A 57,671-nucleotide genomic window follows, 5' to 3' on the forward strand; every position below is an offset into this window, starting at 1 on the left:
GGATGTTTCTAAGCTACCTTCACGGTAGTAAGCCGTGCTCGAAGCTGGGGAAGAGTTTCAGACTCTTTCTAAGCTACCTTCACGGTAGTAAGCTGTTCTGCATCCACAAAACCATTCGTATTTTCCTCGGTTTGAGGCAGAATTTCTTTTTTACCCAATTTATTTCGGATTTCCACAGGCCCGCTTAATACAAGGCCTGCGGATCCATTATGAAAATTGGGTTAAAATTCTGGGACTGAGGATTTGGCACTGAGGCCATAGGTTCCAAATCCATTGTTGGATTCTTCTTCAACAGTCTTTTTCCGGATAAACAAGGGAAAGAACTGTCCATTGGATAAACTTTTAATCTGGATGAAGGGTAGTTGATATTTTTCTGTCCTCTGTTTCATAAATTCCAGAGCTTCTTCATAGGAAGATTCCGGATGTCTTTTGGCATACCTTCTCGCTTTTTGCTCAACAGATGCATCAGGCTGATACCGACTGTATATCGCATACCCGGTAAGCCGTCTTACAGGGATTTTCCGCACAGAAACAATGTGTACGTAATCCCGCATTCGATTCAGCACTCTGTCCAGCTGCAGTGCTTCCAGCATTTCTTTTTTCTCTGCAAAGATCCGCATTTTTTCTCCCACTCCGTTTTCACTGTATTGAGGAAAAGAAATTCCGAACTCTGCATTGTTTTCTTTCTGCTGGTTTACAAAAGCAAGATGCAGCATTCCAAACAGCTTTGTCCATAAAAACGTCACCGGAACTTCACAGTCTGGAAGCAACGTGATTTCCTGGTAATATTCCATATCCATTACTCCTTGCTGTCACCAAATACACCGCCGCGGATCATTACAGCCATAACATAATCCTTCTCTTCGTCGGAAATATTTTTTTTATTGGACCAGTCATCAAAGAGCGTATAAAAGTCCTTTTTATTGTTGCTCCGAAATGCCCTTCCCATGGTGGAAACAGTCCCATAGGTTTCTACCGAAATAGGTCTATTCCAATCCTCTCCATACGCCGGATACCAGGTATCAATGGTGCGGATTGCATTTCCCAGTTTCTGAGAATGCATGGCAGCAGTGCCATAAGATTGATACAGGATTTTGCTCTTTCGGTTTTTCTTATCTGCAGATTCCTTATCTTTATCCGGAATCAGTTCCTGACTGGGGTAAACTTCCTGGCCCAATCCCATTAACGCATAGCCTTCCACATTGAGGACAATGTAATCCCGTTTCCCGGCAAGTGCCTCTGCAATGATTTGTCCCAGATCGTCAACAGAAGAATCCGTATTATCGAAATTTTCCAGAGAATATTGGTAAGGATCAAAAATCCATTGCCGGGATGCTCCCTGATTCTTATCATCGACAAGCGTAACCTTCACCTGGAGTTTTTCAGCGCCCACACGATTTTTCCAGAGAAAACGTCCATTGGCCAGATTTAAAGCATAGCGCTTTCCAAGTTCACTACATCCGGTTTCCTGGATATAAGATTTGGCCATCGTTACAAAATCATCGTAGCGTTTTTCATTATTACAGGCAACCGGATACTGGACCCCGGAAAGAACTTTCAGCGTAAAAGTCACCTTCAGGGTATCCTGATCTGGCTTCAGAGAAGCGGTATCCACCGTCTGCAAATTGGGTTTATTGACTTCAGCGTGCATTTTAGCCGGGTCGTTAACTGTCGTATCAGGGAGACGATTCGAAATTGTCCCCCGTACCGCTTTTTCTACCACTGGAATTTTTTCAGCCTTAGAATCCTTTGCATCCCACGTTGTTCCATAAAAATACCCGTCGGAGAGCACCAGTTTCTTCTCATAAGCTAGTACTGAAACCCTTTCATTTGTTTTGGCCATTTTCCTTTTCCTCCTCATGAATTCTATTTTCACAAAGGTAATATTGGGAACCTTTGTCGTAATGATAGTTCCACATAATTTCATCAATATCGTCAAACCGGATAGGCAGACGGAATTCCCCCAGTGTGACCACACTCTCTGTAAAACAATGGGGCACGGAAGGATCTCTCTGATTCTTAACAGCTTTCCCAGAAGGACTGATTCCATGAAATCCCACAGCAACAGGGACCAGCCAGACACTAACTGCCTTTGTGTATTTCCAGTTCAGAATCTCCCCACCTTCGTTTTTTACAGGCTCTTCTTTGATTTCCAGATAGTGCAGCAATCCATCTAGGCCGTCTGCCCCATTTTCCATTTCTTGTTGGAGCAAATCCCTTCGTTCGATTAAAACATAACCCGGCATGAGCTGCTTCAGAATTCTCTTCGCAGATTCCGCAGAATGCTCTTCCGCGTAAACGACTTGTACTTTGAGGACCTGCTCTATATCTCCTCCTGCAAACTTTAATTTTTGCAAACAGTGCCGTATATCCTCGCTCAATTGTTCTGTCTGGTTTACATCTGTTTTGCTCATTTCTATCAGCAAGGAGACGTCCAGATGAATTCTTGGTTCCTCTATAAAAGAAGCTTTTACAAATCCTGCTCCTTTTTTAACAAGTGGATTTCCTGTACCTGAAATATAATGATTGCTTTCAAAAGGTTTGTGATAAACCTGAAGTTCGGTATGGTGAAAAGAAACTGCCAGTTTATGGAAAGTCACCCTTGCATATTCGGGAATATGACGGATTGTCCTTTCCAAAGCATGCACCCCTCCTAACCATGCAGTCATGGCAGGCACCCCAACTGTGAAAGTGCTGCTCATAGCATTTGCGTTGTGTATCTTCAGATGGGACAATAAAAGATACTGACGGCTGCTCATGCATTTCTCATCTCCTCTCTTAAAATAGATTTCATACGGTATTTGAAGAATTTCAACTCCGCATCCTCTAACTTAACGCTTTCCTTCCTGGCTGCCCGTTTATAACTGATATCCAGCCATCTGGCGAATTCTTCACTGATTGAATCAATCCAGTCAACATTCTTTCTTTTATCCGTATAGAAATCATCCAGCCATATTTTCTGAGCCAGTGGCAATGCCCGATATTTTTCTTCTTGCGACCATCCAACGGGAAACTGTCTTATCTGGTCTGAACGAAAGATACATTCATCGATAATTTGATCAATGGTCTGTTTGATTCCATTACGGATGTGGACGTTATTCCATTGGATTTTAAACAGTTTATGTAAATGGTTTAACAGCACTTCAACAGAGCGGAAGGAGATTGTTTCTTGGAAGAAATTCCGTTTGGGCAGCCGTACGGCCTGGTTTGAAAATTCAGGCGGTAATGCTTCCAGCAGGTAAGCTTTTCCTCCATTGCTGTTATTCAATGTACTGATATTCTGGGGTTTTGTGCCTCCGAAATAGATGACTGCCCGATTGGGGATTCTCGAACAGGGCTGTCCGTACCTGTCACTTTTTTTATTATAAGAAGCCCAATTTTCCCGAATCCGTTGATCGATCCTTACCTTTAATGTTTCCATAAGAGAGGATGCCGGCATAACCGTCAGAAGATGGTAAGATCCTTCTTTCACCGGAAAATAAACCTGCTTCAGGATTTTTTCCGTAGCTTTTACGGTAATAGATGGCAGAGAATGGATTGCCTTAAAAATATCATTCTTTTGAATTCCAAACTGCCCAAGATTATTAAGGACCTTCTGATCTGATTCCAGTAGATGTTCCAACAGCATTCTGCCATCTTCCAGTTCCAGCTGAAGGAATTTAGCTACAGGCATATAAGCAGAAGAACTGCAGACTATATCCTTTATGCAATTCACATTGGACGTAACCACAAAGCCATTATTTGTCCAAGAACCTGCGTCATTGATGATAATCCTGCTGTCTGGATGCGTAAATTTCCCCACATGGGTACAAACCGTACAGTATTGAAAAAAGCCCAATAGTTTCAGCAAATAATCCTTTTCTGTCTGACTCTGAGCTGCTGCGATCCGGTCGTTAAATACTTTTATTTCAGCATCGGATAGTGTCGCTTCTGCTTCTTTGTCTTTCCGTTCTTTTTTTATTTTGTCAATATCCTTTTTAATCTGTTTCTGAAGACATTCTTCCACATATTCTGTCAGTTTACCCATGCTGCACCTCCTGACTGTCTTTTCGATACAAGCCAAACTGATCTGAATAAAGCCAGTGTTCATTGCTGTCATCAGATACTGGCATGCTCAATGTTCCATATCTTTCTGATGTTTCTCTCAGCTTCTTTTCATATTCTTCATCACCCAGGCCGATATTTCCTCCTGTCGTTGTTCTCAAAGCATCCAGATATTCCCTGCGGATCCAGAATCGTTTTTTCATATCCTCCGAAAAATCCGGTGCATCCTGAATCCCATATTTCATTGTACATTCATTATATTTTATACCATCTGATTCACAGAACGCCACCTTTCCAGCATCATAATAAGCGGTAATTTCTACCTCTTTCATCGTATTCCGCCTGAAAGGATTGATTTGCTGGGGAAGTCCTGTCATCCACCAGCATTCTTCATTCCAGCCATTGATACATTGTGGTCCTTCATCACTTTTACTGTTCAAATCTTCCATAACAGCCTGTTCTAAATCAATCAATCGTTTCATCGGTTCCAGGGGAGAGTTCTTTTGGATTCTTGGAATAGCATCAATGCGGTTCTTCAGTTTCTTTTCATCCAGGATTTTACACAGGTCATGGCTTTCCAGAATATATTTTCCATCTTCGTACCCTGGCCGGATAAAAGCTCTTTTCTTGTTCCGGATACCCCGGATATTGTATTCCATAATAGCCATATTTTCCGGTATGTTTTCCCTATTAGGCCGATGGCGGCGTACCCGCCCTGCTAGCTGGATAATGGAGCGATAAGAAGATGGCTCGACTACAGCCCAGTCAAAATCGTGATCACGGCCTACTTCTTCTACGGGAGTAGCCACTACCACAAACAGGATATTTTTTTCTTCAGCCTGGTCAATGTGATTTCGCAGGACCGGGTCATTCAATTGCACCCTGTCGCTTTTTTCCTCTTTCCTGTTTAAGATTTTATCCAGATATTTCTCCTGCAAATGCCGAAGAAGAAGAATTTGCCTGCTGTGGTACGTCATAAACCGAATTGTAGTATCGTCGGGAAAATCGCAATTCAATAAATATTGGCTCAATACAACACAGGGAGTGATATTGGCCATACGGACTACTCCATAAGAAATCTTTTTCCCTGTTTTTTCATCAATCACATGATTGGATTCATGCAATCGAAGCATCTGCCTCCGTATAGAGTCTAAATATTTTTCTTCGGCTGTTTCGCCGTCAATCGATACATCTGCTGCAGGAGCAATATATCCTCTCCGTTTCACTGGCTGCCGAATAAGACTCTCAACTCTTTTTTCGATAAACCGGGCATGTAAATGCTGATAGGCATCCCGTGCTTTCATGGGTTCCGTCATGGTACGGAACTCATCACAAATAACAGAAATGCATTGTCTGTTTTCCGAATGGAAACTGTTCCAGCACTTCAGTCCGTCCTGATAGGATTTGTACATCGCCTCTGCCAGATCAGAAGGAATCGTAGCCGATGAAATCAGCACATTTCTTCCATACATTCCTGCCAGATGCACTAAGCGGGCAATAGCAATCAGGTCTCCCGGACCAAAATCATCAATTTCGTCAATCACCAGATCGGAAGACAAAAGCCGCAGACACGGAAGAATGTACCTTCCCCCTCTGATGGTTTCTGTAGCTGACATCATGTGATCAATGGTCGTAACCAGGATTGGTTTATACAGGAATTCTTTATTCTTTAATGAGAAAGCAGCTTTTCTTTCATCAAAGAACAGGTTTAAAAAAGCCAGCTGTTCTTCATTGTTTGTATCGAACCAATTCAGTTTTTCTGGTAAAAGTGGTTCGTTTTCCCCGCAGTTTTCCTGATTCTGATCTTTCTTGTGCAATTCCATGACAGCCCGTGAACCAATTAAAACAGCCAGATCCTGCTGGCTCAGCTGCATCCGATTTTTATATTCATCACCGGTCTGAAGCGTCAACGTCCGTAATCCCAACGTAAGGACAAAACGAAGAGATTCCTGATCAGGAGAAATGGCTTTCATAATCTTGGCATTGGCAAATGTTTTTCCACATCCGGTACTGGCCATATTCACCACAAAGAAAGTATTTGGAGTATCACTCTGTTTACGAGCTTCTATAATTTTATCAACGGCTTTATCCTGCCAATGAAAAGGCTCCGGGCTTCGGTTTTTCAAGGCATGGATATCATAGGCTCTTTCCATATGATTGGTAAATCCGGGTAAATTCCAAGCTATTTTAAGAGCCTGTCTCATAACTCCCACCAGATGTTCTTCCAGCAACTGTTTTTTCTGACCATTCGGGGTTGTGTTTGCCCAAATATCGTTCTGATAAAATCGTTTTTGATTTTCTGCGTCTTTATCACAGGAAGAACAATAATGATCAGCCAGCATCATACACAGGCGAGCCTGGTGTACAATGAGCCGTAATGGAGAAGTCTCTTTATCCGCATAGTCCTCTTTCCAGATTTGTTTCAGACGCGAATAATCCTCCAGGAGTCTTTTACTCCATTTTTGTACATTCTTATACCAGATAGTACATTTTTTCCCTATCAACCCTTTGGTGAACTGAAAGCACTGCTCCAAATCCTTGGAAGAAGCCTGCGTTCCTGTTTCATATCCCCAATCCATCTGGATACTCTGAAACATACTTTCAAAGGTAGTTATTGCTGTACCTTCCGCTCCAATTCTTTTTTCTTTTATTAAATTGGGCATTCGATGATGCGTAAGGATAAGCCATTGTAGAATTTCAATAACAGGCCCATTCTGTTTCTTCTGCTTCCATTTATTATCCTCAGAAAGCGAACGAATTCTGGAAAGGAAATCCTGCTCATCCCATTTTCCGTCAGTAAGATCTTTTAACCACTGTTCTTCATCAGCACCTGACATTATTTCCAAGAGTTTACAGGAAATCCATTCATGTCTGACAGGATCTGCTATTGGTTTCCGGGAATTCAGCTTTTTCTGGAAAAAGTCATTCGTCTTTCCCAAATCATGGAATAAAGCAGCTAATGCTGTAAAATCCTTCACTAAATTGAAATACTGCCAGTCATTTTGCCACTCATTATGTGCCAAATTTTTTTCTGTGGTCCCGATCGGTACAATCCCATCTTCATTAAAACACTCTCGCCGCCCGACAATCCACAGGATTTCGCTCTGCCTGCGGGAACGGATCCAGTGACAGGCTACAGCCATATTTTTCGTGGCATTTTTTCGAAGTACAGCACGGACAGCATCCAATCCTTCCTGGGTAATCACAGTACGCCATACATCGTTGCCAATACGGTCCGCATAATTATCCAATATCCGTCTGACAGTTTCTTGCGCTTTTTTTCACTGCGGGAAACAAAAAGTACAAACATTTCATCACCTACGAATAAATTTGACAGCATTTCTCGACTTCTTCAAACAATACATCCATGGTCCTGTGTTCTGTGAATTTTTTCAGACATTGCTGTCTGAACTCTTTAGCACTTTTATTTTCACTGGCATAGATAAAACTCCAGGGAAGGACGATAGCATCCTTGATCAAATCCGCCACGTCAAAGACAAGAGCCCCTTTTCTCGTTTTCCCATGCATAACGGCAAATCCGTGAGGAATTCCCAGGACCCATAAGGTACAGGCTGCCTGTCCATAAGCCAGATAATTTCCATTATCCAGGAAATCATTTGCATCAGAAGCCTTGGAATCCACCTGTGCTTCGTGATTTCCATGCAATCGTACGAACGAAGAAATCCCTGTGGACTTTGCCGAATAGGAGTACAGTTTCCTCGTAAGCTCTGCTTCTGCCGTCAACAGCCGTGTCACTGAATCTGCCGTTTCTATTTTTTTACGATAACTATCTATCGCATTTTCTATCTCCAGATCATCCGCATAAAACTCTGCTTCCTGCAGGTCTTCATCTTCTGACCATACCTCTGTAATAAAATCACATCTTCTTTTCTGGAATTCTTTGGCAACACAAAGTCTTTTCTTTTCATCAAACCAGAAAGCCAGCCATTTCTGTACATATTGCGTAGGACGATATTCATTTTGCGGGCCTAGCCATTCTATATCCGTTCCTGCATATAAAGGCGTCCCGCCACCTCCAGAAAAGCCAACCATAACACCTGCGCTGCAAAGAAGCCGTACCGCCGCCTGAGTGATAGAAGTTCCATTTCCCAACAGAATAACCGTTGTATTGGCAATGGGAATGTTCCAGTACAGATTTCCCTTTTCAGTTTCTGTCAGATAAACAACCCTTCCGTTTTTTTGTAAGATACGGCATTTTTCCAGATAGTAGATATTAGCCCTTTTGGAATGAAGTATTTCTTTATAATCACTTTTTTCAAGAAGTTCACTCACAAATCTTCATCCTCTCACACAGTATTCTGTAAAATATGAGTCAAAAAAAGACTAAAGTACGCTTGGGGCCTTCCAGCCTGTTTCCAACTGTTGCTTTTTATCTATATACAACCTTAACTATACCATCTATATAAGACTTAATACAAATATTTGAAAAGATTAGGCGATGTCTACGGAATCATTACCAACGAATAATTTTTTCATCAACCAAGACTAAAATAATTTTTCAATTTTCACCATAAAAAACATCATTTGCAAATATCTTCCCACCTATAGAATACCATAGTTATTGTACAAAAATGTGGACAACTGATTGATTTCTCTTAAAATCATTTATTTTCTCTATTCTGCCGTATTAAAGGAAAGAAAGGACATGGTACCTGATGTTGGTGAAAGATGAAACTGGAAAACAGGAAACGATGGATGTCTATCATTCTATTTGGGGAAAGGCAAAATCCATCAAAGAAATGACCCTAACGCCTAAAAAGGAAAACCGTCTCCATGTTGGCTGAAAAATCCATAAAAAATAAAAAGGATTTCAAAGAAGGGAATTGTCCCGACTTAAAATCGCCCTCAACAAGCCGAAATTTTTATTTTCAACGGTGATGAATGCTGATGAAAGTAAAAATTGCCTATCCAAAGAAAATCCCCCGTCAAATCGCTTCACAAAGCGACTTTTGACAGGGGATTCAACGCAGATGCAGCTTTTTCCGTACCTGCTTTTGCATAATCTAGTAGAATTTCAATTGCACAGGAGGTGCAGCCATTTGCGCCCATGGGGTTTTCGGGAGCCAGGAATCACGCTAGGCTGTGGTTTTCCCGTCTTCCCGACCATATTTTAATAGGAGCAGCGCAGGGACGCCGTAGCAACCGGTTCACGACTTTTGCCATAGGCAAAATTTCGCCAGAACCGCCCGTTTTCACATTCATAAGCATTTGCCTGCAGCAAATGGTCTTCTTTTGCGTGAAGTGGGTTCTTAGGCTGGCTCTGGCATTTGGTGCTGTGATACAATATTAATAATTAGACTTCTTTAAACCAGGAGGTGCCTCATTGAATCTCCAACAAACCTTGCAACAGACCGACCTGCCCCGCCTGGCAGCCTGTGCAGCGCATCGCCACGTGGCTTCACAGGCTGGGTGGAATACGGTGGACACGTTTCTCTGTTACCTTTGTGAGCTGGAGCCTGTCCTGCCGGATGAAACAGAAATCCTGATTCCTGGAAGCTGGTATGATGCAGGAGAAAAGCACCTGACCGCCGACCTGTATCGGACCGCTGACCTGGAAAGGGCCCGGAAGGATTGGAAGCTGGAACGCTTCTACAGCCAGAAAGAACTGGCTTCCATGGAACCGGATGCACGGAAAGCGCTGTTCAACAGCCTGTCCCAGAACAGCCCTCAGGCTTTGGATTACACAGCTGCTCCGTGGGCGGAAACCCTAGCAGCGGAAGTTCGGATGCCGGACAGCTTCACACTGGAAGAACGGCTGGATTTTCTGGCAGCTGCCATGTTGGAAATGGCGTATTACGGATTTACGCCCGATGTCCATGACCGAAATGTGGAACGGCTGGAAGCTGCCGTCCGGGAATTGGACAAGGATAATACCACTGCTCCCTGGGAAACGGAAGGTTCTACCAACAAAACCTCCATGGAAACAGACCCGGATGAATGGATATACAGCATCCTCCAGCTCCAGGATACTGCCAGGATGCTCCAGGTGCTCTTCTGACGAGAGATAAGCCAAAATACAAAGCCCAGTGTACCATGAAAAGCAAAGCCCGTCAGAACGCTTCTAAAATGAGATTCTGACGGGCTTTTTACACCCATGAAAGGAAAGTATCATGATTTATCTCACAGGAGACACCCACGGCCCTCTGGATTTTGACCGGATCCGGCCGAAGAATCTGCTTTCCCGGGGCGTGGACTGCCAGCCGGAGGACATACTGCTTGTTTGTGGGGATTTCGGGATACCCTGGACGAACCCGGCCCAGGGCCCGGACCGGGAAATGCTGGAGGAAATCGCCCGGTGGCCCTATACGGTGGCCTTTGTGGACGGGAACCATGAGAACTTTGCCTTGCTCAATCAGTACCCGGTGGTAGCATGGAAAGGCGGACATGCCCACCAGCTGCTGCCCAACCTGTTCCATCTGATGCGTGGGGAGCTGTTCACCCTGGAAGGCCATACCTTCTTCACCATGGGCGGAGCCATGAGCACGGACCGTTGGATGCGGAGAGAAGGGATTTCCTGGTGGCCGGAAGAAATACCTTCCGAAGCGGAATGGCAGCACGCCTGGGACACCCTGGACCGGGCTGGATGGAAGGTAGACTACGTGGTGACCCACACAGTCCCCACCCGCTGGAAAATCCAGGGCGGTATGCGGATGGTAGCCCACCTGGGAGACAAATGCCCGGTGGCTCGGAAGCTGGAAGAGCTGGAAAGCCACCTCACCTATCGCCGCTGGTTCTTCGGCCATCTCCATGACGACCGGATTACCCAGGACGGGAAAGCCGTTTGGCTGTATGAGAAAGTGGTGGACCTGGAAGGGAACAGCAAATTCAAAGGGAATCTTTGGAAAAAGTTCCTGGAAGGCTCTTATACCTATCCCATGATCTGCCGACCTGGGCCAGAAAGAAAAGGTATGGCTCAACCGTTGCTGGCCCGATTTCCAGACTTTCCGGAAGGAAAAGAAACAGCAGTGGACCGGTTTGCGCCCGGTGTTGCAGGAAGCAAGACTTTGATACATCTGATTTTAAAGACAATGGGATATGGAAAGCCCCTTCCCTGTCCGGCATCTATCGAATCCCTGAAACAGCAAATGACATCAAACGAAGAACTCTGGATGGTAACGGTGCAGCATGGCGTGTTTTGGCGGGAGAAAAAAATCTGATAGTAGCCTGATTACTTCAGCCTTGCAAACGTAGGGAACTATGATACAATGAAAAAAGAGCTGTCCATTTGGTCAGCCCCGTTGTTAGAAGGTTTTAGAAAACCCGCCTATCGATTGAGGCCGATGGCGGGTTTTCTTATGCCCCCTTCTATACCTCTCTTGCAATCCCTTGTAACTGTGTTATAATGAAAATACAAATGGTGCTGTCTGGTGACGGTCAGCCCCATAGTTAGATCAGAATTAACCGCCTAGCCTGGAAGCATGGGGCGGTTAATTTCTTTTTTTGCAAAAGAAGTACCAGGACGATTAACAAAAATAAAGTTAGATTTGTTTCGTTCATGGCCCTCACCCCATCTCTGGGGCAAGATTTGACCGCCTACCGTATAGACAACACCGTGTACAGTATAACATATCGACATGGGATCCGGCAACGAAAGCCCATCCGCAAAAATCCCCTGTCAAAGCGCCTTACAGGACAGCTTTTGACAGGGGATCCGGAGCAGATGCAGCGTCTGGCACCTGCTTTTTCACAATCTATGGGAATTTCATTGCACAGGGGGTGCAGCCATTTGCGCCCATGGTGCGCCCATGGGATTTTCAGAAGCCGGAAATCACGACAAACCGTGGTTTTCCCGTCTTCCCGACCATATTTTAAAGAGGACAGCCGTCACCTTCGGGTGGCGGCTTTTTTTGCGAATGTATCGTTCATCGTGAGTCGTTCATCGTTTTGGAGGCCAGATGCCAGCATCTGGCTTTGAACGTATTGGCCCTCAGGGCGGCCGGGAGGGGTTTGCCTGCGGCGAACCCCTCGTATAATAGAGTTGTACCAGATATTCTCTTTTATAGTGAATTACGGTACGATTAGAATGGAGCTGTGGATTGGTTGCGAACCCCTACCGCTTGACGGTTTTCGTAGAGTCCGACCACAGACTTCATTCAATTTGTTAATGAGTTGGATACCGCTCGACGGTTCATATCTAGCGAGGATACATTATGATGAAGTCTCTGTGGCTTTGATGCACAGCTGCCAATTCAAAAAAAGGAGGTTGATTTTTATGCTTTGTATCGGAATTGACGTTGCAAAGCGGAAACATGACTGCTGTATCATTGACTCGGATGCATTGAAAACAGTTGAATCTTTTACATTTCCCAATTCACGGGAAGGCTTTGACATGCTCCTTTCCAAGATTTCTGAACTGGGCATTCCAAAAGATAAAATAAGAGTAGGATTGGAAGCAACCGGTCACTATTCCTCGAATCTCGCCCATTTCATCTCAGAACATGACCTTCCACTGCTCACTTTCAATCCGCTTCTCACGAATAGATACAAGCAAGGATTCAGCCTGCGTAAAACCAAGACTGATAAAGTCGATGCCTGCGCTATTGCACAGATGATTGTGTCAGGGAAAGGATCCCAAACCTACTCTTCTTCATTGTACCATAACGAGGAAATGAAATCACTCTCTCGTTACAGATCTCAAACCATGCAGAAGTGTTCCAAGCTAAAGATATCAGTTTCCCGTCTGGTTACGATTTTATTCCCAGAGCTGGAAGGGCTGACATCTTCCATCCATCTTGCTTCAATCTATGCGCTTCTAAAAGCCTATCCTGGCCATGAACAGATTGCTCATTGCAGCATGAAGCGGCTGACGCACCTGTTAAGTGATGCCTCCCAGGGGAGATTTGACAAAAGCAAGGCTTTGGAAATCCACCAGGCAGCATGCCGTTCTATCGGTAAAGTCTCGCTTTCGGCTTCTATGGAACTCGTCCATACCATTACGGATATTGAAGTGTTGAAGCAGCATATCGTTGAAATCGATGAGAAGCTTAAGGAAATGGTGGACCAGGAAGAATCTTCGATTATTGACATACCAGGGATCGGTTATACCCTTTGTGCCAGCATTCTGGGCGAAGTTGGTGATTTCAAGCGTTTTCCGGATGTCGACAAGCTCCTGGCTTACGCAGGGATGTCACCTTCCAAACATGACTCTGGAGACTACCATTCGAAGCATAACAAGATGGAAAAAAGAGGATCCCCCTATCTGCGAAAGACACTGTACCTTGCCGCCCGCCTGGTTGCACAGAACGTACCGAAATTCAAAGAATACCTTGAAAAGAAACTGTCAGAACACAAGCCTTACAAAATCGCTTTGTCCCATGTAGCCAAGAAACTGATCCGATTGATTTACCGGCTTGGTATTAGTGGCTGCCCTTATTTAGCCTGATTTTTTTAAGCCCACAAAAGGGGGCTTGGGTAAGTGCGCCCTTTTGCCAAGATCCATAGCAACTGAAATTTATTTTAAAATTGGCTTGACTTTATATAGTTGGTCTACACCGTCGTTGTCCATGGACCGATAACAACGTAATACTCCGGAGAGTCCTGGTCTTTGCAGGGTGCGTCCAATCGATGAAATACGTTGTTATCGGTTTGTCAGACCCTGACGCTGTAGGGGCGGGCCCCAGGCACGCCCTTCCCGGCCTGCGGTTTTCGTATATTCCCAGGAACCTGCTCTGCGGGTTCCTTCCATCGGCTGGAGACTAGTGACCAGAGACTGTAAGCTCATGTCCATTTGCCCCCGGCAAATGGTTTCCTTGTCCGGCATCTATCGAATCCATGAAACAGCAAATGGATTCAAACGAAGAACTCTGGATGGTTACGGTGCAGCATAGCGTGTTCTGGCGGGAGAAAAAATCTGATGGTAGCCTGATTACTTCAGCCTTGCAAACGCAGAAAGCTATGATACAATGGAACCAGGGACCTGTCCAGTAGGTCAGCCCCATAGCTTAGTTGAGAATTAACCGCCTAGCTTTGGGAGCCTAGGGCGGTTAATTTCTTTTTTGCAAAAGAAGTACCAGGACGATTAACAAAAATAAAGTTAGATTTGTTTCGTTCATGGCGGTACCCCATCTCTGGGGTAAGATTTGACCGTCTACCGTATAGACAGAGCCTTGTACAGTATGATATATCGTAGTGTAAGAAGCTAGACACGGCCCTGACGGGCCTGTCAGATGTCAGACGTCAGCTTGGCCGCGATAAGCAGACCGGTCTTGCCTCTAAATCGTACAAAGTTGACCTCTGATATCTCAAGGCCCGTCAGGGCCGTATCTGACTTCTTTTATGATTCAGAAGATGAGCCTATATGAGTCAGGAACCGCTATACGGCTCTACAGCGAGGGGGTGTTGCACCGTTCTGTGCAGCACCCCCTTTTTCTCTTACAGCACTTTTACCAATTCCTCATTGCTTCTCCGTTCCGTGTGGAGATGGGCAGGTTTGGTCCCTTCTGCGGCATAGCCGATGGGCAGCAGCAGCAGAGGCACTTCGTTCAGTTCCAGGCCGAAGGCGTCAGCGGTCTGGGTCACCGGGAAGTAGTTCACCCAGCAGGACCCGATGCCCTGTTCCCAGGCTTCCAGCATCATATGTGTGGCCACGATGCTGGCATCCTGTTCCCCGGCCCGGATGCTGTGTTCAAAGGGGTTCACCCATTCCTCGTCCTTCCGGACGGTGACCATGAGCACCACCGGTGCATTGAAGGCGCACCGGGTCAGTCCCCGGATCTTTTCCAGGGCTTCTGGGCTCTGGAGCACGTACACCCGGTAGGGCTGATAGTTGTGGCCGGTGGGAGCGATCCGCCCGGCTTCCAAAATAGCGTCCAGTTTCTCTTTTTCAACAGGTTTATCACTGAATTTCCGTACAGAATATCTGGCTTTGGCCAGGTCCATGAAGGTCATTTTCTTTCATCCTTTCGTTTTTTGATTGCTTACCAGCTCAGCACTTCCGGTTCCCCTTCCGTGATCAGGAGGGTATGTTCCCACTGGGCGCTGTCTTTGCCGTCGGCAGTATGGACGGTCCAGCCGTTGATTTCGTCGATCCACAGTTCCGGACTGCCGGCATTGATCATGGGTTCGATAGTGATCACCATGCCCGGGACCAACAGCATGCCGGTTTTCCGTTTCCCCACATGGGACACAAAGGGGTCTTCATGCATCTCCAGGCCCACGCCGTGGCCGCCGAATTCCCGGACCACGCTGCAGCCATGTTTCTGGGCAAAATTCTGGATGGCGGCTCCGATGTCCCCCAGGGTATTCTTCCAGCCCACGGCATTTTCCATGCCCCGCTTCAGGCATTCCCGGGTGATCCCCACCAGGTTCTTCCGTTCGGCGGGCACCCGGCCCAGCATGAACATCCGGGAAGCATCTCCCACATACCCATCATAGATGGTAGTAGCATCCACATTGACGATGTCCCCACTTTTCAGCACCTGGCTGGGGTCCGGGATCCCATGGCAAATCACATCGTTCACAGAGGTGCACACGGATTTGGGGAATCCTTCATAATTCAAGCAGGCCGGGATGGCATGGAGCTTCAGGGTAGTATCGTAGACAATGGTATTGATATCGTCAGTGGTCATCCCCACTTTGATATTCTTTTCCACGGCATCCAGCACTTCTGCATTGACTTTGCCGGCCTTCCGGATCCCTTCGATCTGTTCCGGCGTCTTGATCATGTCCATCCGGGGCACTTCAAAGCCTTTGGCAGCAAATTCCATGAGTTTCAGTTTCAGTTCGCTTCTATCCAAACTTTTCCCTCCTTCGCATCGGAAAAGAGATTTTCCTCCGCTATTCTATTTTCTCCTGAAATACGATATAATTAAGACTCACTGTCGGGTCTGGCAAAACAGCCAGCCCGATGAATCATTATAACACAAATTTTGTCTATTTTTTTCCTGTTTGTTTTGGAATTGTTTAAACCCGGTTTTTATAATATAGGAAAGAAACGGAGGGGCATGGCCCCAAGAAAGGATGACGATTATGGATTTGTTCCTGAATATGGTCCGGGGGTTCTGCATGGCCCTGGCCGACAGCGTCCCCGGGGTTTCCGGCGGTACCATCGCTTTTGTGCTGGGTTTCTATGATGAATTCATCAGTTCCCTGTACGTGCTCACCCACGGCAGCCGGGAGCTGAAGCTGGAGGGCATCCGGTTCCTGGCCAAGCTGGGCATGGGCTGGGTCATCGGCATGGGATCCTCGGTGCTGGTCATTGCCAGTCTGTTCACCAGCCGGATCTATGAACTCAGTTCCTTGTTCCTGGGCTTCTCCATTTTTTCCCTGCCGCTCATCATCAAGGAAGAAAAGGAATGCCTGCGCCGGACCAGCCGGATTATCTATATGGTGCTGGGAATCGTACTGGTGCTGGTGATTGCGGCGGTGAATCCCACGGGCGGCCAGGGCACCAATGTGGAAATCGCCCATCTGACGCCGCTATTGGGCGGCTATATCTTCGTCTGTGCCATGATTGCCATCTGCGCCATGGTGCTGCCGGGGATTTCCGGTTCCACCATGCTGCTGATTTTCGGGCTCTATGTACCCATCATCAACGCCATCAAGGAATTCCTCCACATGAACCTGTCCTATTTCCCGGTGCTGTGCATCTTCGGTTTCGGAGTCCTGGCGGGCATCGTGGGCATCATCAAACTGGTGAAGAACGCCCTGGACAATCACCGGTCCGCCATGGTGTACTTCATCCTGGGACTGATGATCGGTTCCCTGTACGCCATCGCCCAGGGGCCCACTACCCTGAAGGTCCCTCAGCCAGCCATGACCTGGGAAACCTTCCATCTCTTCTGGTTCCTGATGGGCGGCGTCTTCCTGGCAGCCTTGAACGGACTGAAGGCGTTTACGGAAAAGAAGATGAAGCCGGAGAAATAAAAGGGGTGTGAAAGATTGCACACCCCGGTCGCGGGCTGTGAGGAAATTGATTTTTATTTCCTCACAGCCCCCTTTTTTGCCATTTTTGTTGACTCTATCGTTAGTGTGTGCTAACATATCCTGTATGAAGTTAATGCTTCATGAATAAATTGTGAAAAGAGGTAGCAACATGCCCTTGACATTTGCCGATGAAGGCAAAGATCTGACTGTCCTGCGGGTGGGCGGTTCTGCCAAGATCCGGACCCATCTGGAAAATCTGGGCATCACCCAGGGTGCGGTGATCTCCATCGTCCAACACACCCCCAGCGGACTGATTCTGAACATCCGGGAATCCCGGGTCGCCATCAGTATGGAAATGGCCGCCAAAATCACTGTACAGTAAAACGAAACCAAGGAGGGGAAATCTGCAATGACTACATTACGAGACGCCCAGACGGGCAAAGATTATGAAGTGGTGAAACTCCACGGCACCGGAGCCATCAAGCGCCGGATCATGGATATGGGCATCACCAAGGGAACACCAGTCCACATCCGGAAAGTGGCCCCTCTGGGAGACCCCGTGGAAATGACCGTACGGGGCTATGAACTCTCCCTGCGGAAAGCCGATGCAGAAATGGTGGAAGTCAAGGAGCTGTAACATTTTTACCATTGCATTAGGTTTTTCTAACTTATTTTGATAAGAGTAATAGACGGGAAAGAAGGTATTTTCATGGAATTCAAAATCGCCCTTGCCGGGAACCCCAATACCGGCAAGACTACTCTGTTCAACGCCCTGACCGGTTCCAATCAGTTCGTAGGGAACTGGCCCGGTGTAACGGTAGAAAAAAAGGAAGGGAAGCTCATGGGCCATCCGGATGTGATCATCCAGGACCTGCCCGGCATCTATTCCCTCTCCCCCTACACCTTGGAAGAAGTGGTATCCCGGACCTATCTGGTAAAAGAACGGCCGGACGCCATCTTGAACATCGTGGATGGGACCAACCTGGAACGGAATCTGTACCTGAGCACCCAGCTGGCAGAGCTGGGCATCCCCATGGTCATGGCCGTGAACATGATGGATATGGTCCGGAAAAACGGCGACATCATCAACATCGACAAGCTGTCCCAAAGAATGGGCTGTCAAGTGATCGAAATCTCTGCCCGTACGGGAGAAGGGATCAATGAAGCGGCCGACCTGGCTGCCAAGGTGGCCAAGCACCAGCAGGTGATGGTGGCCAAGCATTCCTTCGACGGACCGGTAGAACATGCCCTGGCCCATATTGAAGAAGCCACCCAAGGAATGCTCCCCGCCCACCAGGAACGGTGGTATGTGATCAAGCTGTTCGAACGGGATGAAAAAGTCCGGGATGCCCTGAAGCTGCCTCAATCCGTCATCGACCACATCGACGGGGATATCGAAGCGGTGGAACAGGAAATGGATGACGATGCAGAAAGCATCATCACCAACGAACGGTACAAATATATCAGCTCCATCATCGACGAATGCAACATCAAAAAGAGCAAGGGCAAACTGACCACGTCCGATAAGATTGACAAGATCGTCACCAACCGGTGGCTGGCACTTCCCATTTTTGCTGCTATTATGTTCCTGGTCTATTATGTTTCTGTGACCACCATCGGGACCGATGCTACGGACTGGGTCAATGACACCCTCTTTGGAGAGATGCTCATCCCTGCTGCTGATGATCTGATGGACAGCATGGAAGTGGCAGATTGGCTCCACGGCCTGATTGTGGATGGCATCATTTCCGGGGTGGGCGCCGTGCTGGGCTTTGTACCCCAGATGGTGGTCCTGTTCATCTTCCTGGCCTTCCTGGAAGCCTGCGGCTACATGGCCCGTATCGCTTTCATCCTGGACCGGGCTTTCCGGAAGTTCGGTCTTTCTGGGAAATCCTTCATCCCCATGCTGATCGGCTCCGGCTGCGGCGTGCCCGGAATCATGGCTTCCCGGACCATTGAAAACGAATCTGACCGGCGGATGACCATCATGACCACCACCATGATCCCCTGCTCCGCCAAGATGCCCATCATCGCCCTGATCGCCGGTGCCTACTTCGGCGGAGAATGGTGGGTGGCTCCTTCTGCTTATTTCGTAGGGATCTTCTCCATCATCATTTCCGGGATCATCCTGAAAAAGACCAAACTGTTTGCCGGGGATCCAGCTCCCTTCGTCATGGAACTGCCCCCCTACCACATGCCCACCCTGGGGAACATCGCCCGGAGCGTATGGGAACGGAGCTCCTCCTTCATCAAGAAGGCCGGCACAGTGATCCTGCTGTCCACCATCCTGGTCTGGTTCCTGTCCAGCTTCGGCTGGGACGACGGTGCCTTCACCATGCTGGACGAGGATGCCCTGAATGAAAGCATCCTGGCCTTCATCGGTTCCAAAGTGGCCTGGATCTTCGCCCCTCTGGGCTGGGGTGACTGGAAAGCCGCTGTGGCTGCCTTCACCGGCCTGATTGCCAAAGAAAACCTGGTAGGGACCTTCGGGATCCTGTACGGGCTGGCAGATGCCGCTGAAGACGGAGAAGAATTCTGGGGCACCTTTGCCCAGGACTTCTCGGTGCTCAGCGCCTACTCCTTCCTGATGTTCAACCTGTTGTGCGCTCCCTGTGTGGCTGCCATGGGCGCCATCAAACGGGAAATGAACAACGGCCGCTGGACCCTGATCGCCATCGGTTACCAGTGCGGATTCGCCTACTGCATGGCCCTGATGTTCTATCAGTTCAGCAGCTTCATTTCCACCGGTACCTTTACCCTGGGAACGGCAGCAGCCTGTGTGGTCCTGGCCATCATGATCTACCTGCTGTTCCGTCCGGCTCCCAAGTATAACGGGGAAATCCAGATTAAAGATGCAGCGGATGTAACGGAATAAGGTATAATGGGGGTGTGGGGATCCACACCCCCATTTTGTCAACAGTCAGCTGTCAACGGTCAGCGGCCGAAGGAAGGCAGATGCAGAGCATCTGCCAATGCATAAAAGGAGAAATGACCTATGGGTACATTTATTGTGGGCCTAGTGCTCTTTCTCATCGTTGCGGCGGTGATCCGCAAGATGTACAAAGACCACAAGGCCGGAAAAAGTTCCTGCGGAGGAAACTGCGGAAACTGTGGACTTTGCAGGGGGAAGAAATAAAAAACGGGGCTGTTGCATAAGCAACAGCCCCGTTTTTTATTTCACTCCCAAACTCTTCACCCAATCCTTCACCTGGCTGTCCTGGATGGTGCCGGTGAAGCAGCGGCCCTGGAGCCAGGTGCCTTTGCTGCCGGCCATTTCCTTCAGCTGGTCGGCGCTGCTGCCCAGGCCGGAGCTGTAAGCGGTGGCAAAGGGAATCACCGTCTTGCCGGTGAAGTCATTGCTCTTCACGAAGGTATCCATGGGCCAGGCGGCAATGCCCCACCAGATGGGATACCCGACGAATACGGTGTCATAGTCCTGCCAGTTGGCAGGTTTGGCGTTCTTCAGAGCCACGTTCCGCAGGCTGGGATCATCATGTTCCTTGTAGACCCGGGCACTTTTGTTGTTGTAATCCAAGTCTGCGGTCGTATAGGGATTTTCCAGATCCAGCAGGTACAGATCCCCGCCAGTCTCCCCGGCAATGGCCTTGGCCACCTGTTTCGTCCGGTGGGTATTGGTATAATAGACCACCAGTACCTTTTTGGCCTTGGCAGGCGCTTTTTCCGCAGCCGCCGTACCCGCTGCCTTGCCCCCGCCATTCTGGGCAGCCTGCTGTCCGCCGCAGGCCGTAACCGCCAGCAGGGACAGAGCCATGCAAACGATAGAGATTGCTTTTTTCCACTTCATATTTTATTCCTCCTTGAAAATCTCGTTTTATTTTTATTGTATACCGGCAGTTACTCCCCTGGGAAGATGCCGTTTCAGGATCTCTGCACGCCGAATCGTTTCATCCCCTCATTGATCACCTGAGCCATTTCCTGTTTCATATTCCAGTCGCCGTGGATTCCGTCCAGGGCCAGTTCCGTAGGCAGGTCTCCCCCGTTTTCAAAGGAGGCCGCCACGTCAATATGGTCCCGGCTGCGGATGTAGGCGTTCACCTGGGCAAAGGACTGGCGCCAATTGTCGGCGGTGGGTTCGTCAAAAGCTTTCTGGATGTTGGCGGGATTGATGGGCGGCAAGGTGAGATAGATGGGACGGATACCCAGGGCTTCCGCCTTCCGGCCGATCTCGTCCAGATCCTGGATCACTTCTTCTGCCGGCACCCCTGCCCGGAGGCTGTTGGTGCCTCCCAGGATCAGCAGGTACTTCAGATGGAAGGACCGCACATCCCGTTCGAACCGCTCCACCATCATGGCGCTGGTATCCCCGCTTTCCGAAAGGTTCACTGTAGGAAAGGCCAGATAATGGCTGTAGCTGTAGGCATAATCCACGGGACTGAAAGAAAGATGTCCTCCTCCGTGGGAAATGCTGTCTCCGTAGATGCCCACCCCGATCTTCCGGGAAGGCAGGGTGGTGAACTTCTGAGGCAGGCTCCACTGGCCCACCGGATTCCCCTCCTTGTCCATGCCCCGGACCCGCCAGTAATAGGTCCCCAGCCGGGGTGCCTCGTCATACAGATCCGTAAGAGAGGTGACCTGGGCAAAGACCCGATACCGGGAAGGTGCGATCCCTTCCGGATTCTCCGGCATCCGGTCCGTTACTTCCACTTCGTACTGGACTGCTCCCGGGTTCCCGGTATAGGCATAGACAGGATAAAGCAGCAGGGAGCCATTGGTATCCTCCATCCGGCTCCGAGGCACCGGGGCATTCCGGTCCACTTTCCGCAGGCTGCTCTCAACGGCCGCCGGCTGGGAATAGTTCCCCAGAGGCTGGCCATCCAGGTCAAAAGCCCGTACCCGGTAATACAGGATGCCGGTCGTCTGTTTCTTCCGGAGTTCCTCCAGAGGCAGCAGGGCCTGGGCGGAATAGATCCGGCTGTTTCGATATAAGGCATGGTCTGCTTCCCGGGCGGGATCCAGATTTAGAGGAATCCCGTCCAAAAGTTCCAGTTCATACCGGACAGCATCCAACTGTTCCGGCCAGGTGAGTAGGCCCAGATCCGCCCGAGACGCTTCCACCACTGCCTGGCGGTTCATCGCTGCCACAGGAGAAAGCCCTGCTACCCGACGCACCGTACAGGAACTGGCCAGGATCACCGGAACGGCCGCCAGTGCCAGAAGACTCATGCCCAGGGCCTTTTTTTCCAGGCCGAGCAGTATTTTTCTTTCCATGATGCTTTCCCCTTTCACAGCTTTACTCTGTTTGCTTTACATCCAGCGGCGCAGACCGCGGCTAATGGGATGCTTACTTCCATCCCTGTACTTTCCGGATCCACTCTTCCACTTTGTCCTGGCTGGTCACCTGACGGCTGCCGCCGGTGGAATCGAACTGGATGGTCAGTTCCGGACCGAAAGAAGCCCCTTTACAGGCTTTTTCCATATCCTTCAGGGCATGGCCGGGCCAACCTCCGTGGGTGGCAAAAAAGGCCGCTTTCTTCCCGGTGAAATCCTGGCTTTCCAGGAATGTCTTCATGGCCGGAGCCATGGTATACCACCAGGTAGGGGTGCCCACCGCCACCGTGTCGTAGTCCTTCAGGTGGAAATACAGAGGGGCCAGTTCCGGCTTGTACCCTTTGGCGATATCCTTTTCCGATTCCCGGACTACTTCATCGTAACTTTGGTTTTTATAGGCAGTCAGGGTATCGATCCTGGCAAGATCGGCCCCGGTTGCCTTCTGCAGTTCTTCCGCAATCTTTTTCGTATTCCCGTTGGACCAGGAATAATAGACAATCAGCATCTTGGACATATTTTTCCCACTTTCCTTTATTCTTCTCCCTGCCGTCATTTTTCCATATGATACAGGAGATAATCCACATTGGTGAGTTTTTCCTGCTCCCGATGGAGCTTGGCCAGGATCTCCTTCCGGTACTGGCGGAGACACCGGCACTGGCACCGGTCATTCTTTTCCTGGAGGATCTTCCGGATGGTCTCTTCCGGACAGCCGGCCGCCTGGAGTTCTTCCTGGCTCAGAGCCGTCTTTTTGAGGCTTTCCGCCTCCTTTTCATTCATTTCCGTATACCTCTTTGGCATACCGGAACGCCGCCCAGGCTTTGGGCCAGCCGGCGTAGAAACCCAGCTGGGTAATGGCCTGGACCATTTCTTCCCGGGTCACTCCGTTCTTTTTGGCGGTGGCCATGTGATACTGGAGGGAGCTGTCCGTAAGCCCCTGGGCGATAAGAGCTGTCACCGTCACCAGGCTCCGGTCGTGGAGGCTCAGCTTATCATTGGCGCTCCACACTTCTCCAAAAAGGATGTCATCATTATACCGGGCAAAATCCGGGGCAAAAGTCCCCAGCTGATCCCGTCCTGCGGTCTGTACCACCTTGACCGGTTCTTTTTTCTGTTCCATGGCCAAAACCTCCCCTGTCTGCAATCCGATTCCGCTTATCGCCACAACCGCCAGAATCCCTGCTGTCATGTGCCAAAACCATTGTTTCCGTTCCATGGGGCCTCCTTTTATTTCAGCTTTCCGTATTCCTCAGGATCCACTGCCTCACACCATTCATTGCTGGTGCCTTCTCCGGGGACTTCCAGAGCAAGGTGCTGGAAGGCGGAATCCGGGGCCGCCCCGTGCCAGTGCTTCACTTCCGGCGGGATGTTCACCACATCTCCGGCTTTCACTTCCCGGGCGGTTTTTCCCCATTCCTGGTAGTAGCCCCGGCCGGCGGTGACAATGAGGATCTGTCCGCCCCCTTTGGCTGCATGATGGATGTGCCAGTGGTTCCGGCACCCCGGTTCAAAGGTCACCACAGCAGTGGGAACCTGTTCCAGGGTCAGCATGTTCAAATAACTCTTTCCATCGAAATATTGGGCATAGCCTGTATTTTCTTCCCCCAGGGCAAAGGGGCTCTCTTTTTCCAGTTCTTTCAGATCCATGATGATTTCTCCTTTCCTGTTCTGTTTGTATTGTATTCCAAACCACTTAAGATGTATAATGCTTATAGCAACTATATCTGAATACGTTTTTTCTATTGCAGGAGGGAACCATGGAAATCCGTACCCTGAAATATTTTCTGGCGGTGGCCCGGGAACAGAATATGACTGAAGCCGCCAATGTGCTGTTCGTCACCCAGCCCACCCTGTCCCGGCAGATGGCGGACCTGGAAAAGGAACTGGGCAAAAAGCTCTTTGTCCGGACCAACCGGAGCACCACCTTGACGGAAGAAGGGATGCACCTGCGCCAGCGAGCAGAAGAGATCCTGGCCCTGGTGGACCAGACCAAGGAAGAGATCCGGGAAGACGACATGGACCTTTCCGGCTGCATCCGGATCGGCGCCGGAGAAACCAAAGTGATGCACTGGATCACTGACACCTTCGCCGAACTGCACCAAGACTATCCTCGGCTTACCATCGAACTGTTCACCAACAATGCGGATGGTGTCCAGGAGCGGCTGGAACACGGGCTGCTGGATTTTGGTTTGTTCATCGAGCCCTTCAACCTGGAAAAATACAACTACCTGCGGCTGCCGGAAAAGGATCAGATTTGGATCGTCACCAGCAGCCAGAGTCCCTGGGCCAGCTTGGACCGGGTAACCCCAGAGGACTTTCTCCAGATGCCCCTGCTGGTTTCCTCCCGGACCGCTTCCAAGAACTTTGATTTCACCGCCTGGTCCCAGGGCAAGGTCACCCCGGACAAGATCCATGCCATCGGCCGGTTCGATCTTCTGGGCAATGCTTCTCTTCTGGTCCGCACCGGCTGCACCAATCTGATCAGCCTCAACACCTTCTTCCAGGAAGGGACCCCCGGCCTGAAGTTCATTCCTTTGGATCCGCCCCTTTTCACCACCAGTGTAGTGGCCTGGAAGAAATTCCGCCTCCTGTCCCGTTCCAGCCAGGTATTCCTGGACCGATTGAAGCAGAAACTTTCTGATTTTTCCCATTGACAAACGTATACGAAAAGTGTACTATTGAGTCGTAAAAAGATAGAATTATTATTAAAATAATTTTATTTTTAAATTGGTATGTTATGACTAACTTGAAGGAATCTGACAGCCTGATTTTCCATGACAGAGGAGGTACGCGTATGTTATTTACCACCACACAGGAACATGAAGAATTTCGTGCCAAAGTCCGCGGCTTTGCGGAAACCAAGATCAAACCCATTGCGTTCATGCTGGACAAGGAAAATAAATTCCCTGACGAACAAGTCAAAGAAATGGGAGAACTGGGATGGATGGGCATCCCCTTCCCCAAAGAATATGGCGGTGCCGGGCTGGACTACATCAGCTACGCCATTGCCGTGGAAGAACTGGCCCGGGTGGACGGGGGCGCTGGTGTCATCCTGTCCGCCCATGTGTCCCTGGGGTCCTACCCCATCTTCGCTTTCGGCACCGAAGAACAGAAACGGAAATACCTGGTGCCCCTGGCTTCTGGGAAAAAGATCGGGGCGTTCGGCCTGACGGAACCCAATGCCGGTTCTGACGCTGGAGAAACGGAAACCACCGCAGAATTCGACGGGACCCACTGGATCCTCAACGGGAACAAGATCTTCATCACCAACGCAGGGAAAGCCGATACCTATGTGGTGTTTGCCGTCACTGAACCGGGGAAAGGCACCCGGGGCATCAGCGCCTTCATCGTGGAAAAAGGTATGCCCGGCTTCACCTTCGGGGACCATTATGACAAACTGGGGATCCGTTCCTCCGCTACGGCAGAACTGATTTTCAACAATGTAAAACTGCCCAAAGAGAACCTGCTGGGCAAACGGGGCCAGGGCTTCAAGATTGCCATGGCTACCCTGGACGGCGGCCGGATCGGGATTGCAGCCCAGGCACTGGGGATTGCCCAGGGTGCCTATGAAGCAGCTCTGAACTATTCCAAGGAACGGATCCAGTTCAATGCCCCCATCTGCCAGAACCAGGGTGTTTCCTTCAAATTGGCAGATATGGCCACCAAGCTCCGGGCGGCCCGGTTCCTGGTATACAGTGCTGCAGAACTGAAACAGGAACACCAGGATTACGGCATGGAAAGTGCCATGGCCAAGATGTACGCTTCCGATGCGGCAGTCTCTATCACCAATGATGCCCTCCAGATCTTCGGCGGCACCGGCTACCTGAAAGGCATGGATGTAGAACGGTTCTACCGGGATGCCAAGATCACCACCATCTACGAAGGCACCAACGAAATCCAGCGGGTGGTCATCGCCTCCCACATTACGGATAAGATGTCCGTGGCCAAGCACGGGGGCGCTCCCAAACAGAATGCGGCCATCACCGGGGCCCGGAAGAAACAGATCTTCAAAGACGGAACTCCGGAAGAACAGGTGGCAGCCCTGGTGGAAGCCCTGAAGAACGACGGCTATGACTTTACCGTGGGCATCCCTCTGGATACTCCCATCTCCGATGCGGAACGGGTGGTCAGCGCCGGCAAGGGCATCGGGGAAAAAGCCAATATGAAGCTGATCGAAGACCTGGCCCGCCAGGCTGGGGCTGCGGTAGGTTCCTCCCGTCCTGTGGCGGAAACCCTCCAGTATGTGCCTATTGACCGGTATGTGGGCATGAGCGGCCAGAAGTTCAACGGCAACCTGTACATTGCCTGCGGCATCTCCGGTGCCGTCCAGCACCTGAAGGGCATCAAGAATGCCACCACCATCGTGGCCATCAACATCAACGCCGGGGCCCCCATCTTCAAGAACTGCGACTACGGCATCGTAGGCGACGTGAAGGTGATCCTGCCGCTCCTGGCCAAGGCCCTGAACAACGGACAGCCTAAGAAGCCCGCTCCTCCCATGGTCAAGATGAAGAGACCTCTGATCCTGAAAGACATGCCGGAAGGCCGCTATGTCTGCAAGGGCTGCGGTTATGAATACAACCCGGATCTGGGCGACCCGGATGCGGATGTGAAGCCGGGAACCAAATTCCAGGATCTGCCGGAAGACTGGGTATGCCCGCTGTGCAACTCCGCCAAGACTGAATTCGTACCCGTAAAGTGAGAAAAGGAGCATAACTATGGAATGTGTAAGAAAATTAACCAATGACTTATACTGGGTAGGGGCGGATGACCGCCGGCTGGCACTGTTTGAAAATATCCATCCCATCCCCCGGGGCGTTTCCTACAACTCCTATCTGCTACTGGACGAAAAGACCGTGCTGTTCGATACCGCGGACTGGTCCGTGTGCAAGCAGTTCCTGGAAAACGTGGAAGGAGTCCTGAAAGGCCGGAAGCTGGACTACCTGATCATCAACCATGTGGAACCGGACCATGCGGCTTCCATCGAAGAAGTGCTGCTCCGCCACCCGGAAACCACCGTGATCAGCAATGAACAGGCCTTCACCCTGATGGATCAGTTCGGCTACCGGGTGGAAGGGGAAAAACAGATTGTGGTGAAAGAGGGCGACACCCAGAAATTCGGGAAGCACACCATCGCTTTTGTGGCCGCTCCCATGGTCCACTGGCCGGAAGCCATGGTCTCCTTCGACCTGACCACCGGCACCCTGTTCTCCGCCGATGCCTTCGGTTCCTTCGGAGCCCTGGGCGGCCGGATCTTCAACGACGAAGTGGACTTCGACCGGGACTGGCTGGATGATGCCCGCCGGTACTACACCAACATCGTGGGGAAATACGGGCCCTTCGTCATGGACCTCCTGGGCAAAGCCAGCCAGCTGGACATCAAGATGATCTGCCCGCTCCACGGGCCGGTATGGCGGAACAACATCAAATACATCGTGGACAAGTACATCCACTGGGCCACTTATGAACCGGAAGAAAAAGGCGTGCTGCTGGTCTATGCCTCCATGTACGGCAATACGGAGAGCACCGCTTCCGTCCTGGCAGCCAAACTGGCAGAAAAGGGCATGACCAATATCCATATGTACGATGTTTCCAAAACGGACATTTCCTACCTGATTTCCGATGCCTTCAAATACAGCCATCTGGTGCTGGCTTCCGTGACCTACAACCTGGGGATCTATCCCAAGATGCTGAACTTCCTGGAAGACATGAAGGCCCTGAACCTGCAGAAACGGATCGTAGGGATCATCGAAAACGGATCCTGGGCCTGCACCGTAGGCGGTCTCATGACAGAATTCCTGGAAAACAACATGAAGGCCATGACCGTCCTCCAGGACGGAGTGACCATCAACTCCCGGATGACCGGAGGCCAAGAACGGAGCATGAACGATCTGGTAGATGCAATCTTGAATTCCATGAAAGAAGCGTAAAAAAATAGGTGGCTGTTGCGCAAGCAGCAGCCACTTTTTCTTTACGGATAACTATTCTATATGATATAATTTTCTTATTGTTTTGTATCTTCATATCTTTGTTTACTGAAAGGAGACGGTATGCGTCATTTTGCTTCTCTGAAATCCCCTTTGCTCCTGGCTGCTCTGGCAGCTTCTCTTTCCCTTCCATTGCCCGCCGCGGCAGAAAAGGGAGCTGAGATCTATTCCCATGAACATCGGGAATCCCACACCACCACCCGGACAGAATCTTCCACCCACACTTCTTCTTCCACCACATCCACCCATTCCAGCAGCAGCGTCAGCTTGGACAAAGAAGGCTCTGCAGAGATCCTGGGCAACATCCTAGTTCCCAATCCCCATCGGAAAGTGCCCCAGTTGGACCGGATCTCCCGGCAGGCTTCCCTGACACCGGTCTTTGCCGGCAGGGACCAGCAGGGGCGCTGGGGCCTTTGGGACAGCCAGGGCCGTCAGCTACTGGCACCCCATTTCAAAAAGCTGGAAGCTGGCAAAAACGGATCGATCATGGCTTGGGAAGACAAAAAAGCGCCTCGGTACTTGACCCGGGACGGCCAGCCGGCCCAGGACCCTGCCTCTCTTGAAGGGCTCTATCCCTTCAAGGAAAAGGGGCGCTGGGGATTCCAGGATGCCTCCGGAAAAACTGTCCTGGCCCCAGTCTACCAAGCCGTGCTCACGGGATTCAGTGAAGGCATCGCTTTTGTGAAAAACAGCAAGGGCAGGACCGTAGCCATCGATACCCAGGGCAAAGAGCTTTTTGCCGCTCCCTATGATCATGTCTTCCCTTTCCAGGACGGCCTGGCAGAGACCCGGCGCAAAGTCCGTTCCTTCAACTGGGCCAGTGCCGTCGGAGCAGCCCTGGGCTCCGCCCTGTGGGACACCAGTGTATACGATCCAGAAGCACCCCTGAGCCTGACTTGGGACGGGGTGAAACGGGGCTATATCGACCGGTCCGGCCAAATCATCATCGATGACCGGAACGATTCTGTATTCCCCATGACTCCCTGGGGCACTTTCGTGAAAGACAAGGGAGAGCTGTGGTTCGCCAACCGGCAGGGAAAGATCCTGTTCGGGCCGGGGAAATATGACCTCAACGGCGGCGGCCTGGACGAAGCAGAAGGGCTGGGGGCCATCCAGGACAAAACCAGCGGGAAATACGGTGTAGTGGATCTCAGCGATGGTTCCCTGCGCCTGCCCTTTGCCTGGGATGGCATCCAATTCCTGGGCGGTCAGCGGATGCTGGTCAAAGAAGGGTCCTCCACCCGGCTGGTTTCCGAAACCAGCGGCCAAGTGCTCAAAATCTGGCAGGATCCGGTAACGGTCATTCCCTACGGGGCTGGTGCCGAAGTTACCTGGATCCAGGAGGGAAAGAGCTTTCGTCTGATGGACCGGGAAGGAAGCTTGCTCCCGGTCCGGATCCCGGCAGAAGTGACCCAAGCGGCCTCCTTCCAGGGCAAGACAGCTCCTGTCAAAGGAAAACAAGGCTGGGGCCTGATGGATGCCCAAGGGAATTGGCTGGTCCAAGGACTGAAAGAAATCAAAGTTTTATAGGAACAGGAGGTGCTGCGCATTCCGCGCAGCACCTCCTGCTTTTTACTTGCCATGATGTTTCTTGCTGTCTTCCACGGTCCGCACCCGTTCGATGGTAGGGTTCCCGTGTTTGTCTTTTTCGATCACATCGATGCGGATGTACTTCAGTTCTCCGTCGAACTCCTTCACCAATCTGCCCAAGGTTCCGTCCTGGTTCAATTCCGGATTGGATGCGGCACCGGCCATGATGGCACGATACAGGAGAGCAGCGAATTCATACCGGGTCATCATCCGATCCCCTTTGAATTCTCCATCTTCGTACCCTTCGATGATCCCAGCCCGGGCCAGTTTCATCACGTAGTCATAAGCCCAGTGGTTTTCCGGGATATCCGGGAACAGGGCATCTTTGTCCACCGCCATCACCGTTTTTCCTGCCAGCTGGTTCATCAGGGTCTTCAGCTGCTGCATCTCTCCATCCTGCCGGGCTACCAGGGCCTTCAAATCCCGGATTTCCTTGGCCATGGCCACCCGGCTATTGGATACATGGTTGTGCTGGCCGATCTTGAAGGTGGCCCCCACATTCACCATGTTCTCTCCCCCGCCGGTACTGCCGCCGATGCTGAACATCACATCTTCGTTGGGCCGGTAGAAGGCTCCCAGGGCCACAGCATTGGCTCCGCTGTAGTTCCCGGCCCCCACCGCAAAGTCCAGCTTGTCGTCCGGGTCGAAATCCAGAGGATGGAGGGCGGCCAGGGCGGCTGAATTGGCCCCCACCCGGTCCACCCGGCTTCCCAGTTTGTCCAGGCTGCTGCCCAGCTGGTTGATGGCCCGGCCGGTCTGCTGGAGCTGGCTCACGTTCACCGCATCCGTCGGTGCCGTCCCCGGTGCCACATTGTGGATCTGGTTGCCGCCCATATCCACCTTGCCGTCCTGGACCGTAATATTCCGGTTGGAATCCCCGGTCTTCACGGTCAGGCCGCTGTTGTTGATGGTCGTGTTGCCTGTCGTGACGCTGGTAAGGCCCGTCAGGTCCTTGGCCAGGCGCACATTCAGGGTATTGTCGTCCCCTTTCACGATGCCGATGTTGTCGGCGCTGCTGACTTCTTTGGCACCGCCCTTCAGGTTCAGTGTCTCACCCAGGCCCACTTTCACTTCCTGGCCGTCATCCCCTTGGAATTTCCGGCCGCTGTTGACCTTGTCGCTGACGGTCTTCAGCTGGTCTTCCGTGGCGGCCCGACCGTTCTGGATGTGCTCTCCATCCCATTTCCGATTATCCAGACCGTTCAGATAGTTTCCTTTTTCAGGGTTGCCATCAGCCACGTCGTTCCCCTGCTGGCCCAGGGTCAGGGCGCCGTCACCAGATCCGATGATTACCTGGCCATTGGAGCCATGGATGGCAACCTGCTTATTGGGATCGTCGCCCAAGGTGATGTCATCATTCAGGTTCACCGTGTGGTCATCCTTCACGGTGATATTCTTGCCGCTCTTGGCCTCAGAAGCCTTTGCTTCATTCTTAGCCAGCTGCTTCACATCTCCGATGCTGGCCGCATTGTTGTCGCCGGCCTCCGCATATTGCTTGCCGTCGATGCCGCTGGCGATGTTGGTGATCTGCTTGGCCCCGCCGTTGACGCCTTTATCATTGATAGTAATATCCCCAACTTTGACTTCATTGGTATTTACACCATTTTTGTCGATGGTGGTATTCCCGGCCTTGATGCTGCCTTCCTTACCTAGGTCCACATCCTTCTTCAGGGATACTTCCAGGGCATCTCCTTTCACCTTGGTTTCTATGTTCTTCCCATCGCCCTTGACGGTAACCGTCTGGCCCAAATCCTTCTTCACGGTGCCGCCCGCTTCGTCAGACAGGCCGAAACCGCCTTTGTCCTTACTGGAAATGTCCGTGATGGCTTGGCTCAGCTGGCCTTCCGTGGCGGCCCGGTTTTCTACCACATTGTCTTTATCCCACTTGGTGTTATCCAGACCAGTGATATAGTTGCCGTTGGCCGGGTTCTTTGTATCAGAATTAGTCTGTCCGCCAATGGCGATCTTCTTGTCACCGCCCACCGTAACCTTCGTAAAGTCCGGCGTATCGGTCATGACGATTTCCAAGCCATCTTTGGCTGCATTCTGTCGGACGCCCAGGTTCTTGGTGGAGGCATTCTTCAATGCATCTGCATCCGTAATGCCGCCTTTGATGGATAGGATGGTATTCAGTTTCCGGACTACTTCCTGTCCGTCGTTGCCCACGAATTTCAGGCCGTCGTCCAAGGTGGCCACGGTCTGGGGATCCTGGCCATTCTTGTCGGTATAGACAATACGGGTAATATCCGTTCCGGCAAGATTCTCCTTGCCGGTCTTGCCGTCTTCGCCCTTCTGTCCTTTTTCCGTTTTGATGATGGTGGTGCTGTACCCTTGTTTGCCGTCAGTCCCCGGTACGCCATCTTTGCCGGTCAGGCCAAGAGTGCCTTCCTGGCCGTCCGTACCATCTTTGCCCAAAGCCAGCTTGTCGTTGAGCTTGATATTGTAAGTCATCAGGCCATCGCTGTCTTTTTTGGCCGCAATCATCAGGTTGCCATTCTGGGTATCATATTCCCCGTAGGCATTGGCTCCTGGTTCAGCTACTGCCGGATCGGATTTGTCGTTGACCGTGACCACGGTACGCTTGCCGGCGGCCGTAGCGGCGTTGTTGATGGCTTCGCTGACTTTGGCCAGCTGATCTTCCGTAGCAGCCCGGCCGCTGACATAATCTGGATCCGTTACACTCCAGTCCTTATTGGACAGACCAATCGTATAGCTGCCATCAACAGGCTGGTTGCCCTTGTTGGTGATCAGTTCCGTATTGGTGAAATGGCCGATCTTGGCGTCACCGGCCTGCAGGGTCCCATCATCCAAATCAACATGTTTGGCCAGCTGGATGTAGAGTTTGCCGTTGTCATCCTTCGTCACACCGATATTGGCGTCCGTCAGCTCGCCCTGGGCTTTGCCCACGATGTCCAGCCGTTCATTGAGTTTCTTGGCGATGACTTTTGTATCATCATCCTGGCCGTCATCCCCGGCAAACTTCAGGCCGTCATCCAGTGTGGCTACCGTATGAGTATCCTTCCCGTCGGTGCCGTCCTGGCCGTTCTGATAAACAATACGAGTGATGTCCTTGCCGTCCACTCCCGGTTTGCCATTCTTTCCGTCTGCCCCAGGCTGGCCTTTTTCGGTGCGGATGAAGGTGGTGGTGATGCCATCAACACCGTCTTTGCCGTTGATGCCGATGTACCCATCCTTGCCGTCTTTCCCAGCTTTACCTTCCTGGCCTACCACCACGCTGTCCGCGGAAATATTCTTGTCCATGAGCACATGGATGGTGGTGTTGCCGTCTGCATCCTGTTCCACAGAAGTCAGCAGGTTCTGTCCGGAGTATTTATCCAGTGTTTTATCCCCAGCACCGGTGATGTTGATGGTGCTGCCCAGCTGGTTGGTCACCGGGTTGGAGCCGGTATCGGCCGCTTTCTGATTGGCCCCGAACTTGAGGCCCTGGCCCAGTCCTTCGAAACCGCCGATGGTGATGTCGCTGGCATCCGTCCCGTCCGCATTCTGGACCTTCAGGGTCACCGTGCCGGTTTTCGTATCAACCATGTACTTTCCAGCAGAACCAGCCGCCGGGTTCTGCACCAGATGGAGGTCGTGTTTCAGTACATTGCCCAGGTCAACTGTGATCTTCTGATGATTTCCCTGGTCATCCACGTCATTCCGGGTCAGTTCCAGGGTCTTGCCGTCATCGCTTACCGTACCATCCGTGATGTAGTAGTCGTGGAGGCCGTCAATGTGCACGTCCGTGCCATTCTGACGGGTCAGTGTGATGCTGCCCTTACCGTCCTTTTTCTGGGTATCCGTGCCTTCTCCATTGTAGGTTACAGCGCCTCCGGATACGTAGACATCGCCCTTCACCGTGCCATTCTTGATTTCATCGGCCACAGCCTGGAGCTGGTCTTCCGTAGCCGCCCGACCGCTCTGGATTTTTTTGCTGTCCCAGTTGGTGTTCTTCAGTCCAGTGATGTAATAATCGTCATTGGAGTTGGCACTTTCCGTACCATCCGCATTCTTGCCGCTCTGGATCCCGATCACGATACCGCCGCTGTAGGTGTCACCGGTCTTGGTACCGCCCACCCGGACCGTATTGAACCGCACATCGTCGGCGGTAGCAATGGTCACCGTATCTCCGGTGCCTCCCAGTTCGATGTTCTGGCCGGCCGCAAGGTTCACCACCCGGCTGGTGGGTGTAACGTCCTTCCGTTTGGTGCCGTCCACATCCAGCTCCCAGCCTTTGTTCACCGTATCGATCACCGGCTGGACAGTGGTGTTGGCGATGTTCTTCACGTCGCCGATATTGGCCCCGTTGGTCAGGGTATTGTAGGTAGGCTTTTTATCAGCGTCAGTGCCATCGGAACCGCTGCCCATGTTCTTGACCTGGTTGCCACCGAAGGAAATCTGGTCCCCGTTGATGACCACATTCTTGGTTTCATCATTGGCGTCGTTGGTAATCGTAATGCCGCCGTCGTTCTGGACGGTCTTGCCGGTGGTGACAGAGTTCAGGTCCTTGAGGTCCTTGGCCAGTTTCACCGTCAGGGTATCGGTGCCGTTGGAGACCACACCGATGTTGCCGTCGGTGAGGCTGTCCTTATTGGTCACACCACCATTGATGGTGGTCTTCTGGTTCAGGGTCCGGGCAAAGCCGGTGCTGTCAGCCGTGCCGTCTGCCTTGATGTCACCGGCGTAGATCTGGCCGTCATCCAGGGTGGCCAGTTCATAGGTATGGCCCTGGCCGTCCTTATAGTGGAGACGGGTAGCTTGGGTGACATTGTCGGCGGAAGTGATGTTCTGGCTGTCCGTCAGGGTCTTGTCCCCGTAATGAACATTGGTATCCGCCTTGGCCTCCTTGCCATCCTTGTCCGTGAGATCTGGATTGCCGGCAAAGATCACATCGCCGGTGGTGACCGACGTAAAGGTGGTTTTTTCATCCATGAGGATGGAGATATCCCCGTTTTCCGCAATCCGGGTGGTCAGGTTAACGGTGCTGTAGCTGTGGTTAGCCGCTTCATCGCTGGCCTTGATGGCAATGGTATCCCCCAGTTTCCGGCTGACCACTTTGTAGCCCTTGTAGTTGTCCGTAGTATTGGAAGCATCCTTGGTGTTGGTGGTGAAGCCGAGGCCTGCCGCTTTCAGCTGGGCCACGTTCACCGCATCCGTATCCAGGGAACCGGCCGCCACACCGGTAATCTGACGGGTCAGCAGGCTGCCTTCCGTGTCGTTGCCGATGGCAATGGCGTTGGCCTTGGAAACCCAGGCTGCAGAAGTCTCTGTAGCGGCCTCCCCGGTCAATACATCGTAGCCCTTGGAACCGCTGGAGCGGTTGGCCAGAGCCCCGCTGCCCAGAGCCACGCTGTCAGCCAGTTTGGCCTGTGCGCCATTGCCAATAGCGGCAGCGTTGGTGGCTGTTTCGTCTACTATACCGCCCAAAGCAGCCAATGAATTTTCTGCCGCAGCCATGGAGTTTTCCCCGAAAGCCAGGGAATTTTTCCCGCTGGCGGTAGAATCACTGCCAAACGCCGTGGCACTTTCTCCGCTGGCAAGGGTCCGTTCCCCAAAAGCAGTGGCATAGGTGCCGCTGGCTGCGGTACCGATTTTGGACGTGGTCCCGTCCCCATTGTCAACGACTTTGTCCCCGCCGCCCCAGGCCGTGGCATACTGGCCGGTGGCCTGGTTCTTGTTGCCAAAAGCCGTAGCACCGATCTGGGTTGCCTGGGTCAGATTGCCGAAAGCTGTAGCGTTCTGTCCGGAAGCCAGGGTATCGATGCCAAAAGCCGTGGCGTTGGACTGGGTGGCTTGGGTCCGCTGGCCAAAGGCTGTGGCCCGTTTTTCCGTTGCCTTAGTTCCTTGCCCAAAGGCAGTGGCATTGCTGCCGCTGGCTGCGGTCCGTTCACCGAAGGACACCGCATTGTCACCGCTGGCTGCATTGTTGGCCGGTTCTGCCGTGGTATCCGTCTGCTGCCCGCCAAAGGCCAGGGCATAGCGGCCAGTCGCTTTGCCATACTGGCCGATGACCGTAGCGCCGACACCTTCTGCTTTGGCCTTATAGCCGATGGCCACGGCATTCTCTGCTTCTTTGGTAGTAGATGCACTGACTCCGGCTGCCAGGGAATTTTTAGCAAGGGCGCCACCGTTGGTATAGTTGGTATCCGTTTCCGTATCGGTGGAGTTGACGCTGTAGTCATGCATGTTGATCTTCTGGGTGGCGGCTTTCAGCTGGGCCACGTTGACGGCGTCCGTATCCAGGGTCCCCGCAGCCAGATTGTTCAGCTGGCGGGTAATGGCCGTGGCCGTGATTTTGCCATCCCCATCTCGTTCTTCTGCCCGGCCGATGGAAACGGCTTCGTCCGTGGAATACCAGGTTGCGGTATCCTCCACAGAAGCCACCCCGGTCCGCGGGTCATAGCCTTCTATATTTTTATCCGCCCCAGATTTGGAATTCTTGCCCAAAACGATGGAATTGGCCCGCCAGGCGTTGGTCCCTTCCCCGATGGCAATGGCGTTTTCACCCCAGGCCCCGCTGTTCTGGCCCAGAGCAATGGCATGGGCCGTAGTCCCGGCTCCGGACCCCAGGGCGATGCTGTAATCCCCCCAGGCTCCGCCGCCGCCCAAAGAAACTGCATTTTGTCCCGTGGCCATGGAACCGGCCCCTACCGCAGCGGATTGGTACCCAGAAGACTGAGCTCCATAACCTACAGCCGTGCCCGTATTGGAAGACTTGGTTTCTGATCCTACGCCAGTACTCCGGTAAGCCACACTGGCATTTTGCCCCAACGCCACCCCATAGGAACCTGTGACGGAAGCATTGGATCCGATGGCCGTACCACTGGTTAAACTTCCGCTGATATGGGCGCCCCCGATGACCGTGGAATCCGAAATGGAATCGCTCCAATACCCGCCAACAGTAGAGTTCTTGCCGATAGCCGTCACATTGGTCCCTTTGGCACTGGCCCCGCCAATGGCTGTGGAGTTGCTGCCTTGGGAAGATGTCCCATAACCCAGGGCCGTGGAATGATCCCCTGAAGCCACAGAGCCATTGCCTACGGCCGTGGCATACGCATAGGTGGCATTGGCCCCCTGCCCTACGGCCGTGGCATTCGTATCACCGGCATGGCCGCCCACGGCCGTGCTCTGAGACCCAGTCGCCGAAGAACCGTGCCCCACAGCTATTGCCTGACCATTGGTAGCCACGCCGCCAATGGAAACCGCCTGATTGCCCGTAGCCGAACCTCCTACGGTAATAGCCTGGCCGCCGCTTGTAGCAGAACCGGCCCCGATGGCGATGTCATTAGCGCTGTTGGTATGGCCTCCGATGGCGATGGAATTGCTCCCTACAGCACTGGCTGAAGTCCTATAAATAGTCCCACCTATTGTTTTAGATTCTGAACCAATGGCAATGGAATCATCTCCAATGGCATGGCCGCCTACAGACGTGGAATAAGAGCCCTGGGCCGTAGAACCATACCCAACTTCCACAGAATGGTCTCCTTTGGCATGGCCCCCTACCGCTACCGAGTAAGCGCTTTGGGCAGTGGAACCTGTCCCCACCTGCACCGCATAGTACCCCTGGGCATGGCCCCCTACGGCGATTGAGCCTTCCTGCTGGGCGCTGGTCCCGGAGCCGATGGCCAGGCTGTTCGTACCGCTGGCCACGGAACGGTATCCATAGGCGGAAGCATTCTCTCCCGACGCATAGGTCTGGGTGCCCACGGCCGTAGCATTGTTCCCCTTGGCCACGGCGCTGACTCCGGCCGCCAAGGCATTGTTCCCGGTGGCTCCATCGTTCAGGTAGTTGTTGTTCCCAGCTGCATCCGTTGCTTCCGTGGTCTTCACGCTGTAATAATGGGTCATGGCCTCTTTCAGCTGGGCCAGGTTCACGGCGTCGCTGTCTTCACTGCCGGCGGCCACATGGGTGATTTGACGGCTGGCACCGCCATTGCCTATAGAAAGGGCCCCTGTGCCAGACTGCCAGGCTGTACCGGTCTTGACAGATGTAGTGCCCGTCTTGGGATCCCAGCCGATTTCGCCGCCGGAACGGTCTGCCTGAGACCCTGCCCCCAATGCGATGGAACCATCCGGTACAGCAGTGGTACCTTTGCCGATGGCCACCGTATTTTCCTTGGCTGCGGCCGTATCGCCGATGGCAACGGCAGAACTTTCGGCACTGGAATTATAGCCCACAGCCACGGCCTTACTGCCCTGAGCAGAAACACTGGACCCGGCAGCGATGGAGTCGTTGGACGCCTGATAGAGGGTGACAGAATAGAGTTTGTCCAGGTTGTCGGATTTTTGATAGTTATACACCGGCTTGCCATCCTTTTGATCGGCTTTGGAAACATCGCTGGTGATTTCAGTTTTGGTGGTTTCTTCCCCGGTGGCAGGGTCTTTGACCGTATAAGTATGGACGTACTGAGGCGTGGCAGTGGTGTTTCCGTCTGCATCCCGGAAGACTTGGGGTACCTGGGTGGGCTTGCCGTCCTGATCTTTATACCAAGCCGCACTGTCCTTATCTGTGGTCTTGTTGCCATCTGCATCCGCATAATAGACGATAGGCTTATCGGTAATCTGGGCCTGATTGCCGATAGCCGTCGAGCGTTCCCCTTCGGCCCGGCTCTGATAGCCTACGGCCGTAGAGCCTTCTGCCTCCGTGGAGATGACCAGATCGTTCGCTTGGCCTTCCCCTTTCACCAGTTGTTGATTGGCCTCATCCATCGGTTGGCCCTTGGTGGAATCTTCCGTATCTTGACGCAGGGTATCGGTCTCCGTACCGATGACCGTATTGTTCTTCCCCGCTTTCTTTTCCCCTTCTCCGTGGACCTGGTTCCCAATGGTCAGGTTGCCATTATCATCATAAACTGCAGTTCCTCCGTTGCCCAGATCGATTGGATCAGCCGCCCAGGCTCCCGCTGGCCAGATAAACCCCAGTGCCAGCGCCAAAGTCAAGGCACAGGCACTTCCTGGGTTCCTGTTTTGCCGGCTGGCACGTTCCTTCCCGTGGTTCCGGGCGATTTCCGACACCACCACCCAGCTGTTCCGTACTTTGCTCCAAATGACTTTGTAAATGCGATTCATACTGCTCCCCCCATGATGATACTGTATCCACCCAAAATAAAATGATTTTTCACACAAGATTATCCTTGTTATTGACTAAACATAGTTCTGCTGCAATGACTATTTTTAATGTAGCACATGGCAATTGTCTGTTCAAGCTGCAATATCTATGTATTTGTTTAATTTTATGGAAGTGAAAAATAGCTGGCAAGAAAGTGAGGAAGAAGAAAAAAAATCGCTTTTTTTCTTCTATTATCAGGCATAACTGCTGGATTTAATTGATTGTATATCTTCGTTTTTTTGCAAGTTCATCCGTTTTTGGCGTATTTTGATGATTTTCCAGTGTTTCATATAGAAAACATCTTTTCCCGCCAGAATGGTACAAATCTGCATCTATCACGCAGAAGAAAGAGGAGGTGCTGCACAGGCTGTGCAGTACCTCCTCTTTCTATCTGCAAATCCATCACTTCCTGTGATGGTCCCGGTCATCCTCCACCGTCCGTACCCGTTCGATGGTAGGCTTCCCTTTCTTATCCTTTTCCACCACCGCAATGGTGATGTATTGGAGTTCTCCGTTGAATTCTTCCACCAGTTTGTCCAGGGTCCCGTCCCGGTTCAGTTCCGGATTGGAGGCAGCCCCTGCATTGATGGCTCGGTACAGCAGGGCGGCGAATTCATACCGGCTCATCATCCGGTTCCCTTTGAATTCTCCGTCTTCATACCCTTCCACAATGCCGGCCTTGGCCAGTTTGGTCACGTAATCATAGGCCCAGTGGTTCTTGGGCACATCCGGGAACAGCACATGATGCTCTGCTCCGCTGCCACTCACCACCGGTTTTCCAGCCAGAGTGTTCACCATCTGGGTCAGTTTCCCCACGGTGGCTTTCAGGTCCCGGATTTCCTTGGCCATGGCCACCCGGCTGTTGGACACATGGTTGTGCTGGCCGATCTTGAAGGTGGCCCCAACGTTCACCATGTTCTCTCCTCCGCCGGTGCTGCCGCCGATGCTGAACATCACATCTTCGTTGGGCCGGTAGAAGGCTCCCAGGGCCACAGCATTGGCTCCGCTGTAGTTCCCGGCCCCCACCGCAAAGTCCAGCTTGTCGTCCGGGTCGAAATCCAGGGGATGGAGGGCGGCCAGGGCGGCTGAATTGGCCCCCACCCGGTCCACCCGGCTTCCCAGTTTGTCCAGGCTGCTGCCCAGCTGGTTGATGGCTCGGCCGGTCTGCTGGAGCTGGCTCACGTTCACCGCATCCGTCGGCGCCGTCCCCGGTGCCACATTGTGGATCTGGTTGCCGCCCATATCCACCTTGCCGTCCTGGACCGTAATATTCCGGTTGGAATCCCCGGTTTTCACCGTCAGACCGCTGTTGTTGATGGTCGTGTTGCCTGTCGTGACGCTGTTCAGACCGGTAATATCCTTGGCCAGGCGCACATTCAGAGTATTGTCATCTCCTTTCACGATGCCGATGTTGTCAGCGCTGCTGATTTCTTTGGCACCGCCCTTCAGGTTCAGGGTCTCACCCAGGCCCACTTTCACTTCCTGGCCGTCATCCCCTTGGAATTTCCGGCCGCTGTTGACCTTATCGCTGACAGTCTTCAGCTGGTCTTCCGTGGCCGCCCGGCCACTCTGGATGTTCTTGCCATCCCACTTGGTGTTTTCCAGGCCGTTCAAGAAGTTTCCATTTGCCGGGTTGCTGTCGCCGGCCGTATTGGCCTGTTTGCCCAGGGTCATAGCATTGTCACCGGACCCGATGGTCACCTGTCCTTTGGAGCCGTCCACGGTGACCTGGTTGGCCCCGTCGCCAGCCGTGACTTTGGCGCCGTTTCCGTCGATGGAAACCTGTTTGGATGCATCCGTTTCATCACCGAGGGTGATGTTGTCATTCAGATTGACCGTGTGGTCGTCTTTTACGGTGATGTTCTTGCCGCTCTTGGACTTGACCGCTTCAGCCGCCTTACCGGCTTCGTCTCCGGCGATTTTCTTCACATCCCCGATGCTGGCCGCATTGTTGTCGCCGGCCTCCGCATATTGCTTGCCGTCGATGCCGCTGGCGATGTTGGTGATCTGCTTGGTTCCGCCGTTGATGCCCTGATCCGTAATGGTGATGTCACCGACTTTGACCTTGTTGGTTTCCACGCCATCACCGTTGATGGTAGTATTCCCAGCCTTGATGCTGCCGTCTTTGGTCAAGTCCACATCCTTCTTCAGGGATACTTCCAAGGCATCGCCGTTGACCTTGGTTTCGATGTTCTTCCCATCGCCCTTGACGGTAACCGTCTGGCCCAGGTCTTTCTTCACGGTGCCGCCCGCTTCGTCAGCCAGGCCGAAGCCGCCTTTATCCTTACCGGAAATATCCGTGATGGCCTGACTCAGCTGGCCTTCCGTCGCCGCCCGGTCAGCCACCATATGGCCAGCATCCCACTGGGTATTGTCCAGGCCGGTGATATAGTTGCCTTTGGCCGGGTTGGGGTCCCCATTCTGGTTGTCCTGCCGGCCGATGGTAATCTTATGGACCCCGCTGCTGTCCGGGCCTACGGTGATGGCTTCGAAATCCGGCCGGTTGGTCATGACGATTTCCAGCCCATCTCCCGCCGTATTCTGGCGGACCCCCAGGTTGCGGATGGATACCCGGCTCTTGTCAGCCAGCATTTCTGCATCATCGATGCCGCCCTTGAGGGACAGGGTGTCATTGAGCCTCCGGGCGACCACGTTACCGTCGTTGCCCACGAACTTCAGACCGTCGTCCAGGGTGGCCACCACATGGTGTTCCGTACCGCCTTTTTCTTCATACATCAGCCGAGTGATGCCGTCCTTGCCAGGCTGGCCGTCCACGCCGGGGATGCCGTCTTTGCCGTCAGTCCCTTTGGCTCCCACCGTCTTGATGAGGGTGGTCACAGAGCCGTCAGCCCCGTTCCTGCCGGCAATTCCAATCTGGCCGTCATTGCCGTTCTTCCCGTTCGCCGTGATCGTCTGGGTGGTCACATCATCCGCCAGGCTGAAGGTGACCTTGCCGTTTTCCGCTTGGGTCACGATTTGATTGGCTGTACCGCTGAAGGTGACGGCTTCACTGAGCTTATTGCTGCCTTCAGTATTGTTGTCGCCCTTGTATTTCAGATCCACAGCTCCTGCCACTTTCGTGGTATCCACGGACAGGTCATAGTCATGGCTGGTGGCATTGGGGTCATTGGCATTTCGATCCACTACGGATACACTGCCGTCGGTAGATTTCACGGTAGTCCGGCGTCCATCGGTGATTTTTTTCACATCCCCGATATTGGCGCCATTGTTGTCGCCGGTATCGGTGTATGTATTCCCCAGGCCGCTGCCCATGTTGGTGATCTGGTTCCCTGCCATGGAAACGGTGGTCTTGCTGATAGCAATGGTCCCCTTGCCGTCTTTCCCGGCTTTTTCAATAGTCAGGCCGTCGCCATCCACGGTGGTATCCCCAGTCTGTATGCTGGTAAGGTTCTTCAGTTCCTTGGCCAGGCGGATTTCCAGTTTTCCGTTGGAGCTTTCTTCCGCTGCTTTTGTGGAAACGACACCGATGTTGCCATCCGCAACAGCCGTCAGTTTGGTTGTATCGGTCTGGCCGCCCAGAACATCCAGCTGAGTGTTGAGCTTACGGGTCACCACATCGCCGCTGTCCCCGTGGAATTTCAGGCCGTCATCCAGGGTAGCTCCCTGATGTTCCTGACCAGCCGGATCCTTGTAGACAATGCGGGTCAGAGTTTCTCCATCCTTTCCGTCGACCCCCGGTCTGCCCGGCTTCGTCCAGATGTCCACCATGCCGTCCTTGCCGTTGAGTCCGATATGGCCTTCGGCGCCGTCCACACCATCCACGCCGTCTTTGCCGGTGATGGTGACGCCATCCTTGCCGTCTTTGCCTTTGACGGAAATGCCGTCTTTGCCGCTCAGGCCGATGGTACCATTTTCCCCTTTGATGGAGATGCCGTCTTTCCCATCGAGGCCGATGCTGGATTTTCCGTCTTTTCCGTCAATGCCGATACGGCCCGGTGTCCCTGGCTGGCCGTCTTTCCCATCCTTGCCGGTGACGGTGATGGTCTGGGTCATCAGGTCGTCAGCCAATTTGAAGGTGACTTTGCCATTGGTGGCTTCGGTGACGATCTGTCCCTCCGTGCCATTGAAGGCCACTGTATCCTTCAACTGGCTGGTTCCCGTACCGCTATCCCCGCTGTAGTGCAGACTGGATTCGGCGGCCAGGCGCTTCACATCTCCGATGTTGGCGGCATTGTTGTCCGTATTGTAGGTATAGGTCTTGTTGCCCTTTCCATCGTCGGTGATTTCCGAGGCCCCGCTGGCCATATGGCTCACCTGGGTATCCACAGGATTGCCATCGGCGTCCGTGGCTTCAAAGGTCACGTGGGTCTTGTCCACCTTCCCATCCTTCATATCATACTTTACGGTCCGGTCGTAGGCTTCGTCCACCTTCGTCTTGGAAGCGATGTCTTTGAGGGTGATGGTCTTGTCCGGATACTTCGGATCATTGGTATGTTCCGTATCCCGGACTGTCAGGGTCAGTTCTCCATTGGTGGCGGTATAGCTGCCGTCATCCGTATTGGGATTCTGTACCAGCTGATAATCCGTGCGTACGGTATTGCTGTCGGTAATGCTCTGAGAAAGCTTGGCCAGCTGGTCTTCCGTTGCCGCCCGGCCGCTGACATATTCCGGATCCACCACGTTCCAATCCTTGTTAGAAAGGCCCGTTGCATAGCTGCCTGCGGAGGGATGGTTGTTCTTGTTGGTGGTGAGCTCCGTATTGCTGAAAGCCCCGAAGGTGGCATTTCCGGCTTTCAGAGTACCGTCTTTATCCAAGTCCACATGTTTCGCCAGGCGGACATAGAGCTTGCCGTCCTTGTTCTTCACCCCGATGTTGTTGTCCGTCAGGCTGTCCAGGTCGGCTCCCCCGATGATATCCAGCTGCTCGTTGAGCTTCTTGCTGATGACTTTCGCGGTATCGGTCTGGCCGTCGTCCCCGGCGAACTTCAGGCCGTCCTCCAAAGTGGCCACGGTATGGAGGTCTTTCCCATCGGTGCCGTCCTGGCCGTTCTGATAGACGATCCGGGTGATGTCCGTACCGTCCACCCCGGGCTTGCCGTTGGTGCCATCTTTCCCCGGCTGGCCCTTTTCCGTGCGGATGATGGTGGTGGTGATGCCGTCTTTCCCATCCTTGCCGTTGATGCCGATGGAACCAGCAGCTCCCTTTTCTCCCTCTTTTCCGGCCTGGCCTACAGTGACGGTGTTGGCCGTCAGGTCCTTATCCAGCTTGATGGTGATGTTGCCATTATCGTCCACTTCCGTGGTCACGTTGTCCGCACTGTAGGTATGCCCGGACACCGGATCGGTGCCCTGGACCTTGATGGTCCCGCCCATTTTTACATTGTGGACTTTCCCATCCGCTGTAGTCCGGGTATTGGCATCGAAATTCAAGCCTTTGTAATGGTCCACCACCCCTTCGAAGCCTCCGATGGTGATGTTATTGCTGACGCTCCCGTCCGCATTCTGGACCTTCAGGGTCACGGTCCCATCCTGGGCTACCGTATATTTCCCATCAGCGGCATCCGGGTTCTGCACCAGGCGCAGGTCGTTTTTCATCACGTTGCTCAGGTCGATGGAAATCTTTTTCGGATTTCCCTGTTCATCCCGGTCATTCCGGGTGATTTCCAAGGTCTTCCCGTCAGCAGTCACACTGCCCCCCGTAGCATAATAATCGTGGAGGCCAGTGATTTCGACCTTTGTAGTCTTATTGTTTTCTGTCAGGGTGAGTTTTCCCGAACCATCATTGACCGTAGGCTGGCCATTGTCTGTACCGTTATCAGTGTGATACGTCACTTCCCCGCCGGTAACGTATACATCACCGGAAACAGTACCCTGCTTGATATCTTCTGCGACTTTTTTCAGCTGGTCTTCCGTAGCCGCACGGCCGCTCTGGATTTTAGTAGCGTCCCAGTTGATATTTGTCAGCCCCGTAATGTAATCATTTTCATCGGGGTTGGCACTGGCTCCCCCAGACTGCTTTCCAATGACAATGCCTCCCGTATAGCCAGTCTCCGTCTTACTGCCGCCCACCCGGACGGTGTTGAACCGCACATCGTCGGCTGTGGCAATGGTCACGTTATCTGTGTTGGTCGCATCGCCAGTAATGGTGATGTTCTGGCCCTGGATCAGGTTGACTTTCGGGCTGGTGGGAGTCACGGCTTTCTGCTTGGTGCCGTTCACATCCAGTTCCCAGCCTTTATTCACCGTGTCGATCACCGGCTGGACGGTGCTGTTGGCGATGTTCTGCACATCCCCGATGTTGGCTCCATTGGTGGTGATATCGTACTGGTTGGTGGCCTTATTGATGCCACTGCCCATATTGGTGACCTGATTGCCGCCAAAGGAAATCTTATTCCCGTTGAGGACCACGTTCTTGGTTTCATCATTGGGGTCATTGGTGATCGTGATTCCGCTGTCGTCCTGGACGGTCTTGCCGGTGGTGACGGAAATCAGGTCTTTCAGTTCCTTGGCCAGTTTCACCGTCAGGGTGTCGGTGCCATTGGAAACGACGCCGATATTGCCGTCAGTAAGGCTGTCCTTGCTCTTCACGCCGCCGTTGATGGTGGTCTTCTGATTCATGGTCCGAACAAAGCCGGTGTTGTCGGCCGTGCCGTCTGCCTTGATATCTCCGGCGTAGATTTGGCCGTCATCCATGGTAGCAATATCGTGGTGGAGTCCCTGGGCATCGTCATACCGCAGCCGGGTGGCCTTGGTTTCGTTGTCAGACGTAGTGATGTTCTTACCGTCCGTCAGGGTCTTGTCTCCATAATGGACGCTGGTGTCCGCCTGGGCCGCTTTGCCCTCATTGTCTTTCTTATCAGGATTGCCTGTATAGATCACATCGCCGGTGGTCACCGTGGTAAAGGTGGGCTTTTCATCCATAAGGATGGAGATGTCCCCGTTTTCGGCGATGCGGGTGGTCAGGTTGGCCTTGCTGTAGCTGTGCCCATCTGCTTCATCGCTGGCCTTGATGGCGATGGTATCCCCCAGGCTGCGTTTCACCACTTTGTACCCCTTATAGTTTTCCTTGGTGTTGGAAGCATCCTTGGTGTTGGTGGTAAAGCTCAGTCCGCTGTTGATGGCATCTGTGTTCGTTTTGATGATCTTGGTATTGTTTTCGATGGTGGTGGTATTGCCGCTCACCGCATCGGATACGATCCGCAGTTCATCTTCCGTGGCAGCCCGACCGCTCACATAGGTGGGATCCTTTACGGTCCATTCCGTATTGGTCAGCCCTGTCACAAATTCTCCGCCTTTGGCATGGCCTCCAGTGGGCTGGCCGTTCTGGACTGTATCCAGCACCCCATCGGCATGGTGGCCGATTTTGGCTGTGCCGGCCGTGACCGTATTGAGGCCCGTGAGGTCTTTATTCAGTTTGAGTTCCAGCTTGCCATTGTCTCCATCCTGGCTGGAAACCACGCCGATGTTGTTGGCAGTGGCCAGATTGTCCGGATTGGTCTCTCCGCCGGTGACGCTGAGTTTTTGATTCAGTTTCACCGCAGAAGCAGTGCCCTGATCGCCGCTGAATTTCAGCCCATCATCCAAAGTGGCGATGAACTGGGTGGAACCGTTGGTGATGTCCCCATATTCCAGACGTTTGAATTCATTGGCTTCGTCAGCCGGATTGGACTGGCTGTCTTTCAGATAGGTGATGCCGGAACTGATGGCGTTGAAGATATAGGTCGGCGTCTTGCCCGTATTGTCGAACAGGGCCACATAGCCGCCCGTATCCTGACCGATGCCCAGGACCACCTGGCGTTGGTCGTTGGTGCCATCGTTCTTCACCACAGAGACAGTGGTCCCGTCAATCTTCACCGCTTCTTTCACCGGATACGTCTCTTTGGATCCCGGAGCCGTCCGGAACTGGGCCACGCTGTTCACTACCAGGCTGCCGCCTTTGTGTTCTTCCTGTTCGCCCAGGACCACATCTTTGCTCAGGGCCACGTCGTAATTGGCCTGGCCGCCGGTGGTCTGCCGCTTCAGTTCCAGATTGCCGCCTTTGACCAAGGCATCATCAGCGTCGGCCTTCTGGCCCCCAACGGAAACAGTGGTGTGTTTCCCTGCCAGTTTGCCCACTTCTTTCAGCTGGGCCAGGTTCACCGCATCCGTATCCTGGGAGCCGGCTGCCACCCCGGTGATCTGCCGGGTCAGGGTGCTTCCGTTGCCCACCGCGATGGCATTGGCATTGGCAACCCAGGCGGCAGAAGTTTGGGTCGTTTCCGCCCCGGTGGCGGCATCATACCCTTTGACACCGCTCTGCCGGTCAGCTACGGATCCGCTGCCCAGTGCCACCGTATCCGCCAGTTTAGCCTGTGCACCATTGCCGATGGCGGCGGCATTCTCTGCCGTTTCTGCTACCGTGCCACCCAGAGCCGCCAGGGAGTTCTTAGCCGCTGCCGCGGAGCCGATACCAAAGGCAGTAGAAGCTTCACCGGAAGCTGTAGAATTTTCGCCAAAGGCTGCAGCATTTTTCCCGCTGGCCGTAGAATCGCTGCCAAAAGCAGTGGCACTTTCCCCGCTGGCAACCGTCCGTTCTCCAAAGGCCGTAGCATAGGTTCCGCTGGCTACGGTGCCGACTTTCGTTGTCGTACCATCTCCATTATCAACGACTTTGTCTCCGCCGCCCCAGGCCGTGGCGTACTGACCCGTGGCCTGGTTCTTATTGCCAAAAGCTGTCGCTCCGATCTTTGTCGCCTGGGTCAGATTACCGAAGGCCGTAGCATTCTGCCCGGAAGCGATGGTGTCAATGCCAAAGGCCGTCGCATTGGACTGGGTAGCCTGGGTCCGCTGACCAAAAGCTGTGGCCCGTTTTTCCGTTGCTTTAGTTCCCTGCCCGAAGGCCGTGGAATTGCTGCCACTGGCTGTACTCCGTTCCCCGAAGGCCACAGAATTATCCCCGCTGGCCACATTGTTTGCCGCTGCCGCCGAAGTGTCCGTCTGCTGGCCTCCAAAGGCCAGAGCATAGCGGCCGGTAGCTGTGCCGTACTGACCAATGACCGTAGCCCCTACGCCGTCCGCTGTTGCACCTGTACCGATGGCTACAGCATTTTCTTTTGTTGCCTTTGCATTGACCCCCGCAGCCAGAGCGTTGTTCCCCGTAGCACCGGTATTATTGTAGTTGGTATCGTTGGCCGGATCTACGGAGTTCACACTGTAATCGTGGACGCCGCTGCCGCCGGTGCCGCTGCCGCCGCCATTGTTGACCAGACTGACCACCTGTTTCAGCTGGGCCACGTTCACGGCATCCGTGTCTTCTTTCCCAGCTGCCACATTGGTGATCTGGCGAGTTTGCTGGGCATAGTGGATGTTTTTCGTCCCATCCCAGACATCATGTTCAGAAGAACCCACAGAAACCGCCGCCAGGGTGGAATTCCACACTGGGTCAGAACCGGCATTATAATTTTTGCTGTTGCTAGCCGGGTCATACCCGCCCTGGTTGTTGGCGGTCCGTTCTGCATAGGACTGACTGCCCAAGGCCACTGCATCATGGAGGTTTTCTTTAACCCGGGCGGAATCGCCGATGGCTGTCGAAGCCTGGCCGCCCTGTTCGATGGTGGCATTGTGCCCCAGAGCAATGGCTCCTCCATTGACAGTATTGCTGGTGTTGGCTCCCCACCCCATGGCGATATCATAGACCGTATCAGCCGTGGAATTGGAACCGATGGCGATGGCCCCGATATTCGTCATGCCGGTAGAACCAACGTTGTTGCCGGTAGTGGCTTGGGTGCCAATGGCAATACTTTCTCCGGCAGCAGATCTTGCCTGATGACCGATGGCAATGGCCCCCTCACTGTCGTCCCCATTGTTCCCGGCATAGGCTTCATTACCTAAAACGATACCATTCTTCATATGAACGGAAGCTTTAGTACCAATAGCAATAGAATCAGTTGCCCCGTTGTTATTATCCCCTGTCGTATTGACCTGATTCCCGATGGCAATGCTGCCATCATGGATGGAGTTGCTGTTCAGGCCCAGGGCCAGGGCATTCTTTTCCACATTGTTGCCGTAACCAATGGCGATACCGTAATCTCCATCAGCATCATTCGTATTGGTGCCGCTAATGGTGTTGTGTCCACCCAGAGCCAGGGCATAGGCCCCGGTCACCGTATTGGTATCGCCGAATACAGCATTATAATTGCCTTTCACGGTATTATTGGAACCCAGTACATGGGTATAAGCTGCTTTCGGCGTGGTGCCGCCATTCTGCTGCTGCCCATCCACGCTGTTGCCGTAGCCGATTGCGGTGCTTTCATCTGCACGAGCTGTATTATTGACCCCCAATGTTGCCGTATAGTATCCATTAGCGCTGTTGGTATGGCCGATGGCGGTGCTGGCGTATTTGGCCTTGTTGTCCTTGCCGATGGCCACACCCATGTAATCAGTCACGCTGTTTTCCCCGATGGCTACACTGTATTCTTTGGCGTAGGATTGATGGCCGATGGCCACCGCGGACCGTCCCTCAGCAGTCACATCGCTGCCTATGGCCACGGCATCGGACGAATCGATGAGCCGGGGCACCATATAATACCGGTCCACAAAGGTCCCGTCCGAAGCATAGTACCCCTGCCGGCTGTTGGTGATGTTCCCCTGTTCATCCAGCCAAAAGCGGGCATCCGCTTGGTTGCTGGTCAGTTTTCCATAAGCATCCACGTAGTAGCTGCTGACAGAATTCAGGACCTTAGCCTTGTTGCCAATGGCCGTGGAATGGTCCCCTTCCGCCACATTGTCCACGCCCACTGCCGTAGCCCCACTGACATAATAAGACTGGCGGGTCCGGTCCTGTCCGTAATAGGTAGCCACATTGTTGTAGACTTCCACTGCCTTGCGGTAGTCTTCATCCGTGCTGTAATAACTCCGTTCCGGATATTTGGCCCGGACGTTATACTCGTCATCCATGTACTGGCCGGGAGTCAGCTTATAGACTTCCACCTGTTTGTCATCATAGGAATTGGTATCGGGATTGTACACCTTCACTGTGATCCATTCCGTATCCAGCTTCTCATAGGCATAGGAAGCATCCCCGCTGATGGGCTTCTTGGTTTCCGTGGAATGGGTGAATTTCCCCACCCCGTTCCGAGTCCCCAGCACCACATTTCCCGGTTTGCTGTCCACCCGGGCATTGCCGGTTTTGGGGTCTTTCTGGATGGGAGAGACCTGGTTGTCCTTTCCGACGATCAGGTTACCCTGAGAATCATAAGTGGCGTAGGCATCGCTTCCCTGGGCCGTGGTCTCCGTCTTGTCTTCGATATTCACCGCTTGGTTGGCCAAGGCATTGCCTGTATTGGCGGCAGCTGCAGAAACCAAAGGGACCGAAGAGAAAGCCAGTCCCAAGGCCAAAGCTAAACTATATACCCCCCCTGGTATATTCTTTCGGCTGGAATGTTCCTTCCCATGGTTCCGTGCGATTTCGGATACCACGACATAGCAGTTTTTGACTTTACTCCAGATGACTTTGTAGATTTTATTCATAGATAGCTTCCTTTCCTCAAAACTTCTGGCTCTTCTGAAGAGTTCCCGGGGGAGCACCGGCAAATGAAAATGCCCAATAAAAAAAGCCTGGGACAGAACTCCTTCTGTACCAGGTCCCGACAAAATGCAGTACGCCCTTATCCACGTACTCCTTACGCCACTTCCTCAAGAATCTTCAGCAAAACAAATCGGTAATCTGGTTCCCCTCAAGTTCCCGGTTATCGATAAGCGTTCCTCCCTTCTTACGATTCTCTTTATTGACAGCTTTTCATTCCTATGTCATTTTTATAATTTACCATAGTTTTTTCACATATTCAATAAAAAAATATATGTGTATATCTATATTTTTTGATTATGTTACATGAGTATACAGTAAATGGGCAGATCGTCCTCTGGCAAATCTTTCCGATCTGTTCTATACTATTACCCGTGACCAAAAGGAAAGGATGCCTGCAGCATGGAAAAATACATCGATATCAACGAAAAGGGGTTCAGCATCCGGTGTAAATTGTTCTACCAAAAAGATTTCCGGAACATCCCCAGCTTAGTGATCTGCACCCATGGATTCGGGGGCAATAAAGAAAATCATTCTGCCGCCAAATTCGCCCAGCAGCTGATCACCAAGTATAAAGGATACGGAGCCCTGGTATTCGACTGGCCCTGTCATGGAGCGGATGCTCGGAAGAAGCTGGTGCTGGAAGAATTCATGACCTACCTGACCCTGGTGGTGGACTACGCCCGGAAGGAACTCCATGCCGCCACTCTCTACAACTACTCCACCAGTTTCGGTGCCTATCTGACGTTGAAATACATGGCGGAAATCGGGAATCCCTTCAAAAAAGTGGCTCTCCGCTGCCCGGGGATCCACATGTCCCAGCTGGTGAAGAATTACCTGTCTCCAGAAGAAATGGAGAAGTTGGAAAAGGGCAAGGAAGTCCAGGTGGGTTACGAACGAAAGATGAAAATGGACAAGCAGTTCGTGGACGACCTGGAAAAATCCGACGTGCGGAAGTACGAGTACTTCGACTGGGCGGACGATATGCTGATTCTCCACGGTACGAAGGACAAACTGGCCCCCATCGAAGATTCCCAGGAATTTGCCGAAAACAACGTGATCACCTTCATCCCGGTGGAAAACGCCAACCACACCTTTTCCGACCCGAAGACCAGCGATTTCGCTGCCCACACGATTGTGGAATTTTTCGGACCGGAAAAATAAAAAAGGGGGGGTGCACGTAACGTGCAACACCCCCGGTCTCATAAGCCGCATAGCGGCTCGGTCTCGGGTCTCGAGTCTCGAGCCGAATGAGAAATTTGCAAGCAAATTTTTTGAATGTACAAACCCTAATCTGCTAACAATAAGATATTCGTTTCTATATCCAGCACGATACTGGTTCTACACCTTCAAAAAAACCTGGCCATGGGGACAGGTTCTATCCAACGGCTCGAGACTCACGACTCGAGACCCGAGACCTCAAAAAGGGGGTGCTGCTCTCGCAGCACCCCCTTATTTTTTCGTCTCAAACAATGCTTCTACAAACTGCTGGGGATCGAAAGGCCGGAAATCCATCATCCCTTCCCCAATGCCGATCCATTTCACATCCAGCCCCAGTTCTTCCTTGATGGCGACCACCACGCCCCCTTTGGCGGTGCCGTCCAGTTTGGTGAGCACCACACCGGTCACATGGGCGGTTTCCAGGAAGATCTTGGCCTGGCTGATGGCATTCTGGCCAGTAGTGGCATCCAGCACCAGCAGGGTCTCATGGGGACCGTCAGGGATTTCTTTCCGGATTACCCGGTAAATTTTGTCCAGTTCTTTCATGAGATTGGTCTTGTTGTGGAGCCTCCCGGCCGTATCCACAAACAGCACATCTGCCTTTCGGGCAATGGCCGCCTGGACCCCGTCATAGACCACCGCCGCCGGATCCGCTCCATCCCCGTGGGCGATCACATCCACCTGGGCCTTCTTCCCCCATATCTGGAGCTGTTCCGTAGCACCGGCCCGGAAGGTATCCGCAGCGCACATCATCACCTTGTAGCCCATGAGACGGTAGTAATTGCTCAGTTTGCCGATGGTGGTGGTCTTCCCCACCCCGTTGACTCCTACTACCAGCACGATGGAAGGATGACCTTTGAAGCGCATCCGAGGCCCCGTGGTCTTCAGCATGTCGGCGATATAGTTTTTCAGGAAGGGCAGGGCTTCTGCCGGCGATTTAATCTGCCGAGTGGCTGCCGCCTTCCGGAGGGCAGCCATGATCTTTTCCGTGGTCTTGATCCCCACATCCCCGGCTACCAGGATCATCTCCATCTCATCCATGAAGTCGTCATCCAGTTCCACGCTGGCTCCCACCAGCTCTTCCATCTGTTCGGTGAAATTTTTCCGGGTCTTGCTGAGCCCGTCTTTCAGTTGTTCCATAAAACTCATGATTCCGGTACCTCCGATAATTTCACAGACAGGACCCTGGATACCCCCGATTCTTCCATGGTGACCCCGTGGAGTACATCTGCAGCCTCCATGGTTCCCTTCCGATGGGTAATCACAATGAACTGGGTCTTCTGTCCATATGCTTTCAGGAATTGGGCAAAACGGTCGATATTGGTTTCATCCAGCGGGGCATCGATTTCATCCAGGATCACAAAAGGTGCCGGCTGGTAAGTCAGGAGGGCGAAAAGCAGGGCGATGACGGTGAGGGCCCGTTCTCCTCCGGAAAACAGGGAAAGATTCCTCATCTTTTTCCCCGGCGGCTGGACTTCGATCTCGATGCCCGATTCCAGGATATGGTTTTCATCCTGGATCCGGAGCCGGGCCCGGCCTCCTCCGAACAGCTTTTCATAACAGTCTCCGAAATACCCGTTGATCTTGCTGAAGGCTTCCCGGAACCGGCGGGTCATATCTGTATTGATACCGCTGATTACGGTTTCCAGTTGGGCTTTGGCCTGGGTCATATCTTCATACTGGCCCTTCAGGAAGTCGTACCGTTCCCGAGCCGCCTGGTATTCTTCTTCGGCCGCCTGGTTCACCGGTCCCAGCTCCGTCAGTTCTTGGGAAGCCTGGGCTTCCCGTCTTTTCAGTTCCCCCTCCGGCAGTTCTCCGGGCAGAGCTTCCTCCCGAGCCGTTTCCTCGGTAAGTCCATAGGCTTCCATCAGCTGCTGCCGGCCGTGTTCGGCTTCCGCCGCCTTTTTCACCTGTTCCATCTCACTGTTGTGGAAACGCTGCTGGATGCTGGCTTCCTGTCCCTTCAAGATGATTCCCTGCTGGGTCAGCTGCTGCCGTTTGGCCAGGAACGCTTCCTTTTCCTGGAAGAACTGCTGCCGCGCCCCCTGGGACCCGGCCAGTTCCTGCTCCAGGGCCGTGAGCTTTTCCGCCAGTCCTGTCAATTCCTTTTCGCAGTCCTTGATCTTCGCTTCCTGCTGCTGGGCTTCCTCTTCCCCTCGGGTGATCTCCAGCTGGGTCTTTTCTCCCAGCTGATCGATGGACTGGATCCGGGCGTTCAGGGCTTCCAGCTGGCTTTTCCCTGCATTGACGGAAATCAAGGCATCCTGGTGCCGGCGGACAGCCGCTTCCAGCCGGGTCCGCTGTTCCACCAGTCCCTCACTGAGGGCCTGGGCCGCTTTTTTCCCTTCCAGATCGTCATTTTCCAGCTGCTCCACTTTGGGGGCCAGTTCCTGGACTTGGGCTTGGAGCGCCAGGAATCGCTCTGTTCCCTGCCGTTTCTCCTGCAAAAGCACTTCCATTGCTTCCTGCTGCTTCTTTTTCTGAGCCGTTTCCTGCTGGACCCGCGCCTCAGTCCCGGCTTTTTCCACTTCGATTTTCTGGAGTTCTTCCAGACACTGCTGCCGGGCTTCTCTCTGTTCCCGGCCCCGCTGGGTCAGGGCTTCCAGCTGCTGCTGACAGGCTCCGCAGGATGCTTCCAGCTGCTGGGCTTCCTCCGTGAGCTGCCGGATTTCCTGTTTCCGGGAGAGGAAACTTTTTCCCGGCTGCTTCTGGCCGCCGCTGAGGGAACCGCCCGCATAGACCACATCCCCTTCTAAGGTCACCACCCGCACCCGCATATCGGTTTTCCGGGCAGCTGCCAGGGCATGTTCCAAGGTATCGGCTACCAGCACCTGACCCAAGAGGAACTGGACTGCCGGCCGGATTTTTTCCTCACAGCGGACCAAATCCGCAGCTATGCCGATGATGCCCGGACAGTCCAAAGCCGTTTTTTCCCGGCTGCCCAGGAAGCGTGGCCGCAGGGTATCCAAAGGAAGGAAGGTAGCCCGTCCTCCCTGTTGCTCTTTCAAATAGGCAATGGCTTCCTGGGCCGCCCGTGCATCTTGGGTGATGATGTTCTGGAGTGCGCCTCCCAGGGCCGTTTCCAAGGCGGTCACATAAGCATCTTCTACCGTAAACAGTTCCGCTGCCACGCCGCAGATCCGTTCTTGGAAAGGAGCCCTGGCTCCCAACACCGTCCGCACCCCTTTGCTGAATCCTTCATGCTCCCGTTCCATAGCAGAAAGCACTTGGAGACGGGCTTTTTTCTGGTTCAGGGTCCGCTGGGCACCTTCCAGCCGGCGGTCCTCTTCCCGGTAACTTTGGACGCTTTTTTCCAGTTTCTCATTCAGCTGCCGGGCCTGTGCCTCCAGCTGCTGTTTCCGGCTTTCCAAGCCTTCCAGCCGGGATTTCTCTTCCTGGAGCTGTTCCGTCACGGCCTGGAGTCCTTCTTCTCCTTCCCGGATTTTTTCCTTCAGCTGTTCCTGCTGCCGATGGAGCCGTTCCTGTTCCTGCCGCACCCCGGACAGCTGATTCCGGGTCATCACCAGGGTCCGCATGCTGTCAAAAGCCTGCGCCTGGTAAGTCTTTAGTTTTTCCTCTGCCCCCTGGACCACTCCGGTAAGGGTTTCCTTTTCTGCAGCAGCCTTTTCCAGCAGTTTCTGAGCCCGGTACTGGGTTTCTTCCAGTTTATCATACTCCTCAGTCACCAGGTTCAGGTTCTCCTGGCTCTGGGCCAGTTCTTCCTCCCATCCCTTCCGGCTCTTGGCCAATTGAGCAATCCGGTTCCGGCTCTGCTGGATCCGTTCTCCCAATACAGCCTGTTGGCTCCGGTAGCCTGCGGCTTCCTTTTCCCGAGCCAATGTCTTTTCCTGGTAGGCATTATAGGCGGTTTCCCGTTCTTGGAGCTGCTGCTCCAGGTCTTTTTCTTGTTTTCCCAGGGTACTTGAAAGTTCCGCCAATTCCTGGAGCTGTTTTTCCAGGCTTTGGAGTTTTTCGGTCAGCTGCTCCTTCTCTTTTTCTAGAGAAGCCAGCTGTCCCAAGATCCGGGTCACCTTCACCTGCCGCAGCCGGGCACTGATTTCTTTATACTGCCGGGCTTTTTCCGCCGCCGCGGCCAGGGGGACCAGCTGATTCTCGATTTCATTCTGGATATCATGGATCCGCAGCAGGTTAGCTGCCGTATCATCCAGCTTCCGCAGGGCTTCCTTTTTCCGCAGACGGTACTTGGCGATCCCTGCCGCTTCCTCAAAGATGGCCCGTCGGTCTTCCGGACGGCTGTTGAGGATCTCGTCGATCTTATTCTGGCCGATGATGGACAGGGATCCCCGCCCCAGCCCTGTATCCGCCAAAAGGGCCACTACATCCTTCAGCCGGCAGTTTTTCTGGTTGATGGAATATTCGCTGTCCCCACTCCGGTACACCCGGCGCTGGAGACATACTTCCTCGAAATCCACCGGCAGGCAGTGGTCCGTATTGTCGAACACCAGGGATACTTCCGCCATCCCCATAGGCCGGCGGCCGCTGCTTCCGGCGAAAATCACATCCTCCATCTTCGTGCCCCGGAGGTATTTCACGCTCTGTTCCCCCAGGACCCAGCGGATGGCATCGGAAATATTGCTCTTGCCGCTGCCGTTGGGCCCCACAATGGCAGTGATGCCCGGTTCGAATTCGATATTCACTTTGTCTGCAAAGGATTTAAACCCATGGGCTGAAAAGCTTTTTAAACGCACGGCATTCCCTCCTCAGGCCCGGAGGTCCGACAGAGACACTTCATCATTCCCGTCGATTTCCGCCAGTGCCACATCCACAGTCTCGCTGTTGCTGGTAGGGACATTCTTTCCCACATAATCGGCCCGGATGGGCAGTTCCTTGTGGCCCCGGTCCACCATCACCGCCAGCTGGATGGCTTTGGGCCGCCCCATGTCGATCAGGGCATCCAGGGCACTGCGGATGGTCCGGCCGGTGAAAAGCACGTCATCCACCAAGATCACGGTTTTCCCATTCAGATCGAAATCGATGTCCGTCTCACTGATCACCGGGTTGTATCCCAAGGTGGACAGATCATCCCGGTAAAGGGTGATATCCAATGATCCCACCGGCAGTTTCACTCCTTCGATCTGCTGGATTTCCCGGCTCAGCCGGTCAGCCAGAGGGACGCCTCGGGTGCGGATCCCCACCAGTACCACATTTTCCACACCCTTGTTCCGTTCCACGATCTCATGGGAGATCCGGACCAGAGCACGGCGCATGGCATCGGCATCCATAATGGTTTTTTTCTTGACAGAAGTGGTCATAACGATTGCCTCCTTTTAATGGAACTGCCCGTGGCGCAGACGGGTCAGGATGGTTTGCATATCTTCCGGCACCGGAGCCGTAAACGTCATCCATTCTCCAGTGCGGGGATGGCGGAAGGTGAGCTGCTCCGAATGGAGCGCCTGTCCGCTGATGGAAAAACAGGTCTTCTGGGGGGCATATTTCGGGTCTCCCACCAGGGGATGTCCGATATACGTCATATGCACCCGGATCTGATGGGTCCGCCCCGTCAGGAGACGGCAGCGGACCACGGTAAACTTGCCATACCGTTCCAACACTTCATAATCCGTAGCCGCCCAGCGGCCTCCCTGGGGAACCACCGCCATCTTTTTCCGGTCCCGGGGATCCCGGTCCAGCTGGGTCTCGATATGGCCGTGATCTTCTTTGATATTCCCCCGGACAATGGCCAGATAGGTCCGTTTGGCTTCTTTTTTCTGGATCTGTTCTGCCAAGGAAAGGTGGGCCTTGTCATTCTTGGCGCAGATCATCACCCCGCTGGTATCTTTGTCCAGCCGGTGGACGATGCCGGGCCGGATGACCCCGTTGATCCCCGAAAGGTCTTTGCAGTGGTACAGCAGGGCATTGACCAGTGTCCCATCCGGATTCCCAGCTGCCGGATGGACCACCATACCTCGAGGTTTGTTCACCACGATTACATCCTCGTCCTCGTAGAGGATATCCAGCGGGATATTTTCCGGCTTTGCCTCCAGATCCGCCGGAGGCAGCACCGTAA

The 57,671-nt window shown here is 52.9% G+C and carries 32 protein-coding genes, 2 pseudogenes and 1 CRISPR repeat array (2 of these 35 only partly in view); of the genes and pseudogenes, 14 read left to right on the plus strand and 20 right to left on the minus strand.

The window, feature by feature from the left end; translation table 11 throughout:
• Window positions 1-93: a CRISPR direct-repeat array (repeat unit 28 nt; unit sequence TTTCTAAGCTACCTTCACGGTAGTAAGC); it begins 1,375 nt to the left of the window's first position.
• A 128-nt stretch (window positions 94-221) separates the two neighbouring features.
• From cas6f to cas1f, 6 genes and pseudogenes are all read right to left on the minus strand, one after another.
• Entirely contained in the window at window positions 222-794 is a 573-nt protein-coding gene (gene cas6f, locus BQ2657_RS12145; protein WP_075580854.1) for a type I-F CRISPR-associated endoribonuclease Cas6/Csy4, read from the minus strand.
• Window positions 795-799: 5 nt separating this feature from the next.
• A complete protein-coding gene (gene csy3, locus BQ2657_RS12150) occupies window positions 800-1,843 on the minus strand; it encodes a type I-F CRISPR-associated protein Csy3 (RefSeq protein ID WP_075580855.1) in 1,044 nt (347 codons plus the stop codon).
• On the minus strand, window positions 1,827-2,759 hold the full coding sequence (csy2, locus tag BQ2657_RS12155; RefSeq protein WP_075580856.1) for a type I-F CRISPR-associated protein Csy2: 933 nt from the start codon (window positions 2,757-2,759) through the stop codon (window positions 1,827-1,829). The genes csy3 and csy2 overlap by 17 nt, the downstream gene beginning before the upstream one ends.
• Window positions 2,756-4,027, minus strand: coding sequence for a type I-F CRISPR-associated protein Csy1 (locus BQ2657_RS12160; RefSeq protein WP_075580857.1), 1,272 nt, complete (start codon window positions 4,025-4,027; stop codon window positions 2,756-2,758). The genes csy2 and BQ2657_RS12160 overlap by 4 nt, the downstream gene beginning before the upstream one ends.
• Window positions 4,020-7,313: pseudogene (cas3f, locus tag BQ2657_RS12165) on the minus strand (type I-F CRISPR-associated helicase Cas3f); the annotation flags it as partial. The gene BQ2657_RS12160 and the pseudogene cas3f, both read right to left, overlap by 8 nt.
• 49 nt (window positions 7,314-7,362) lie before the next feature.
• Entirely contained in the window at window positions 7,363-8,337 is a 975-nt protein-coding gene (gene cas1f / locus BQ2657_RS12170) for a type I-F CRISPR-associated endonuclease Cas1f (protein WP_075580859.1), read from the minus strand.
• A 383-nt stretch (window positions 8,338-8,720) separates the two neighbouring features.
• Between cas1f and BQ2657_RS13460 the strand changes: the two genes are divergently transcribed.
• The 4 genes from BQ2657_RS13460 (at window position 8,721) to BQ2657_RS12190 (ending at window position 13,447) form a co-directional block, all read left to right on the plus strand.
• On the plus strand, window positions 8,721-8,849 hold the full coding sequence (locus BQ2657_RS13460; RefSeq protein ID WP_261796530.1) for a hypothetical protein: 129 nt from the start codon (window positions 8,721-8,723) through the stop codon (window positions 8,847-8,849).
• A 539-nt stretch (window positions 8,850-9,388) separates the two neighbouring features.
• Window positions 9,389-10,063: a hypothetical protein gene (locus tag BQ2657_RS12180; protein ID WP_075580861.1), complete on the plus strand. Its 675-nt coding sequence runs from the start codon at window positions 9,389-9,391 to the stop codon at window positions 10,061-10,063.
• A gap of 112 nt (window positions 10,064-10,175) precedes the next feature.
• Window positions 10,176-11,222 carry a metallophosphoesterase family protein gene (locus BQ2657_RS12185; RefSeq protein ID WP_075580862.1) on the plus strand — a complete coding sequence of 349 codons (1,047 nt, stop codon included), beginning with the start codon at window positions 10,176-10,178 and terminating at the stop codon, window positions 11,220-11,222.
• 1,055 nt (window positions 11,223-12,277) lie between these two features.
• Entirely contained in the window at window positions 12,278-13,447 is a 1,170-nt protein-coding gene (locus BQ2657_RS12190; protein WP_075580863.1) for an IS110 family RNA-guided transposase, read from the plus strand.
• Between the two features lie 989 nt (window positions 13,448-14,436).
• On the opposite strand, the gene BQ2657_RS12195 is transcribed toward BQ2657_RS12190, so the two are convergent.
• Window positions 14,437-14,952: a nitroreductase family protein gene (locus tag BQ2657_RS12195; protein ID WP_075580864.1), complete on the minus strand. Its 516-nt coding sequence runs from the start codon at window positions 14,950-14,952 to the stop codon at window positions 14,437-14,439.
• 29 nt (window positions 14,953-14,981) lie between these two features.
• Window positions 14,982-15,800, minus strand: coding sequence for a type I methionyl aminopeptidase (gene map, locus BQ2657_RS12200; protein WP_075580865.1), 819 nt, complete (start codon window positions 15,798-15,800; stop codon window positions 14,982-14,984).
• A gap of 232 nt (window positions 15,801-16,032) precedes the next feature.
• Between map and BQ2657_RS12205 the strand changes: the two genes are divergently transcribed.
• The 5 genes from BQ2657_RS12205 to BQ2657_RS12225 all read left to right on the plus strand — a co-directional run bounded on the left by BQ2657_RS12205 (window position 16,033) and on the right by BQ2657_RS12225 (window position 20,065).
• Window positions 16,033-16,929, plus strand: a complete 897-nt coding sequence (locus BQ2657_RS12205; protein ID WP_075580866.1) for a DUF368 domain-containing protein — start codon at window positions 16,033-16,035, stop codon at window positions 16,927-16,929.
• A 169-nt stretch (window positions 16,930-17,098) separates the two neighbouring features.
• Window positions 17,099-17,311, plus strand: a complete 213-nt coding sequence (locus BQ2657_RS12210; protein WP_075580867.1) for a FeoA family protein — start codon at window positions 17,099-17,101, stop codon at window positions 17,309-17,311.
• A 27-nt stretch (window positions 17,312-17,338) separates the two neighbouring features.
• Window positions 17,339-17,566, plus strand: coding sequence for a FeoA family protein (locus tag BQ2657_RS12215; protein WP_075580868.1), 228 nt, complete (start codon window positions 17,339-17,341; stop codon window positions 17,564-17,566).
• A 72-nt stretch (window positions 17,567-17,638) separates the two neighbouring features.
• Complete coding sequence (feoB, locus tag BQ2657_RS12220; protein WP_075580869.1) at window positions 17,639-19,804, plus strand: ferrous iron transport protein B; 2,166 nt, start codon at window positions 17,639-17,641, stop codon at window positions 19,802-19,804.
• 120 nt (window positions 19,805-19,924) lie between these two features.
• Complete coding sequence (locus BQ2657_RS12225) at window positions 19,925-20,065, plus strand: FeoB-associated Cys-rich membrane protein (protein ID WP_075580870.1); 141 nt, start codon at window positions 19,925-19,927, stop codon at window positions 20,063-20,065.
• Window positions 20,066-20,101: 36 nt separating this feature from the next.
• On the opposite strand, the gene BQ2657_RS12230 is transcribed toward BQ2657_RS12225, so the two are convergent.
• From BQ2657_RS12230 to BQ2657_RS12255, 6 genes and pseudogenes are all read right to left on the minus strand, one after another.
• The gene (locus BQ2657_RS12230; protein ID WP_075580871.1) at window positions 20,102-20,734 is read right to left on the minus strand and encodes a flavodoxin; all 633 of its coding nucleotides are present in this window, start codon (window positions 20,732-20,734) and stop codon (window positions 20,102-20,104) included.
• A 74-nt stretch (window positions 20,735-20,808) separates the two neighbouring features.
• Entirely contained in the window at window positions 20,809-22,158 is a 1,350-nt protein-coding gene (locus BQ2657_RS12235) for an SGNH/GDSL hydrolase family protein (protein WP_143224889.1), read from the minus strand.
• Window positions 22,159-22,231: 73 nt separating this feature from the next.
• Window positions 22,232-22,732, minus strand: coding sequence for a flavodoxin family protein (locus tag BQ2657_RS12240; RefSeq protein ID WP_083236268.1), 501 nt, complete (start codon window positions 22,730-22,732; stop codon window positions 22,232-22,234).
• 35 nt (window positions 22,733-22,767) lie between these two features.
• The gene (locus BQ2657_RS12245; RefSeq protein WP_075580873.1) at window positions 22,768-22,995 is read right to left on the minus strand and encodes a hypothetical protein; all 228 of its coding nucleotides are present in this window, start codon (window positions 22,993-22,995) and stop codon (window positions 22,768-22,770) included.
• Window positions 22,991-23,335, minus strand: a pseudogene (locus BQ2657_RS12250) (carboxymuconolactone decarboxylase family protein); the annotation flags it as partial. The pseudogene BQ2657_RS12250 and the gene BQ2657_RS12245, both read right to left, overlap by 5 nt.
• A gap of 107 nt (window positions 23,336-23,442) precedes the next feature.
• Window positions 23,443-23,862, minus strand: a complete 420-nt coding sequence (locus BQ2657_RS12255) for a cupin domain-containing protein (protein ID WP_075580875.1) — start codon at window positions 23,860-23,862, stop codon at window positions 23,443-23,445.
• A gap of 110 nt (window positions 23,863-23,972) precedes the next feature.
• On the opposite strand from BQ2657_RS12255, the gene BQ2657_RS12260 reads away from it, so the two are divergent.
• The 4 genes from BQ2657_RS12260 (at window position 23,973) to BQ2657_RS12275 (ending at window position 29,732) form a co-directional block, all read left to right on the plus strand.
• Entirely contained in the window at window positions 23,973-24,869 is an 897-nt protein-coding gene (locus BQ2657_RS12260; RefSeq protein ID WP_075580876.1) for a LysR family transcriptional regulator, read from the plus strand.
• A 140-nt stretch (window positions 24,870-25,009) separates the two neighbouring features.
• Window positions 25,010-26,917, plus strand: coding sequence for an acyl-CoA dehydrogenase family protein (locus BQ2657_RS13465; protein ID WP_075580877.1), 1,908 nt, complete (start codon window positions 25,010-25,012; stop codon window positions 26,915-26,917).
• 16 nt (window positions 26,918-26,933) lie between these two features.
• Window positions 26,934-28,145 carry an FprA family A-type flavoprotein gene (locus BQ2657_RS12270; RefSeq protein ID WP_075580878.1) on the plus strand — a complete coding sequence of 404 codons (1,212 nt, stop codon included), beginning with the start codon at window positions 26,934-26,936 and terminating at the stop codon, window positions 28,143-28,145.
• 120 nt (window positions 28,146-28,265) lie between these two features.
• Complete coding sequence (locus BQ2657_RS12275) at window positions 28,266-29,732, plus strand: WG repeat-containing protein (protein WP_075580879.1); 1,467 nt, start codon at window positions 28,266-28,268, stop codon at window positions 29,730-29,732.
• Between the two features lie 42 nt (window positions 29,733-29,774).
• On the opposite strand, the gene BQ2657_RS12280 is transcribed toward BQ2657_RS12275, so the two are convergent.
• The gene (locus BQ2657_RS12280) at window positions 29,775-38,861 is read right to left on the minus strand and encodes an ESPR-type extended signal peptide-containing protein (RefSeq protein WP_075580880.1); all 9,087 of its coding nucleotides are present in this window, start codon (window positions 38,859-38,861) and stop codon (window positions 29,775-29,777) included.
• A 442-nt stretch (window positions 38,862-39,303) separates the two neighbouring features.
• On the minus strand, window positions 39,304-50,370 hold the full coding sequence (locus BQ2657_RS12285; protein WP_075580881.1) for an ESPR-type extended signal peptide-containing protein: 11,067 nt from the start codon (window positions 50,368-50,370) through the stop codon (window positions 39,304-39,306).
• Between the two features lie 457 nt (window positions 50,371-50,827).
• Between BQ2657_RS12285 and BQ2657_RS12290 the strand changes: the two genes are divergently transcribed.
• A complete protein-coding gene (locus BQ2657_RS12290; RefSeq protein ID WP_075580882.1) occupies window positions 50,828-51,589 on the plus strand; it encodes an alpha/beta hydrolase family protein in 762 nt (253 codons plus the stop codon).
• Between the two features lie 288 nt (window positions 51,590-51,877).
• Here the strand turns inward: BQ2657_RS12290 and ftsY are convergent, their stop codons facing one another.
• The 4 genes in view from ftsY to BQ2657_RS12310 are tightly spaced (at most 15 nt apart) and all read right to left on the minus strand, a layout consistent with a single transcriptional unit that may run on beyond the window.
• A complete protein-coding gene (ftsY, locus tag BQ2657_RS12295) occupies window positions 51,878-52,795 on the minus strand; it encodes a signal recognition particle-docking protein FtsY (protein WP_075580883.1) in 918 nt (305 codons plus the stop codon).
• Window positions 52,792-56,355, minus strand: coding sequence for a chromosome segregation protein SMC (gene smc, locus BQ2657_RS12300; RefSeq protein WP_075580884.1), 3,564 nt, complete (start codon window positions 56,353-56,355; stop codon window positions 52,792-52,794). Before smc ends, ftsY begins: the two co-directional genes overlap by 4 nt.
• A 12-nt stretch (window positions 56,356-56,367) precedes the next feature.
• Window positions 56,368-56,919 (minus strand): bifunctional pyr operon transcriptional regulator/uracil phosphoribosyltransferase PyrR, encoded by a 552-nt coding sequence (pyrR, locus tag BQ2657_RS12305; RefSeq protein WP_075580885.1) that lies wholly within the window; start codon window positions 56,917-56,919, stop codon window positions 56,368-56,370.
• Between the two features lie 15 nt (window positions 56,920-56,934).
• Window positions 56,935-57,671: the 3' portion of an RluA family pseudouridine synthase gene (locus BQ2657_RS12310; protein ID WP_261796531.1), read on the minus strand. The gene runs 256 nt beyond the window's last position; only the last 737 of its 993 coding nucleotides appear in the window; its start codon lies off the right edge, out of view; its stop codon occupies window positions 56,935-56,937.

The organism is Acidaminococcus massiliensis (genome assembly GCF_900095825.1).
Lineage (GTDB): Bacteria > Bacillota > Negativicutes > Acidaminococcales > Acidaminococcaceae > Acidaminococcus > Acidaminococcus massiliensis.

Excerpts from the sequence above, each read along its gene's own strand:
- cas6f (WP_075580854.1), bottom strand. The coding sequence starts at position 794 with ATGGAATATTACCAGGAAATCACGTTGCTTCCAGACTGTGAAGTTCCG.
- csy3 (WP_075580855.1), bottom strand. The coding sequence starts at position 1,843 with ATGGCCAAAACAAATGAAAGGGTTTCAGTACTAGCTTATGAGAAGAAA.
- csy2 (WP_075580856.1), bottom strand. The coding sequence starts at position 2,759 with ATGAGCAGCCGTCAGTATCTTTTATTGTCCCATCTGAAGATACACAAC.
- BQ2657_RS12160 (WP_075580857.1), bottom strand. The coding sequence starts at position 4,027 with ATGGGTAAACTGACAGAATATGTGGAAGAATGTCTTCAGAAACAGATT.
- BQ2657_RS13460 (WP_261796530.1), top strand. The coding sequence starts at position 8,721 with ATGTTGGTGAAAGATGAAACTGGAAAACAGGAAACGATGGATGTCTAT.
- BQ2657_RS12185 (WP_075580862.1), top strand. The coding sequence starts at position 10,176 with ATGATTTATCTCACAGGAGACACCCACGGCCCTCTGGATTTTGACCGG.
- BQ2657_RS12190 (WP_075580863.1), top strand. The coding sequence starts at position 12,278 with ATGCTTTGTATCGGAATTGACGTTGCAAAGCGGAAACATGACTGCTGT.
- BQ2657_RS12195 (WP_075580864.1), bottom strand. The coding sequence starts at position 14,952 with ATGACCTTCATGGACCTGGCCAAAGCCAGATATTCTGTACGGAAATTC.
- BQ2657_RS12205 (WP_075580866.1), top strand. The coding sequence starts at position 16,033 with ATGGATTTGTTCCTGAATATGGTCCGGGGGTTCTGCATGGCCCTGGCC.
- BQ2657_RS12210 (WP_075580867.1), top strand. The coding sequence starts at position 17,099 with ATGCCCTTGACATTTGCCGATGAAGGCAAAGATCTGACTGTCCTGCGG.
- BQ2657_RS12215 (WP_075580868.1), top strand. The coding sequence starts at position 17,339 with ATGACTACATTACGAGACGCCCAGACGGGCAAAGATTATGAAGTGGTG.
- feoB (WP_075580869.1), top strand. The coding sequence starts at position 17,639 with ATGGAATTCAAAATCGCCCTTGCCGGGAACCCCAATACCGGCAAGACT.
- BQ2657_RS12225 (WP_075580870.1), top strand. The coding sequence starts at position 19,925 with ATGGGTACATTTATTGTGGGCCTAGTGCTCTTTCTCATCGTTGCGGCG.
- BQ2657_RS12230 (WP_075580871.1), bottom strand. The coding sequence starts at position 20,734 with ATGAAGTGGAAAAAAGCAATCTCTATCGTTTGCATGGCTCTGTCCCTG.
- BQ2657_RS12235 (WP_143224889.1), bottom strand. The coding sequence starts at position 22,158 with ATGGAAAGAAAAATACTGCTCGGCCTGGAAAAAAAGGCCCTGGGCATG.
- BQ2657_RS12240 (WP_083236268.1), bottom strand. The coding sequence starts at position 22,732 with ATGTCCAAGATGCTGATTGTCTATTATTCCTGGTCCAACGGGAATACG.
- BQ2657_RS12245 (WP_075580873.1), bottom strand. The coding sequence starts at position 22,995 with ATGAATGAAAAGGAGGCGGAAAGCCTCAAAAAGACGGCTCTGAGCCAG.
- BQ2657_RS12255 (WP_075580875.1), bottom strand. The coding sequence starts at position 23,862 with ATGGATCTGAAAGAACTGGAAAAAGAGAGCCCCTTTGCCCTGGGGGAA.
- BQ2657_RS12260 (WP_075580876.1), top strand. The coding sequence starts at position 23,973 with ATGGAAATCCGTACCCTGAAATATTTTCTGGCGGTGGCCCGGGAACAG.
- BQ2657_RS13465 (WP_075580877.1), top strand. The coding sequence starts at position 25,010 with ATGTTATTTACCACCACACAGGAACATGAAGAATTTCGTGCCAAAGTC.
- BQ2657_RS12270 (WP_075580878.1), top strand. The coding sequence starts at position 26,934 with ATGGAATGTGTAAGAAAATTAACCAATGACTTATACTGGGTAGGGGCG.
- BQ2657_RS12275 (WP_075580879.1), top strand. The coding sequence starts at position 28,266 with ATGCGTCATTTTGCTTCTCTGAAATCCCCTTTGCTCCTGGCTGCTCTG.
- BQ2657_RS12280 (WP_075580880.1), bottom strand. The coding sequence starts at position 38,861 with ATGAATCGCATTTACAAAGTCATTTGGAGCAAAGTACGGAACAGCTGG.
- BQ2657_RS12285 (WP_075580881.1), bottom strand. The coding sequence starts at position 50,370 with ATGAATAAAATCTACAAAGTCATCTGGAGTAAAGTCAAAAACTGCTAT.
- BQ2657_RS12290 (WP_075580882.1), top strand. The coding sequence starts at position 50,828 with ATGGAAAAATACATCGATATCAACGAAAAGGGGTTCAGCATCCGGTGT.
- ftsY (WP_075580883.1), bottom strand. The coding sequence starts at position 52,795 with ATGAGTTTTATGGAACAACTGAAAGACGGGCTCAGCAAGACCCGGAAA.
- pyrR (WP_075580885.1), bottom strand. The coding sequence starts at position 56,919 with ATGACCACTTCTGTCAAGAAAAAAACCATTATGGATGCCGATGCCATG.